The organism is Streptomyces sp. NPDC091287, assembly GCF_044768525.1.
Taxonomy (GTDB): Bacteria; Actinomycetota; Actinomycetes; order Streptomycetales; family Streptomycetaceae; genus Streptomyces.
In genome coordinates, this window is sequence record NZ_JBIVUV010000024.1 from 56382 (window position 1) to 112240 (window position 55859).

Genomic DNA, 55859 nt, shown 5'->3' on the forward strand with positions numbered 1-55859 from the left:
CGCGATGAACGCCGTGAGCGCGCAGAGGGCTATCACGGTCAGTTGCTGGGCCAGCGAGAAGTCGAGTTCCGCGCCGGCGGCGAGAGTGGTGCTCACGAGTCACTCCTTGGTGCCCGGGACGATGAGAAAGAGGCTGGGATCAGCCGCGGGCCGCGATGGCGCGGGCCATCAGCGGGGCGATGACGTCGATCTGGTCCATCGAGAAGCCGAAGGCCTTCTTGCCGTCGGCGAGCAGCGCGGCGATCGCGTCCTCGGAGGGGACGCTCCGGCCGAAGGTGTGGCAGAAGGCGCTGCCCAGGAGGCCCACGAGCACGCCCAGCGACGCTCCGGCGCCGGTGTGGCAGGTGCCCAGGTAGTAGTCGGCCTGGCCGACCCGCAGCTTCATCGCGGCGTCCATGTCGCTGGAGGGGACGACGTCGAGGGAGTCGATGCCGAGGCTGCCGATGGCCTGAGTGACCTCGACCTTGCCGACTCCACCGGTGAGGATCTTCGTCATGGCTGTTCTGCTTTCTGCGTGTTCCCGCGGGGTGAGCCACGGAGAGGGGATGTACGGGAGAAGAGGCTGGGACCGGTCAGGACGTGGGGGCGGGCGGGGAATTCCGGGCCAGTACGGCCAGGTGCATGCCGAGGAAGTTGATCTCGGATCCGGGGAGAGCGGCCCCGAGCTCCCGCTCGGCCCGTGCGGCGACGGCCCGGGCGCGCGCGACCGCTTCCGGGTGGTCCGCCAGCTCGGCGGCGATCTGGTCGTCGGTGAGGAACTGCTCGATCGGCTCACCGTTCAGCAGACGGCCGATGGCCATCATGAGATGGCTGGTCAGCATGGATGCCGTCGCCTCGGTGACAAGGTGTCCCTCGGCTTCCAGGGCGGCGAGCTCGGCGGCGACGAAGTCGGCCACCTCGGGTTTGACCTGACCGCCTTCGCGGAACAGCTGGATCCGCAGTGCGAGCTGGTCGTCCATGATGGTCCTCCTCAATCAACAATAACCAGGATTCTGTATTTTCAGGGTGTGCGGCGCTCCGGGAGATCCGCGTCGCGGCGCGCCGGGCCGTCGGGTCAGTACGAGGGGACGCGTTCCCCGCGCAGCACCTCACTCTGCAGCCGCGTCACCGTCGACAGGTCGAGCGACTCGCGGACGGCGGCGAGCGCCTTGGCTCCCTCGGTCCGGCCGATCACGGCGGCGGTGGAGTTGCGCAGGGCCAGCTCCCGGGTGACCTCGTCGCCGAGCGGCACCACATCGACGCCGAGCCCGAGCCGGTCCTGCGCCTCGTCGAGGTTCCAGACGGTCGCGTCCACCTCGTTCCGTGCGAACAGGTCGTGCAGTTGCATGTAGGACGCCTCCCGCCATTCGATGTCCTCCCGGCCGGCGAACACCCGCTCCACGAGCATGCGGAGATCCTCCGAGGCGTGATCGATCGCCACCCGGAGCCCCGGTGCGGACAGGTCCGCCCCGTGCCGTACGAGCATGCCGTGCGCGCCGACGTACGTGGCGGGGCCGAGGTCGGCCACCAGCTCCACCGGATGCTCGGCGATCAGCTGGTCGGCGGCGAAGCGCGACAGCACCACCAGGTCGACCTTGCCCTCCAGCAGGGCGGCGGTGCGGGCTCCGGCGCCCCGCATGAACGTGATCGCGAACGGTGCGCCCGCCTCCTCGAAGGCGCTGCGGAGTCCGGTCGCCAGCCCCTCGTACCTGCGGGAGTAGGGGAGCGGCATGGCCGCGAGCAGGGTGCCGAGGCCGGACAGCCGCCACAGGACGGTGCGGTCCGAACGGACCAGGAAGGTCCCCAGGTGGCCGCGCGCGGTCGTGGAGATCGCTCCGGCCTCCTCCAGCAGCTGGAGGGCCGCCTGGACGGTTCCGTTGCCGCAGCCCAGCTCCTCGGCGAAGTCGCGCACACGGGGCAGCCGGGTGTCCGGCTCGTGATGCAGGAGCAGGACGGCCAGCTGCCGGGCGGCGAGGCCGTTGCGCGTGAGGAGGCGGTCGTCGAGGTCGTTCACGAATCAAACAGTAAACAGGATTCTGGATACTGACAAGGGTCGTGTCGCCGGTCCTGCGCGCGGAGCCGTGCTGGGCCGGGGTCAGTCGGGCAGGGGGACGCGGATCAAGGGGTCGAACGGGCGCTTGTTGAATCCGCTGCGCACATTGCGGCAGGTCGGCGCCTTGCACATGAAGAACTCGTCGACGCTCCGGCGGCCCGTCCGGCCGCGGAGCCAGGTCTTCTCGTCGGTGGTGAGAGGGCGGTGCTGCTCATCGGAATCGCATGTGCAGCAGTACATGGCGCGGGCCGGCACGGGACCTCCTGAAGCGGGCGAACTGGCAGAAGGCGAAGCATATGAGGGCGCGTGGGGCGTAAGCGGTGTGCGGCGCGCGCGATCCTGTCGGTGTCGGTGTCGGTGTCGGTGTCGGTGTAAGTGCGGGCGCGCGTCCCGGACCCCGCGAGCCCGACGTGATCCGAACGAGAAGCCCTAGGTCGTGTCCGCAAAGTCTCGTCTGGCCCACGACGCCTGGCACGCACTCTCGCGGCGTTGCCGAAATGCCCGAGTAGCTCCGCTACTAGGACACTCCGGCGCCTTGCGAGAGCACGCACCAGACGCCGCGGGCCCCGCCCAGAGGGCGGACGACGATACTTTGCGGACACGCCCTAGGTGTCGGACGGGGTCAGCCACGCGCTGATGCCGCCCAGTGCGCCGGGTCCGTAGTCGGAGGTGACGTCGGCGGCGAGGTCGGCGACGGTGATCGAGCGGAGGGCCTCGCGCCAGGCGGCCTCGGCCCGGCCCATGGCGCGGTTGATGGCGCAGGGGGCGGTGCAGGACTCCGGGGGAGTGGCCATCGGGCCGCGCTGCCGGATCTCGGTGCAGACGAAGGCGGGCCCCGGGCCGTCGACCGCCTCGACGACGTCGAGCACGGTGATGAGCGCCGGTGAACGGGTGAGGACGTAGCCGCCCGCCTTGCCCTGGACCGACTGGACGAGTCCGGCCCGCGACAGGGCCTGCAACTGCTTGGCGAGATAGCTGGGCGAGACGTCGTGCAGCTCCGCCAGCCGCGCGGCCGGCGCGGGTTCCTCCGTCGAGGTCAGCACGACGCAGCAGTGCAGTGCCCATTCGACGCCACCAGACATTTTCACTTCTTCACTCTAATCCACGGCCACCGATACCCGGATAGCAGCTGTCCGAGTAGTGTTTCGGACAGAAGATGTCCGCGTTCGGTGCGGGGGTGGCGGTGACGCCCTCCCCGGGAGCCGGACGGGACACGCCATCGAGGAAGGGCAGGGCCATGCACATCGCTGTCATCGGCGGAACCGGACTGATCGGATCCCAGGTGGTGCGGGATCTCGACGCGGCCGGTCACCGCGCTGTACCCCACTCCCTGTCCACCGGGGTGGACGTGATCACCGGCGAAGGGCTCGACGCCGCACTCGCCGGTGCGGACGTGGTCGTCAACCTGACCAACTCGCCCACGTTCGACGACGCCTCGCCGGCGTTCTTCCGTACCTCGATGGACAACCTCGTCGCCGCCGCCCGGAAGGCGGACGTCGGGCACTTCGTCGTCCTGTCGATCGTCGGGGTCGACCAGGTGCCCGAACTGGACTACTACCGGGCCAAGACGCTCCAGGAAGAGATCCTGCGGGCCGGCCCCGTGCCGTACTCCATCGTTCGCGCCACCCAGTTCATGGAGTTCCTGGACGCGGTCCTCTCCTGGACCGCCGACGACGACACCGTCCGCCTTCCGCGCACGCGACTCCAGCCGGTCGCCGCCGCCGACGTCGCCGCCACCGTCGCCGAGGTCGCGGCCGGCGCACCGCTCCAGGGCACCGTCGACCTCGCCGGGCCCGACGCCTACCCGTTGGACGAACTGGGCCTCATCACACTCCGCGCCAAGGGCGACAGCCGCTCGGTGACCACCGACGACACCGCCGGAATGTTCGCCGCCGTCAACGGCGACGTCCTCACCCCGAGGGGCGACGCCCGCATCGCCCCCACCCGCTACGCCGACTGGCTCGCGCGGCACGCCTGACGGGGGAGTCGCTGAGGACGCGCACCGCGGCGTCCCCCGTCAGGGAGCCGCCGCGGTCCCGGTCGTCCGCGTCAGCGGGTCAGGGTGAACGCCTGGGCCGGGGAGCCGGAGCAGGGCTGCTGGGACAGCCTGGCCCCGTCGGTCGTCGAGGAGTTGTCGATACCGAGGCACTTGCCGCTGTGGCGGGCGACGAAGCGGTACTGCCCGCCGCCGGCCAGGGCCTCCGGCCGCCACTGCTGGTTGACGCCGCCCCCGTACGACCACAGGTGCACCTTGGTGCCGTCGGCGGTCGCCCCGGAACCGCCGTCGACGTCCCAGGCCTTCGCGTTGTGCCGGTTCACCACCTGGTAATGGCCGCCGTCGGTCGGCCGGAACTGCCAGCCCTGGTTGGCTCCGGTCCCGCAGGCCCACTGCTGCAGCGCGGTGCCGTCGGCCGTACCCCAGTCAGCCGCGTCGAGGCAGGCCCCGCTGTTGGCGTTCCGCACCTGGTACCACGCGGCGGGGTCGATGGAGCCCGCGGGCGGCTCCGTCGTACCACCGCTCCCGTCCCAGGTGAAGGTGGCGACGGCCCCGGCGGGCAGGGTGTACGCGAGCGACCTGCCGTTGTCGGTCAGGGAGAACCGCTGTGCTCCGGAAGCGGTGTTGACGACCACGGCCGCGCGGCTGCCGTCGCTGTTCTGGAAGGCGACGTGTCGCACCCCTCCGGCGTCCTGGCTGGTGGAGCCGATCCGGGTCGCGCCCGCCTTGACGAACTTGGAGACATGGCCGAGGACGTAGAACTCGGCGTTGCGGGTGACCTGGCCGCCGTTGATCTCCACGATGCCGTTGCAGCGGTTGGTGCAGTGGCCCTGGTGGGGGCCGCCGTTCTGGTCGAGGGCGAGGTTCCAGTTGATGACCGTCTCACCGCCGTTGCGCATGTTCTGCACCACGAGGTTCTCGGCGTGCCACTTGAGCGTGTCGCCGAACGTCGTCGCCGGGTTGGCGCTGTCGGTCCCCGAGCACTCCGTGAAGAAGACCCGCTTCCCGGCGTCGGCGATCTGTTTCTGCGCGGCGGGCGCTCCGCCGTAGCAGTGGAACGCGGCGCCGATGATCCGCTGGATGCCGCCCGTCCGCGCGAACACGTCGAGCGGGTAGTTCGGATGGTCCCAGTTGTGGTCGTAGGCCAGGATGTTCGTCGGCAGGTTCGCCGCGGTGAGCGCCCCGTCCAGCACCCGCAGGAAGTCCGCCTGTTGAGCCGAGGTCATGCTCATGGACGGGTAACTGGTCGCGAACTCCGGCTCGTTCTGCGCCGTGAGGTCGGTGAGGGCGATGCCCTCCTGGCCGTACGCCCTGATCGCCTTGACCAGGTAGTCGGCGTACGCCTGATAGTGCTCGGGCCGCAGACTTCCGCCGTTGAGCGAGTTGTTGGTCTTCATCCAGGCCGGCGGCGACCAGGGGGAGCCCATGAAGCGGATGGCCGGGTTGATGGCCGTGGCCTGCTTCAGTACCGGAATGATCTGGCTCCGGTCCCGGTCGATGGAGAAGGCGCCCCGGGTGTCCTCGTACGTGTACGCGTTGCTGTTCGCGTCGAAGTCGGTGCTTCCCAGGGGCTGACGAAGGTAGTTGAGCCCGATGCCGTCGCCCTCCGTGGAGAAGAGCGACCGCAGCACCGCGGTGCGCTGAGCCTGGGGGAGGCTCTGGAGGAGATGGGCGGACGCGCCCGTCACCGATGCCCCCGCGCCGGTGAACTTCTGGCCCTTGTCGGCGGCGTCGATGCGGATGTCGACCGCCTGCGGGGCCCCGGTGAAGGGGACGGTCCCTTCCGGGGTGAGCTTCTTGGAGCCGTCGGGAGTGGTGACCCACACCTGTGCGGCCGGGTCGGCTGCCCGGGCGGTGCCGACGGCGCCGTCGACGCCGAGTGCGGCCACGGCGAGGACGAGCGCGGCGGCTGCCGCGCGCGCTCCGGAACGTGCGGGAGTGGAGCTTGGCATGGTTGCGGCTCTCCTTGGGTTCGTACCTGCTGACAGGTTGCACCCCGGCCGACGGAGGGCGCGGCGGACGCCTCGCTCCGGGCGTGCCGGTCACAAGAGGGCGGGACAACGGCATGAAAGCACACCCACTAAGTGGTTAGTAAGTAGTCGGTCCCGGTGTTCTTCCCCGTTGCCCGGAAGATCTTCACCGGGGCTCCGGCAGGCTTAAGGTGAACCGGTGAGCAACCAGTCAGTGGGCAGGCCGACGCGCGGTCCGGCCAAGCCCCGCACGCCGCGCAGCCCGGAAGCCCGGCAGCGACAGCAGGACATCCTGGCCATCGCCATGGACACCTTCGCCGCCCGTGGTTACAACAACGCCTCGCTGGCCGAGATCGCGGACCGGGTCGGCCTCACGCAGGCGGGGGTGCTGCACTACTTCCGCTCCAAGGCCCTTCTCCTCACCAGCGTGCTCGAACTGCGCGACCAGAGAGACATCGAGCACCTCGGCCCCGCCCGTCCCGAGGGGCTGGACTTCCTGCGTCACCTGGTGAACACCGCCCTGCGTAACGCGGAGCGCGAGGGCATCGTCCGGCTGTACGCGGTGCTCTCGGCGGAGTCCGTCACCGACGACCACCCCGCCCAGGACTACTTCCGTGACCGCTACCACGGGCTGCGCGCCTTCGTCGCGGACGCCCTGCGCGAGGCCTGTGCACCGCCCGCCGGGCGGGAGGACCTGACCGAGAACGCGGCCAACGCCATCATCGCGGTCATGGACGGCCTCCAGGTCCAGTGGCTTCTGTCACCGGAATCCGTGGACATGGCCGCGTCGACCGATCTCGTGGTCACCTCACTGCTGGCGACGCTCGACCCCGAGCGTTTCGGCCCGCGCACCGCCGGCTGAGCGCGTCGACCGGGCCGGTCGCCTACTCCAGGTCGTTGCGTGCGGCGAGACGCAACAGGACGCCGATCAGGGCGGGTTCCAGGCCCAGCGACGTGAAGGTGAGGGGTGGTGCATTCAGCCGTTCGACCTCGACACGGTGGGATGCCATGAGGAGGGAGGCGCTGCTCGTCCTGCGCAGACCGGTCACCTCCCGCCACACCACCGCGTCCCGCACCCCGCCGAGCGGGCCGGTGACGGCGATGCCTCCCTTGTGCAGCCGGCACTGGTTGCCGCCGTACCGCGCTGTGACGAAGCGCCACACCAGCCGCAGTCCGAACAGGACGAGCACCACGGTCGCGGCCACGGCCCCCTTGAGCAGCGCGGAGTTCGGCCTGACCCACACCAGCGCGACGATCATGACGACCACCAGCAGGGTGATGGTGCGCACCGCGAACTGGGCGAGCGCGCCCACGATCCCCACGGCGTGGTACGTGCCGATCCGCTGCCCCAACTCCGGTTCGCTCCGGGTCCGCCACACGATGAACCGCCTTCTCGGGATCGAAGCCACCGCGCCCGCGCGTCCTCGGCTGAGCGAGCTGCGGGCCCGGACGGTCGCGCGACCGTCCCTCGGCGCCACCGCGGACCCGACGCTATGGCTGCCCGAGACATGACACCAGCGACCGAATCGCATCGGACCCATGCGCGACCCGAATGCGATCGGGGAGGATGCCGGTGTCCGGGCGACGGGCGCGGCGACAGGGGGAAGACATGTGGGAGAACGAATCGCTCCGGTTGCTGGTCACCGTGGCCGAGACCGGATCGTTCACGCGGGCGGCGGCCCGGCTCAACTACACGCAGTCCGCGGTGTCCCGGCGGATCGCCGCGCTGGAACACCGGGCGGGCGGACCACTGCTCGTACGCCTCCCGCGAGGTGTACGGCTCACTCCCGCCGGGCGGGTGCTGCACCGGCACGCGGTGGACGTGCTCGACCGGCTGGCCCGGGCCGAGCGGGACCTCACCGTGCTGCACGCCGGAGACGGTGGGCCGCTGCACACGGGCGCGTTCGCCACCGCCAACATCGCCCTCCTGCCGGCCGCGCTACGAGCCCTGAAGGACGCCCGGCCCGGGATCGAGGTGGTGGCCGCCGAAAGCCCGACCGGCACGCTGATGCGGCAGCTCGCCGACGGAACGCTGGACCTCGCCGTCGTGAGCGACTACCCCTACGGCCTGCCCCCGGCCGACGGGATCACGACGACCGTGCTGTGCGAGGACGAACTGCTCGTCGCCCTCCCGCGCCGACATTCCCTGGCCGGGGCCGAGGCCGTCGACCTGTACGAACTCCGCGACGAGACCTGGATCCAGAGCGCGTACGGCGACCGCCCCACGATGCTCGCCGACGCCTGCGCCCGAGCGGGCTTCACCCCGAAGAGGGTCATGCGGATCGGCGAATGGGCGGGCAAGTTCGGCTACGCGGTCGCCGGGCTCGGCGTGGCCCTGGTCCCCTCGCTGGCGGCGCCGGCGGTCCCCGGCGAACTCGTCCTGCGCCCCCTCACCGACCCCGCCCTGCGCCGGACCGTGCACGTGGCGCTCCCCGACACACCGCTCGCGGCGGCCCTGGCCCTGCGGGAGTCCCTGAACGGGGTGGTCGCGGAGCGCGAACAGCCCCGCTCACCGGGGTGATACGGCCCGCGCCCCGTCCGGTACGCCCGTTCCGGGCGAGGGCGCGACGGAACCGGGCCCCTCCCGCACGTCCACGCCGTCCATCGCCTCCAACTGTGCGCCCAGAGAGGCCAGGAGCCAGTCGTGCGCGGAGCCCGGAGTCGGCTCAAGGCGGCCGCCGGGAGCACTGATCACCTCGGCCGTCAGGTCCCAGTAGCGGTCGATGCGCGGATCGGCCGCGAGCCGCCCGGCCAGTACGCGGCGGAAGGCGGCCGTGTCGGGGGTGCCGTACGTGCTCGCGTACGCGTCCACGAACCCGTCCAGCGCTTCGCCGGGACAGGGCTCCGCATCGCGGCGCAGCTCCCCGCCCGCCAGGTCGTAGGCCTCGGCGAGACCCGCGTACAGCACGGCCGACGCACGGGCCCCCGCGACGCCGTGCGCCCGGGGCTGGCAGGAGCCGCCGCCACCGCCCCCGCCGCCGCACGGACGGGTCACGTAGGCATGCAGTCGCGCGAAGGCGAGGACCTGGTCCGGCCGCGGGGCGTCGGGCAGGTCCGGCACCGCCGCCTCCAGGAACGCGGTGACCGACCGGGCGGGCATGCGGGGTGGCAGCCACGCACGCCAGAATCGGGCCAGCGAGGCGGTGCTCGGCGGGGCGGCGACCGCACCGACCAGCCGCAGCCGGTCGGGCCGTGCGGCCGGCGGGCTCTCCTGCACCAGCCTGAGCGCGGCCTCCCGCCAGCGCAGCGCGGCGAGCTCGGAGCCCAGGGAGCGCAGCCGGGCGGCCACGGCATCCTCCAACGCACCACCCTCCCCGGCCCCGTCGCCCCGCTCGTCCTGCGCGTCCTGCTCGTCGAGGATGCGACGCACCGCGGGAACCGGCAGGTCGAGGCCGCGCAGTGAGCGGATCATCCGCAGCCGCTCCACGGCCTCCGGGGCGTATCTGCGGTGCCCGCCGGCGCTGCGGGACGCCTCCGGAAGCAGCCCTCGATCCGAATAGAAGCGGACGGTCTTGACGCTCACGCCCGTGTGCTCGGCCAGTTCGCCGATGGTGCACAGACCGTCGTACGACGAGAACACTTGAACCTCCACCAGGGGGAGTTCCTACGGTAACGGCGAGCGCTGCCGGGAGATCGGGCCGGGGCGCGGGAGACACCGTGACGAGGAGGGACCATGACCGTATTCATCCTGGTGGCCGGGGCGTTCACCGGACCGCATGTGTGGCGGGACACCGCCGCTCGGCTGACCGCGGACGGCGCCGAGGTGCGAACGGTGGCGCTCACCGCGCTCGGCGGACGCCCCGCGGATCCCGGCGAGGCCGTCGACCTGGAGACCCATGTCGCGGACGTGCTCGCGGTGATCGACGCGGTGGCGGCGGAGACCGGCTGCGAGATCGTGCTCGTCGGCCACGACTACGGCATCCACCCGGTGCTCGGCGCGGCCGACCGGAGGGCCGGGGCGATCGCCCGGATCGTCTACCTGGACGCCGGGATGCCGCGGGACGGAGTCCCCGCCCTGGCCGCAGTGCCCGACCAACGACTGCGCGAGGAGGTGATGGAGCGCGCCGCCGGAAGCGGGGAGCGGGGGACCGGCGGTGAGCTGCCGCCCCCGGCCCGGGACGCGTGGTCCCGCTGGGGGAGTACCGCGGGTCTCTCCGGGGCGGTGCTCGACGGCCTCACCGCCCTCGCGGCACCGCAGCCGCTGGGCACGCTGCTCCAGCCGCTGAGGCTCACCGGAGCCGTGGCCGACGTGCCCGTGACCGGGGTGCTGTGCACCGGCAACGGGCCGGGCGTCGAGATGCTCCAGATCCTGGTGGACGTCGGCGATCCGGCCCTCCGGTCCCTGGCGGAGGCCCGGGTGCCCTTCCTCGAACTGCCCACGGGGCACTGGCCGATGCTGTCCTGCCCCGCCGCGCTGGCCGAGACCCTGATCGAGGCCGCGTCCGGCGGGGGACACCGGCTGACCGCCGCCGACGCCTCCCGTACGCCCGCCCATCTGCGGCCGTTCCTCCTCGACGTGCCCGAAAGGCCCCGCGAACGGACCGGGAACACCGACCTGTACCTGCCGGACGGTCCGGGCCCGCACCCGGCCGTGCTGTTCGTGCACGGCGGACCGGTGCCCGCCGAGGCACGGCCCACGCCCCGGGACTGGCCGACCCTGACGGGATACGCACGCCACGTCGCCGGGCAGGGAGTCGTGGGCGTGACGCTCGACCACCGCCTGCACGCCGTGACCGACTACGAGGTGGCCGCCGCGGACGTGGCCGACGCGGTGGAGCGGGTGCGCGCCGATCCGCGGGTCGACGCGGACCGGATCGTCCTGTGGTTCTTCTCGGGCGGCGGCCCGATCATGGCGGAATGGCTGACGGACCCACCGCCGTGGCTGCGCTGCGTGGCCGCGAACTACCCGATCCTCGCGCCGCTGCCGAGCTGGGGGCTGGGCGACACCCGTTTCCACCCGGTCCGGGCGGTCTCCCGAGCCGGTCGCCTTCCCCTCGTGCTGGTCCGGGCGGAACGCGAGAGTGCCGAAATCGCCGCGACCGTCGAGGAGTTCCTGACCGAGGCCGCCCGCTGCGGAGCGAACGTCGAGGTCATCGACGTACCGGAGGGGCGTCACGGCTTCGAGACCCTCGACCCGACCGACGGGGCGCGCGAGGCCGTGCACCGCGCGGTGGGCGCGGTGCTGGCCCGCTTGAAGGGGTGACGTCCCGATGCGAATGAGGGGGTGAACCGGGGGCGGGGCGACTATTCGATGACCAGCTCGACGTCGATGTTTCCCCGAGTGGCTTTGGAGTACGGGCAGTAGGCGTGGGTGGCCTCGACCAGCTTGCGCCCGGCCTCGCCCGCGAGGGTGTCCGGGAGTTCCACGCGCATGACCACCGAGAGCCCGAAGCCGTCGCCATCCTTGCCGATGGAGACCTCGGCGGTCACGGACGCGTCCTTGGTGTCGACCTTCATCTCGCGACCGACCGCGGCCATCGCGCTGGCGAAACAGGCGGCGTAGCCGGCGGCGAAGAGCTGCTCGGGGTTGGTGCCCCGGCCGTTGCCGCCGAGAGCCGGAGGCATGGCGAGGGGGAGGTCGATCTGACCGTCCGAGCTCACGGCACGGCCCTCGCGGCCGTTGGCGGTGGCGGCGGCGGTGTACAACGCGTCCATGGGTGGTGACCCTCCACTGGAGCCCCGACCGGGATGGTCGCGGCGACAGGAATAAAGATTGCACACAACTGAATTGTGCACAACTCAATGGCGTGGTCGGCGGTACGCTGGTTCTCATGACCACTGCTCCGGGCGGATCGCCCGATCTCTCCGGCGTCCCCGACGCGGAGCTGCTGCGACTGGACCACCAGGTCTGCTTCTCGCTGCACGCCGCGTCGCGCGCGTTCGGCGGCTTCTACCGGCAGGCTCTCAAGGACCTGGGCCTCACCTACTCGCAGTACCTGGTCATGCTGGTCCTGTGGGAGCACGGCCCCCAGCCGGTCAAGGGCATCGGGGAGCGCCTCCAGCTGGACTCCGGAACCCTCTCGCCGCTGCTGAAGCGGCTGGAGACGGCCGGACTGGTCCGGCGCGAACGCAGCCGCGAGGACGAACGGTCCGTTCTGATCGACCTGACCGACGAGGGCGCGCGCTTGCGCGACCGCGCGCTGTCGGTCCCCCGTGGCGTGCTGGACGCCACCGGCCTGTCCCTGGACGAGGTTCTGGGGCTGCAGGACGTCCTGGGCCGACTCACCGCCGCCCTGGGCGAGGCCGCCGACGCCTACTGAGCCGCCGAGGCCGACATGACCGGCGGTCAGCCGTCGCGGCGAGTCAGGGCGTCGGCGATGCGGCCGGCGACCGCCCGCCGCATGTCCGGGTCCAGTCGCCCCGCGGTCAGGGATTCGTACAGCCACAGGCCGTCGGCCGCGAGGCGGACGATGAACCGGTCGAGCGCGGCCGGATCCTCGGCCGCCGACGCCGGGGACGGTGCCCACCGTTCCGTCACGGCTTCCCACACGGCCGCGTGCGCGGGATTCGTCGAGCCTTCGAGCATCAACAGGAGCTCGGCCCGCGTGGCGCTCTGGATGGCGACCCGGGTGTAGGCGGCGAGCCGTTCCTCCCGGGTGGCCTCGGCCGCGGGCTTGCCGGCCGCCGCGACCAGGTCGGCTTCCCACTGGTCGGCCAGATGCTGGTGGATCGCCCGGACGAGGTCGTCGCGCGAGGCGAAGTGGTACAGGAGACCGCCCTTCGTCAGCCCCGCCTCCGCGGCCACGGAGTCGAAGGTGACGCTCTTGACGCCTTCACGTTGTACGACACGGGTAGCGGCTTCGAGGATCTGGGTCCGTTTGCTGGTGCGCATGTGTTGCTCCCGTGCCGTCGGGTCGGTGATGTCCGGGACTCGGTGATGTACCGAGCTCAGGGTGTACGGAGCTGAGTGGGTGCGGCGCTTCAGTGGTGTGCGGGGCCGGACAGCGCCGAGCCGGGACCGTGGCGGCGCAGCAGCACGCCGGTCGCGAGGGCGCCGACGGCGAGGACGGCGGCGACCACGATCATCACGGCGAGGTACGCGCCGTCGAACGCCTCGGACGCCGCGGTGACCAGCGCGCTGTTGGCCCCCGACCCTTCGCCGGCCAGGGCGAGCGCGCTGTCGAGGCTGTCGCGCGCCCGTGCGGACACCCCGGCGGGGAGGTCGATGGTCGCGGAGTACACGGCGGTCAGCAGGCTGCCGAGGAGGGCGACCGCGACCAGGCTGCCGAACTCGTAGGAGACCTCCTCCACGGACGAGGCCATGCCCGCCCTGCGGGCCGGGACATTGCCCATGATCGCGCTGGACGCGACGGACATGGCCGCGCCGAGGCCGCTGCCGGTGATGATCAGTCCGGCGACGAGGAGGCCCATGCTGGTGGCGAAGTTCGTGAGTACCAGCACGGTGCCGACGGCGCCCAGCGCGAGACCCCCGGTGATGAGGGGCAGCAGGCCCACCCGGTGGAGGATCGCGCCCCCGAGCATCGCCGTGGGGAAGGCGCCCAGGGCGACGGCCGCGACGAGGAATCCGGCCCGCAGCGGGGTGAAGCCCTCCACGAGCTGGAAACGCTGGGTGGTGACGAGCTGGATGCCGGCGATGGCGAAGAGGGCGAATCCGGCGGCCAGTACCCCCGCGAGGAAGGCCCGGTTGCGGAAGATCGCGAAGTCCAGCAGCGGGTAGGGCAGACGGCGCTGCCGTCGGGCGAACGTCCATCCGCCGACAGCGGCCGCGAGGACGGCGGTGGCGATGAAGGCCGGAGCGGGGTCGGTCTTCGCCGTCTCCTTGATCGCGATGACGAGGCCGACCAGGGCGACGAGCGCCAGAAGTGAGGAGAGCAGGTCCCAGCGCTTGGACGGGTCCGGGTCGTTCGGCGGGGCGACGAACAGCGTGGCCACGACCGCCGCGAGGACGACCGGGATGTTGATGATGAAGACCGATCCCCACCAGAAGTGCTGTAGCAGGATCCCGCTGATGATCGGCCCCAGCGCGCTGCCCACGACCGCCATGGTGCCCCAGACCGCGATGGCCATGTTGCGCTCGCGCTCGTCGTCGAAGGTGACGCGGATCAGGGCGAGGGTGGCGGGCATCATCGCGGCCGCGCCGACAGCGAGGAAGGCCCGCGCGGCGATCAGGGCCTCCGGGCTGGTGGAGAACGCCGCGACGAGCGAGGCCGCGCCGAAGACCACGAGGCCGATCAGGAACATCCGCCGGTGTCCCACCCGGTCACCGAGCGTGCCGCTGCCCAGGAGCAGACCGGCCATCACGACCGGATAGGCGTTGATGATCCAGAGCCCCTCGGAGCTGCTCGCGCCGAGATCCTCCACCAGCGTCGGCAGGGCCGCGTACAGGATGGAGTTGTCCAGCGTGATCAGCAGGAGCCCCGCGCTCACCACGGCCAGGAGCAGCCAGCGCCGCTTCGTGCTGATGGTCATCCCTCATGAGCCTCACTGTGAGAACCGCCCCGATCTCCGTAACTTTACCTTACGAAAGGTACAGTTACGGATCTCATCTGACAGGTGTAGCTGTCGACGACTCGGGCGACAAATATGATTGCCGAGCGATTCAGTGACAGCTAAATTTGTCGCATGGATGATGTGAAGGCGATCCCGACCCCTGATCAGAGCGATGAGAACTTCTGGGCCACGGTCCTCACCCCGGTGGACCCCGCCTGGAACGAGCCCCGCGACGACGACACGTTCGCCATGGACGAGCAGGTGCTCGACGCGGTCCGGTCACTGGCGGAACGGATCTCGACGCGCGCGCTGGCCTACCGCGCGGCCGGCAAGCCCTTCGACGCGGCCCTCATGGCCGCGCCCGATGTGCAGCTGGCGGTGCTGCGGTCGCTCTACGAGGCCAAGCGGTCCGTCGACCGGCTGGCCGAGAGCGCGGCCACCGTCGCCGGACGCGGCGGATCCAGCTACGCGCAGCTCGGCGCGGCCTGGGGTGGCATCAAGCGTCAGTCGGCGCGCCTCAAGTGGCCGCACGCGGTGCCCAAGAAGTCCGCCAGCGAGTCCATTCCGCTTCATTACGCGGGCGGCGACGCCGTCATTCACCACGATCCGGGCGCCGACGCCTGGTGGTACACCGCCACGGGCGCGGACTTGCAGGAGGACGAGTCGGAGGCCGTCCACGGCACCTCCGCCGAGGCCATCGCGCGGGCCACCGAGTTCCTGCTATCGCACGACTCGACGCCCTGACCGTACGGCCGGCCGTCGCCTACGAGGACCCGGGTCTGCTCACTTCCACCTCGACGACGTGGGCTCCGCCGCGGGCCGCGCCGCCCGGCTCGCCGATCCTGATCTCCGGGTCAGCACCCGCGGTGAGGTCCTCACCGCGGGCGACTCCTCTCTCCGCTTACGTACTGGAGTGGACGCTGCACCACATTCCCGGTGTCGTTCTCCGACGAGGACGTGTTGCTGGTGTCGTTCAGGTCCCCTCCGCTCCGTGGTGGAAGTCCCAGGCGTCGATGTCGCGGTAGTGGATCGGCCCCGGGCCTCGGCCGATGTTGCTGCCGACCAGGTGGAGACGCCCGGCCTCCCAACTCCGGCCGGCGAACGCGGCGAGCCCCGCCGCGGCCTCCACCGTGGCCGCGTGGTCGCCCCGGCGGGACCGGGCCAGCGTCAGATGGGGCCGCAGCGGCCGCTCGGGGAAGGAAACACCGCACTCCCTGACGAGGGCGCGTACGTCGGTGGCGAGGTGATGCAGCCCTGCGAGGTCCCCCGTGACCCCGGTCCACAGCACCCGCTCGTCGAAGTGCCCGCCGCCGTGCAACGCCAGCCGCAGGGGGCGTCGCCGCGCCGCGAGCCCGGCGAGCGGAGGCATCAGGGGCGGGACGGCGGAGACCGGCAGCTCACCGAGGAACGCCAGCGTGATGTGCCAGTCCTCGATGCGGTTCCACCGCATGCGCGGATGGGCGTCGTAGGCCGGGCGCAGCGCCTGCGCCAGCTCGTCCTTCGCGTCGTCGGGCGGGGCGAGCGCCAGGAACACGCGGGTCGTCGTGGCCCGGACGCGTTCGTCCGCAGGGGGGCCGGTCACGGCTTCGAGCGGTTCGTTCACTGCCGTACCGTACGTGCCGGCCAGGCCCCCGCCGCAACGCGGGGCCCGAAGCCGGACTCGGGCGCGGCCGACGTCGTACCGTACGGCGCGATGCGGCCCGCAGCAGCGCCTGAACCCCGCGGGCGGCACAGAGAGAGCGTCCCGACCCGACGCCGCTCCACGGCCGGGTCGGAGGTCGGGCATCCCCCGGTCAGGACAGGACCCCCGTGCGAGGATGAGCGCATGAGACCGCGGCTGCCCTGGGGGGACGAGTTACGGACCGCACTGGGCGCGCCGGGACGTTCCCGGCGGCTGAGCAGCAGCCCGCGCTCACGGGTGTGGCGGGTGGAGACGGCCGGGACGCCGGTGGTGGTGAAGCAGATCGTCGACGGTCCCGACGCCGATGAGCGGTACACCCGTGAACTGGCCGCGTTGCGTCTCGCCGCCGGAGCCGACCCGGCCGTGGTGCCCGCGCTCCTGGGCACCGCCCCCGACGACCGGGCGCTGGTCCTGGAGCATCTGGACCACCGACAACCCTCCGGCGACTGGATCGTCGACTACGCGGCGGCCCTGGCCCGGCTGCATGCCGTCGCCCGCCCCGAGCACGCCGGAGTGCTGCCCCGCCGGCAGGGCCCGGACGCCGCCGACGCCGCCTCCTTCCTCCGGCTGGCCGCCGCTCTCGACGCTCCCGTCCCTCCCGGCGTGCCCGGCGAGCTCGACGACCTCGTGCACCGGCTCGCCCGGGCGCCCGGGCACGCACTGCTCCACGGCGACCCGTGCCCCGGCAACGACCTGCACACCCCCGGCGGGACCCGGTTCATCGACTTCGAACAGGCCTCACTGGGCAGCGGGCTGGTGGAGCTCGCCTACCTGCGCATCGGCTTCCCGACCTGCTGGTGTGTCACCGCGGCGCCCACCCCGCTGCTGGAACGGGCGGAGGCCGCCTACCGCACGGCCTGGCGCACCGAGACCGGCGACGAACTCCACGGCGACCTCACCGACGCCTGCGCAGGCTGGCTGATCCGGGGCGACGCCCTGGTCCAGCGGGCCCACCGCGAAGGCACCGATCATCTGGCCCGGATCCCGGTGCGCGACTGGAAGTGGGGCACCGTGACCGCCCGGCAACGCCTCGTCCACCGGCTCGGTGTCGTCGGCGGCATGACGGCCGGCGGCGATGGTCTGAGCGGACTGAGCACCCTCTGCACGGACATGCGCCGGCGGATGCTCGCCCGCTGGCCCCGGCTCCGGCCCGTCCCCGCGCAACGCCCCTGAGCCGAGGCGGTTCGCCGCACGGCGTCAGCGGGCCCAGCCCGGTGTCCACGCGTCGGCCGGCGGCATCGGCCGTACCTGCGCGAGGTACCTGCGCAGCGCCGCCAGAACCGGGTGCGGATTGCCCGTCCGGTACAGGAACACGTGCGGATAGACCGGAGTCGGGCCCACGACCGGGATCCGCCGCAGGTCGTGCGAGGCCGGCCACACGTACCGGTCCCGGGAGCCGATGAGTGTGGCCGGCGCGGCGGAGTCGGCGATCGAGTCCATCAGCGCCTCGGTCCCGAAGTCGGGCCCGACGGCGTCGATGCGCAGACCGAAGTCCTCCGCGAGCCGGTCGTAGTAGGCGGCCCACTCGGTGCCCTGCTTGATGCCCGGGATCCAGATCCGGTGCCCGGCCAGGTCCGCCGGGGCCAACGACCGGACGGAGGCCAGCGGGTGGCGCGGTCCGACGAGGAGCTGTAACGGATCGTCCAGCACGCGTTCGGCGCTGATCCCGTCGGGCAGCGCCCCCGCGGGCACGGCGCGGAAGGTCGCGTCGATCTCGCCGGCCCGCACCGCCTCGGCAGCCCCGGTCACGTTCGCGTCCGCGAGCGTCACCACGTCGAGGTCCGTGCCGGGGTGGGACTGGTAGAAGCCGCGTACGGCCAGCGCCGGGGCGATGCGCCGGTGGAGCACGTCCACGCGCAGCACCCGGTCCCCGGGGCGTACCGAGGCGACGGCCCGCTCCACGGCCCGCAGCACCTCGCGGGCGTGGGGCAAAAAGGCCTGCCCGTCCGGAGTGGGGCGCGCTCCGCGGGCGGTGCGCACGAACAACGTCACCCCGAGCACACGTTCCAGGCCCGCCACGCGCTTGGAGACGGCCTGCTGACTGATACGCAGGTCCACGGCGGCTTCCCGGAACTGTCCGGTGTCCGCGACGGTGACGAACGTGCGCACGGCTTCGATGTCCACGCCCTGAAGCCTATGGGCTCACAACCGTTGGTTGTGGCTCACCGACCGCAGGGTGTGCGTCCGCGGCGCTCTCCGCCGTACGGGCCGGCCGCAGCGGCCCCCGGACCAGCACGTAGAGGAACAGGGCGGCCATGACGGCGACCCCCGCCCACATGGCGTTCTGCCAGCCGTCGACGAACGACTGTCGTGCGGCGCGGACCAGCTCCTGGGCGTACGGGCCCGCCCCGTTCGCCGCCTCGACGGCGTTGGCGACGCCTTCGCGCGCCCTGTCGGCCGGGCCCTCGGGGACCCCGGCGAGCCGGGAGTCGATACGTTGAGCCCCGAGACCGAGGCGATCACGGCCATCAGCGCGAGACACACGGTGATCAGGATCGTGCGGCGCTGACGAGCGTCGGGCACGTTCTGGCCGGACTCGCCCGCGATGTCGCTCGGAGCGACGCTCACCGGGCCGGGCTTGTTCGAACTCATGGATTCCTCTCAACAGACGTACGCCCGCGACGCGGGTGCCTCGGGTGAAGGGGGCGAGGCCCCAGGAGTGACCGACGCTAAGCGCACGTTGCTTCAATGGCATACGCTCATGCCTATGACGCAAGAAGATGGTGAGCTGGACAGCCTGGTACGCAAACGCATCCGCGCCCTGCGCGTGGCCCAGGGCTGGTCCCTGGAGGAGCTGGCCGCCCGCGCGAAGGTCAGCCAGTCCACGCTCAGCCGCATCGAGAACGGCCGGCGCCGGCTGGCCCTGGACCAGCTGGTCACGCTCGCCCGCGCCCTGGACACCTCACTCGACCAGCTGGTTGAGACCGCATCCGACGACGTCGTCTCCAACCCGATGATCGACGGGGCCCACGGTCAGCTGCGGTGGCCCATCAAGGCGGAACCCGGCATGACCGTCATCCGTCAGCGCATGACCGAGCCGCCGCCCGACAACCCTTCCCGGCTGCGCGCGCATCCGGGCCGCGAGTGGCTCGTCGTCCTCTCCGGCACCGCGATCCTGCTCCTGGGCAACCGGCGCCTGCGGATCGAGACGAACCAGGCGGCGGAGTTCCCCACGATGCTCCCGCACGCGATCGGCGCCGAGGGCGGGCCGTGCGAGCTGCTGGGCATCTTCGACCGGGACGCCCGCCGTGGCCATCAACGCGGCGAAGGCGCGGAGAGGGCGAACCGCCCTACTCCGCCCGGGCGGAGTCTCCCGTGACGAGTGCGGGGCGGCGCGTCAGGCGTACGGCCGGACCATGGGGCGGGGGCCCGCCGATCGTCATGATCGGCGGGCCCCCGGCACCGGTCCGCGCAGTTGACCGCCCGTGCGTTTCAGCGGCTCACGCGGGGTCGACGCGTGAGACGGCGCCACCGCTGCCGAGGACGTACAGCTCGCCGTCACCGCCCTCGACGAACGAGATGACCTCGCCGCCGCTGACTCCGAGGTCGCCCACGCCGGTCACCTCGCCGTTCTCCAGCTGGAGCGTACGCAGCGTGCCGTCGCAGTAGTCGCTGAACACATAGCTCCCCCGAAGGTCCGGGAGCGCGTCGCCGCGGTAGACGAATCCTCCGGTCACCGAGCAGCCGAGGCCCGTACGGTCGTACTCGTGGACCGGCGGGACGTGGTTCGCCGGCTCCGTGCCGCCCCGGAAGGGGTGGGTGCCCTCCATGGAGGACCAGCCGTAGTTCTCGCCGCCCTCGCTGTCCGCCGGGGCCCAGTCGATCTCCTCCCAGTCGCTCTGGCCGACATCGCCGATCAGCAGGTCGCCCGTGCCCGCGTCGAAGGAGAACCGCCACGGATTGCGCAGCCCGTAGGACCAGATCTCGTCCTTCGCGTTCGCGTCGTCCACGAACGGGTTGTCCGCCGGGATCGCGTACGGTTCGCCTCCGCTCGGGTCGATCCGCAGCAGCTTGCCGAGCAGCGTGTCGAGCTTCTGCCCGTTGCCGTCCGGGTCGCCGCCCGATCCGCCGTCACCGAAGGCGATGTACAGATAGCCGTCGGGGCCGAACTTGATGTCCCCGCCGTTGTGGTTCGCGTACGGCTGTGTCTGGGTGAGGACGGTGCGCCGGGTCTCCGGCTGGAGCTCGCCGCCCTCCACGGCGAACTCGTCCACCGTGCTGGTGCCTTCGAGGTCCGTGAACGAGATGTAGAAGTGCGCGAAGGTCTTGTCGAACGCGACGCCCAGCAGGCCGCGTTCGCCGTCCGTGGTGGTCTCGCCGGAGATGTCGAGCACGGGTGCGCCGAGGCCCTGATCGTCCAGGACCCTTACGGTGCCCGCGCGTTCGGCGATCCACAGCGTGTCATCGGGTCCGGCCGCCCCGGCGGACGGCCCCTGGGCCCTGGCCACTTCGGTCAGGGACGCGTTCACCGGCTGAACCGGGACGGCGGGCTCGTCGGCCGACGCCGTGGCCAACGCCAGTGACGTGACGAGGCAGAGCGTGCCGATGATCGCCGAGCTTCTGGTGCGAAATTTCACCGTGGCCTCCTGGAGGCGGCGAATGGGGGAGGTCACCCGGCTGCTCGAGCGGAGTTGAGTGGGGGGCGCGAGCCGGCAGGCAACCTGGGTGGGGGAGTTGTTGTGTCACCGGCTACAGGTGAGGATAGGGGGACGGGCGTGGTCTGGCCTAGACCAGCGTTGCGGCGTCTTCTCCCGCGGTGACGCTCGCACACTCCGCAAGTCGATAGTCGGCCAATCGTCGACGCGAACACGAGCGGTGATCTACGCGTGCCGCCTGTTCGGCCGTTGATGGGAGCGCTCCAATGTCCTCCAACTACGCTTCCGTGCAACGTAATTGCGCTGCATCGCTTGACAGGCATCGAATGCCACGCCAGTTTGGGAGCGCTCCCACACGCACGCTTCCCCACTCGAATCCCCTACCTCCTGAGCGTCACGGACCCCTGAACCCGTCCGTCGCCACCCCCGACGGACGTACGAGAGGAGCACGGAGCCGCAATGAGAAGCAGAGGCACCACCCCGCACGCACTCCGCAGAAGAGCGGCCGCGGCACTGTCCGCACTGGTCATGGGCGCCGCACTCGCGGTGGCCGTGCCCGGACAGGCGTCGGCCGCCGACCGCGTCGACAACCCCTATGCGGGCGCCACCGCGTACGTGAACCCCGACTGGTCCGCCAAGGCCGCCGCCGAGCCCGGCGGCGACGTCATCGCGGACGAACCGTCCTTCGTCTGGATGGATCGCATCGCCGCGATCGGCGGCACACCCGGCGCGCGGGGCCTGCGCGCGCACCTCGACACGGCCGTGAGTCAGGGAGCCGACCTCTTCCAGGTCGTCATCTACAACCTGCCCGGCCGGGACTGCGCGGCCCTCGCCTCCAACGGTGAACTCGGCCCCACCGAGCTGAGCCGCTACAAGGACGACTACATCGACCCCATCGCCGGCATCCTCGGCGACCCGGCGTACGCGAGCCTGCGCATTGTCACGCTCATCGAACCGGACTCGCTGCCCAACCTCGTCACCAACGCCGGAGGGACCGCCGGGTCCACCCCCGAGTGCGCCACGATGAAGGCCAACGGCAACTACGAGAAGGGCATCGGATACGCCCTGCACACCCTGGGCGCCCTGCCCAACGTCTACAACTACGTCGACGCCGCCCACCACGGCTGGCTCGGCTGGGACTCCAACTTCGTCCCCGCGGCCCAGCAGTTCAAGAAGGCCGCGACGGTGGAGGGCGCCACCGTCTCCGACGTGCACGGCTTCATCGTGAACACGGCCAACTACTCGGCGCTCCAGGAGCCGCACTTCGCGGTGACCGACTCCGTGAACGGGACCACGGTGCGCCAGTCGCGCTGGGTGGACTGGAACTACTACGTGGACGAGCTCTCGTTCGCCAAGGCCCTCCGCACGGAACTGGTCCGCCAGGGCTTCGCCTCGGACATCGGCATGCTCATCGACACCGCCCGCAACGGCTGGGGCGGCTCCTCCCGGCCCGCTGGACCCGGGCCGTTGACCAGCGCCGACGCCTATGTCGACGGTGGCCGGACCGACCGCCGCATCCACGCGGGCAACTGGTGCAACCAGAGCGGCGCGGGCATCGGCGAGCGCCCCACGACCGCACCCGAGCCGGGGATCGACGCCTACGTCTGGGCCAAGCCCCCGGGTGAGTCCGACGGCAGCAGCGAGCCCATCGACAACGACGAGGGCAAGGGCTTCGACCGGATGTGCGATCCGACGTACACCGGCAACGGCCGCAACGGCTTCAACCTCACGGGCGCCCTGCCCGACTCACCGGTGGCCGGGCACTGGTTCTCCGCACAGTTCCAGGAACTGCTCCGCAACGCCCACCCGCCGCTCGACGGCGGCAGCGGTGGCGAGGACGACACACAGGCGCCGACCGTGCCCACGAACCTGCGGGTGACGGCCAAGTCCAGCAGCAGCGTCACCCTCGCCTGGGCGGCGTCCACGGACGACACAGGCGTCACGGGATACGACATCCTCCGCAACGGCACCCGCGTGGGGACGACGGCCACGACGACCTACACGGACACCGGGGTGAGCGCCTCGACCGCCTACAGCTACTCGGTCAGGGCCAAGGACGCCGCAGGCAACCTCTCGGCCGGGGCCCCGGCCGTACAGGTCACCACCGAGGCGGGCGGCGGCACCGGAACGGGCGCGCTCAAGGCCGAATACCGCAACACCGACGGCTCCCCGACCGACAACCAGATCCGGATGTCCCTCCGCCTGGTCAACACCGGTTCGGCCGCGATCGACCTGTCCACGGTCACGGCCCGCTACTGGTTCACCTCCGACGCCGGCGCGAGCACCTTCGCCACCGCCTGCGACTACGCCGTGCTCGGCTGCGGCAACGTGACGCACGGCGTCCGACCGGTGGGCACACCGGCCACCGGCGCCGGTCACTACCTGGAGGTCGGCTTCGGCGGCGGCAGCCTCGCGGCGGGCGCCACGACCGGGGAGATCCAACTGCGGATCAACAAGAGCGACTGGTCGGCCTTCCAGGAGAGCGACGACTACAGCCGCTCCACCAACACCGCCTTCGCCGACGCCCCGAGGATCGGCGTCTTCACCGGCTCCACCCTCGCCTGGGGCACCGCCCCCTGAACCGCTCCACCACCGGCAAGGATCCCGGCACTGCCGCTGCCCCTCTCCCCGGACGACGGGAGAGGGGCAGCGGCGCGGAGGCGCGGAGGCCGGGACGGACAGGACCCGGGTCAGCGCACGTCGACCCGGTCGCCGGCGCCGGTCGTGCCCAGCCGGGACGACGTGGCCTTGAACTGTGCCTTCCAGGTGCCGTCCTTCTTGGCGGTGAACCCCTTCGAGAACACGCCCTTGCCGTTCGTACGTACGGTCGCCAGCTTGCTCCACTTGCTGGAGCCGTCGGCCTTGAACAGGATGATCACGGACTGACCGGAGGTGTTCCTCCAGGTGCCGTCCAGGCTGCGCAGGGTGCCCTTGACGGTGATGGTGCGCCCCTTGCGGACCGGCTCGGGGGAGGCGTTGAAGCCGGAGACGGCGGTCCGCAGCTTGACGTCCACGTTGTCGGAGGTGCTGACGGCCGCGGCGCGGTCGGCGGTCCCCGCGTAACGGGCGCGCCAGGTGCCGTCCTTGACGGCGGTGACCGATACCGAGACGACGCCCTTGCCGGTGGTGCTGACCGTGGTGGCCCGGCTCCAGGTCTTGCCGCCCTTCGCCCGGAACTCGATCACGACGGGCGCCTTGGCCAGCGGCCGCCAGACGTTGTCCGTGGCGCCGGCGGTCTGGAGCGTGGCGACCACCTTCACCTTGCCGCCCTTGCCGACCGGCTCGGGAGAGGCGTTGAAGGAGACGATCCGGGCGGGCACCGCGGACACCGTGAGAGCTGCGGCCGAAGTGGCCGTCTCACCGGACGTGTTGACGAAGACGGCACGGTAGCGGTGGCCGTTGAGCGCGGCCGACGCCTTGACCGACAGGGTGGTGGCGGCGGCTCCGGGGACGGTGCTCCAGGTCGCGCCACGGTCGGTGCTGCGCTCCCAGCGGACCGAATCCGCGCCGGTCGCGGCGGCGGTGAACGTGCCGGTGGCGCCCGAGCGGACAGTACGCGGCGCGGGGTGCTGGGTGACGGTGGCGGCGGGGACCTCGACGCCGAACTTGAGCGGCTGGGCGACGTCCTGGGCCCGGGAGGGCATCCAGGTGGAGTCGCTGCCGTCGTGCGAGTTGAAGCTCGTCACGAAGCAGGCGGTGGTTCGGCAGTCGACGACGGGAGCCCCGGAGGGGGCGAAGGTCTCGGTGAGCTTCAGCGTGACGCTGAAGGTGCCGTCCGCGCCGACCTGACGGACGTACGCCGCGTTGCCGAAGACGCTGGGGTAGGTGGTGCCGGGCAGGGCGATGGACTGGGCCAGATACACGCCGCGCCCGGGCTGGTAACCCTTGCCGCTGACGGTGACCTCGTTCTCCGCGCCCAGGCCGGTGACCTGACTGACCGTCAGGGTGGGAACGCTGACGCCGCCGCTGATGGCGACGGGGTCCAGCGCCGTGCCGACCGCGTACATGGGCCGGCCCTGGTAGGCGAAGATGGCCGCGCCCTCGTCGGTGAGGGTGGCCGTGATGCCCGTCCAGTCGAGGACGGCTCCGTCGAGCGCGTCGGCGGATGCCGTGAGCGCGGCGAGCGGCACGCCGGGCGTGGTCACCGGGGCCTTGCCGGCGGCGATGTCGGTCGTCACGTCCATGTGGAGCGTGCCCTTGCCGTCCTTGAGGACCACACGCGGGTTGGCGAGCGTGATCGCGGTTATCCCGTGACTCGGGACCGCGTAGGTGACCGAGCCGCCGAAGCGCACATCGGCGGAGCGCTCGGCAGGGTTCACCGAGCCGTGCTTGACGGGATAGCCGACCCGTCCGGTCGCATCCGAGGTCGCGCCGCCGGCCACGTTCACCGAGCCGCCCGAGCCGGTGACGTAGCGGACCCAGGAGTCCTTGAAGCCCCAGGAGGATCGGCCGGACAGCAGGATCGGGGAGGCCGCGGACGTGGTACCCGCGGCGTCGGCCCGCTCGGCTGCGTGGATGCCCGGGGTGGCGGCGGAGGCGGGAACGGCGAGCACGCCGGCGCCCACGGATACGACGGTCAGGGCGGCAAGTGCGGCCAGGCGGCCGCGGCGGGGCATGGACATGCGCTGCATGTCTCCTTCGGGGGAGGGGCACGGCGCACGTCTGGACGGAGCCGTTCCCGGGAGGCGAACGAAAGAAGGGGGGATACCGGCTTCTCGGCGTGTGGGGACCCGAAGACGACACATCGCATATTAGGTGAGGCTTACCTAATTGTCACGATGGGGTGTGGGCGGGGACGGTGACGGCGGGCGGGCTCCAGCGTCCGGCGCGGGACGCCCCGGGGGAGACGCCGTACTCCTCCTTGAGCTGTTCGGGGATGGCGTAGTGCATCACGCGTCCACGGGTGAGGGAGGACAGTTCGAGGACGGTGGTGAGGTGACCGAGGCGGTCCAGGGCCCAGGCGCCGAGGGGGGACCGGTCCTCGACGGTCTCCAGGACACCGAGGAGGTGGGGTACGGCCTTGACGACGGTGTCCCACGAGGTGCGGGGCACCTGGAGCCAGTCGGCGCAGGTGTCGCCGACCAGGTGTCGGATGAGCGCGGAGACGATCGGGTCGAAGAAGGTCCCGGGCACGACCTCCTCGTAGAGGTCGATGAGCTGCCGGGTCAACAGCGCGCCTTCCTCGGAGGGTCCCATGTGCCGGACCATGTAGAGGTCGAGGAACTGGCGGGCCTCGTCCAGGGACCGGGGGACGGCCTCCTGGCTGACTCCCAGCATCGCGCCGACCACGCGCCAGGCGTAGTAGTAGGCCGCCGCGCCCTCCTCCGACATGCGGATGCCGAGGCGGTGCAGGCTGTCGAGCACGAGCAGCGAGAAGAACATCTGCCCGCCGATCATGTCCTCCTGGCAGATCGGCGTCCCGAGCGCGTCGGTGTCCCACCGCTTTTCGCGCAGGAGGTGATGGCGGATCGACGCGTGCAGAAGGCGGACCTTCTGGGCGGCGGGGAGGAAGCGTCCCCCGGCCTCGAAGGCGTCGGGTCGCATCAGATAGACGGTGAACTGGCCGGTCTCCGCCATCCGTTTGGAGGGGTACTTCAGCCCGTGGGTGGCGGAGAGGAGCTTCGCCACGTGCGGGACCACGTAGCAGGCAGGCATGGAGGCGAACGACAGCGCGGTGGAAATATGCACGTTGTTGTCGATGAAGAACAGCCGGGCCTTCTCCATCTCCTCCCAGTCGACCCAGGCCGGTGGGGCACTTGTGGCCTGAAGGTAGTCCCGGGCGACATCGGGCAACCCGTCCGGCAGGGGAGCGCCGGCGGTGGAGACGTAGCGCATCAGCGTGTTGAACTTGCCCACCTCCCCGCTTTCGAAGAGCGCGGCGACCGTGGCGTCGGCCAGTTCGTCACCGCCCTGCCGCAGGGCGTTCATCGAAGCCTCGGTATAGGTCAAGACGGACTTCCTCGTTTTCGGTGCGGTGCGGTGCGGTGCGGTGCGGTGCTATGCGCGGCGGGCGGGCGACGGGTCAGGACAGCCGGACGGTCGCCGACCTCGCCAGCGCGGTCAGGGCGTCGGACGCGCGCGGTGCCACGTCCAGCTCATGGAGGGCGTCGAGGGCTTCCTCGACGCGCGCCGTGATCATGCTTTCGACGAGGTTGGGGGTCTTCAGCCTGCGCATGACCGCGCGCACCGCGTTCAGCCCGTCCTCGTCCAGGTCGCGCCGGCCCAGAAGGGCCCGTAGCCGGTCACGGTCGTCGTCACCGGCGACCCGCCAGGTCTCCGCCAGCAGGGTCGTGGGCCGGTGGCCGCACACGTCGTCGGCATTGGCCTTGCCGGTGCGTCCCGGGTCTCCGAACAACCCGAGCAGATCGTCCCTCAGCTGGAAGGCCTCGCCCAGCGGCAGCCCGTAGGCGGAGTAGCCCTCGCACAGCCGGCCGCCGGCCCCGGCCAGCGCGCCGCCGATCAACAGGGGCTGCTCGACCGTGTACTTGGCGGTCTTGTACCGGATCACCTTCAGCGAGGCCGCGGTGTCCGGCTCCGCTCCTGTGCGCAGGATCTCCAGGCACTCGCCCGCGATCAGCTCCCGGCCCAGAACCGCCCACAACGGGCGGGCCCGGCCGAGATAGGCGACGGGCAGACCGCTGGTGGTGAACAGTTGCCCGGCCATTCCCATCAGCAGATCGCCCACCAGCATCGCCAGCGACCTGGCGGCGGCGACGGAACGCGGGCGACGGCGCACGGCACCGCGCAGAGCGATGTGCGCGGTGGGGCGGCCGTGCCGCAGAGCGCTGTCGTCGATGAGATCGTCGTGCACGACAGCGGCGGCGTGGATCAGCTCCAGGGAGGCCGCCGCCCGCACCAGCGCGTCGCTGTCCGGCTGCCCCGCCGCCCGCCAACCCCAGTAACAGAACGCCGCCCGCAGTCGTTTGCCGTCCGCGACGACCGCGTCCACCTGCGCGGCCACCGGGGCCAGGGCCGGGTCGATCGCCGCGAACAGATCGGCCTCCCGGGCGACGAACGGGTGCAGCACCTCGTCGACCCGGACCTTGAACGCGGCCGCGTCCCAGCGGTCAGGCGTCATCGGCGGCCCGCCGGGCGATGGCATGCCGGGCGAGCAGCTCCAGATGTGCCGGTGGCGGGGCGGCGTACCGGCCCAGCACCAGGCGCCCGCGCGCCATCAGCTCGTGCTCGGCGTCCGCCGCCAGCTCCGCGGCGTCCGAGCGGCGCAGCAGCCCACGCACCGCTCCCAGGGCCGAACCCACCGCGCTCACCGCCAGATCGGCCGCCCCCGCCACGAGCAGGACCACCCGCTCGTCCAGGTCCCCGTCACGTCCCGTTTCTCGCGTCATGCCACTCCCCACCCCATAACAGCCGACAGCGCGGGTCGCGCGCCCGTCCCACAGCATTGCGACGCACAGGGCGCCGAAGGGGCGGAAGTCACGATCGAGTGATCAACTCGCTCGACCGTACGGTTTGCCGCCGTCGTCGCGGGGAGCCCACCGACCGTACGTGACACCGGGAGGAGGCCCGCGTTCTTGTGGTTCCCCGCCAGTACGACGGTGCGCTGAGGGCGCGCGAGACTGTCCGCCTGAGCCGCGCGAGGTGAGTGGACGCGGGGCTGCCGAGCCGAGGGTGCACGAAGCGTCGGGACAGGGAAACGGCGGGCACGCAGCAGTACGACGAGATCGGTGAGGCGTTCGAGGTGTTCAAGGCCCTGCCGCTGGCGCACTACGCGGAGGTGCCGAGCTTTCTGACCCTCGTCGGGGACGTACGCGACAGGTCGGTCCTCGACCTGGCCTCCGGCAGGTGTCCGAGGCCGGCCTGCGCGCGTTCGGCGCGGAGTTCTGGGAGGACTTCCTCGCCAACCCGCTGCTGGAGATTTCGCCAACCCGCCGCTGGAGATGTCGCGTTGCCGCGCCTGAGGCGTACGACGGTCGGGCCGCGCATCTCCGGACGTGGTGGGCGCGGTCGATCCGTCAGCGTCGAAGACCGGCGTTCAGCCGGGCGGCCTGGCGCGTGAGGTGGTCGCGTTCGGCGAGCGTGGGGGCCTTGTGGGCGGCCTCCGCGTACAGCCGGGCCGCCTTCGGCAGGTCGCCGTCGCGCTCGTGGAGATACGCCGCCACCGCGGTGTGGCGGGGCAACGTGTGGCTCAGCGCGGCGAGTTCGGCCAGCCCGGCGCGCGGACCGTCGGCCTCCCCGACGGCCACCGCACGGTTGAGCCGGACGACCGGGCTGTCCGTCAGGCCCGCCAGTTCGTCGTACCACTCGACGATCTGCACCCAGTCGGTCTCCCCGGCGGTCGGCGCGTCGGCGTGGAGCGCCGCGATGGCGGCCTGGGCCTGGAACTCACCCAGCCGGTCGCGGGCGAGGGCCCCTTGCAGGATCTCGACGCCCTCGGCGATCGCCCCGGTGTCCCAGCGGCCCCTGTCCTGCTCGGCGAGCGGAACCAGGCTCCCGTCGGGCGCGGTCCGGGTGGCGCGGCGGGCATGGTGGAGCAGCATGAGGGCGAGCAGCCCCGCCACCTCCGGGTGGTCGATCGCTGCTGCGAGCTGCCGGGTGAGCCGGATCGCCTCGGCGGCGAGGTCGACGTCGCCGGAATAGCCCTCGTTGAAGACCAGATAGAGGACGCGCAGCACGGTGGCGACATCGCCGGGCTGATCGAACGACACGCCGGAGACGGTGCGCTTCGCCCGGCTGATGCGCTGTGCCATGGTCGCCTCGGGCACCAGATAGGCCCGGGCGATCTGGCGGGTCGTGAGCCCGCCGACGGCGCGCAGGGTGAGCGCGACGGCGGACGACGGCGTCAGCGACGGGTGGGCGCACAGGAAATAGAGCTGGAGCGTGTCGTCCACCGCCGGCACGGGGCCGGGCGCGGGCTCCTCGTCGACGAGGTCCTCCCGCCGCCGCCGGGCGGCCTCCGCCCGGGTCCCGTCGAGGAACCGCCGCCAGGCCACGGTGACCAGCCAGCCCTTCGGGTCCCGCGGTCGCTCGTCCGGCCATACGCGGACCGCCTCGACCAGGGCGTCCTGCACGGCGTCCTCGGCCGCCGCGAAGTCTGCCCCGCGGCGGACGAGGATGGCGAGGACGCTCGGTGTGAGGCTCCGCAGGAGGGCCTCGTTCATCGTGGGGTCACTCCGTGACGGTGGGCGGCGCGGACAGGAACGGGCGAACCTCCAGCCACTCGTGGATGGGCTTCCCGCCCGCCCCCGGAGCGGCCGACAGCTCCCCGGCCAGTTCGACGGCGCGGTCGTAGCCGTCGACGTCGATGATCATCCAGCCGGCGATGAGGTCCTTGGTCTCGGCGAACGGCCCGTCGGTGACCGGCGGGCGGCCCTCGCCGTCGTACCGGACCCACGCGCCCTCGGGGGCGAGCGCCTGGCCGTCGACGAACTCCCCGGTCTTCTCCAGCCGGTCCGCGAAGTCCTGCATGTACTGCACGTGCGCCGAGATCTCCTCGGGCGTCCACCGGTCCATCGGTACGTCGTTGACCGAGGCCGGGGCTCCGCGGTAGTGCTTGAGCAGAAGGTACTTGGCCATGGTGCTACTCCTCGGTGCTGTGCGGCCCATTGTGGCCGCTTTCACTCCAGGGACGGAGCCGGATACGGGTTCTCGACATCGTCGCCCGAAAACCTCTCGAAATCTTTTCGGCGGGCCGGTACGAGCCCGCGATCCCCGCTCGCGCAGGCCCCACGGACGTAACCGCACGGGCTCCGCATGGCGGCCCACGGGACCGCGACGCAGACTGGACGGAGACGGGGGGCCACGAAGACGACTGCCCTGGGGAGGCCCGGAACGATGGGTGAGTACGAGTACGCGGAACTGCCAGGTGTCAGGACCTGGTACGAGACCGAGGGGGACGGCGACCCGCTGGTGCTGCTGCACGGCGGCTTCTGTACCAACGACACGTGGGGAGCGCAGCGCGCCGACCTCGCCGCCGCCCACCGCGTGTATCTGCCGGAACGGCGTGCCCACGGGCACACGGCCGACGTCGCGGGGCCGCTGACGTACCAGGACATGGCCGACGACACCGTGGTCTTCCTGGAGGAGGTCGTCGGGGGAGGGGCGCATCTGGTGGGCTGGAGCGACGGGGGAGTCGTCGCTCTGCTCGTCGCCATGGACCGTCCCGACCTCGTCCGCAGGGCCGTGGCGATCGGGGCCAACTTCCGCCCGGGCCCCGAGTGCTTCGTCGAGCCGTCGATGCTCGACGCGATGACCCCCGCCGCGCCCGATCTCGCGTTCTTCCGGGAGATGTACGAGCCCGTCTCACCGGACGGCGCGGACCACTGGCCGGTGGTGGCCGCGAAGGTGGTCGACATGTGGCGCACGCAGCCGACGCTGACGGCCGAGGACCTGGCCCGCGTCGAGGCGCCCACCCTCGTCATGGTCGGCGATGACGACCTGATGACGCTGGAGCACACGATGGCCCTGTACCGCGCGATCCCGGACGCCGAGCTGGCTGTCGTTCCCGGGGCGTCCCACCTGGCCCCGCTGGAGAAGCCGGCGCTGGTGAACCGGCTGATCCTCGACCACCTCGCACAGGAGGCGGTGGAGACGATGATGCCCATCCGGCGGGCGGAGACCGGGGCGGCCCCGGAGGGCACCGCGATCTGAGCCGGCGGCGTCGAGGACCGCGGGGCTCATTCCTCCGTGCAGCTGAAGTCCTGCGGGGAGGTCCGCAGCTTGCCCAGCAGTCGGCGCAGCGTGGCCCGGTCGCGCTCGGACAGGTCCGCGAAGAGTTCGTCCTCCACGGTGTCGAGTGCCGTGTCCGAGGTCCGGAGCTGCGACTCGCCCCGTGGAGTGATCTCGACGATGTGGCGCCGCCGGTCGGCGGTGTCGCGACGACGGCGTACGAGATCGTCGCCCTCGAGATCGTTGAGGAGGGCCACGAGGACGCTGGGGTCGACGTCGAGCCTCTCGATGAGCGCCTTCTGTGTGACCGGCCCGTCGGCGAGCTGGAGGAGCGTCATCATGTGCCGCGGGGTGAGTCCGGTGGCCGCGAGCGCCTTGTGGATGAGGGTCTGCGTCGCGTTGCCGTGGTAGGCGAGCAGGAATCCGAGGCGGTAGCCCGGATCGCCGGGAGACGTCGAAGGCCCCGCCGATGGCTGGGCGGCCCTGTCCTGAGCTGGCATTCCACCACGGTATCAGGGCGCACATTGTGGAACCGCTGAAATCGTTTATAGTCATCAATGATCTAGCCATTCGCATCATTGATGATCCCGAGGTAACGATGTTCATCGCCTACGCCGTGGTCGGCGTCCTTCTCGCCTTCGCGCTCGGCGCCTCCGCCGTGCTGACGTTCACGCGCAACGAGGCCATCACGGCCTCGATGGGCAAGGTGGGCGTCCCCGGCGCCTGGTTCCCCTGGCTGGCCTCCCTCAAGGCGGCCGGCGCCCTCGGCCTCCTGATCGGCCTCGGTGCGCCGCTGATCGGATCCGCCGCGGCCGTCGGCGTCGTCCTCTACTTCATCGGGGCCGTCGTCACCCACCTGCGCGCCAAGGACTACGAGATCGTGCCGCCCGTGGCGCTCGCCCTGCTGGCCGCCGCCGCACTGGTCCTGCGCGTGCTGTCGGCCTGAACGCCCGACCGCTGCCGGGTGCCCCCCGCGCGGCCGGCGGCGCGGTCGGCCGAACCGGGCGGATGTCAGCAGTGGCCGAGATGCTCGCATTTATGCTGGCTCGATGCGATCTGCTCCCTGGTGGGCCTTGGTCTCCTCCGGATGCGCCCCCGTCCTTCTGGTCGGCTCCTGGATGATTGCGCAGCTGCGCCAGGGGCCGGAGTACGACCCCGTGAGGCAGACCCTGAGCGTGCTGGCCTCCTACGGTGCTGCCAGCTACTGGCTGATGACGGGGATGCTGCTGGTACTGGGGACGTGCTACGTGGCGACGGCGCACGCGCTCCGGCCGGCGGCGCCCGCCGGCCGGGTGGCCCTGGCCGGCGGCGGACTGTGCGCACTGGCCCTGACGCTGGTGCCCGTCCCGAACAGCGGCGGGGCGTTGGAGCACGGGGCCGTGTCCACCGTGGGCCTCGTGCTGCTGGCGGTGTGGCCTCCCCTGGCCGCAGTCCGGGACAGGAGGCCGGTGCCGTGGGGGCTGAGGCTCGATGTGTCGCTCGCCGCGAGCGCGTTGATGGGCGCGAGCGCTCTGTGGTTCCTGGCGGAGCTGCACGGCACGGGGGCGCCCGGTGTCGCCGAGCGTGTCGTGACGTTCGTCCAGGCCCTGTGGCCGTTCCTGGTGGTCGTCTCCTGCCGCAGAAGCACGGCCTGACGGAACCGATGCCCCGAAGACGCGGGGGATACGCGCCTACGCGCCGTCCCCCACACGCCGCAGCCAGGCGTCGAGAGCCGTGCAGTCACTGTCCGCCAGGCCTCGCCGGGCATCCACCCGGTGGAGCAGGGCCGGGCCGGGGATCGATCCTGGTCAGAAGCGGATTCGCACCGGTACCCGGAGTCCCGGGGGCCGTCCCGTAGGTCGGGTGGGGGCGGGGCGTCGCACCGAAGGGGATGAGCGGACCGTCGACGTCGAGGAACAGCAGCGGACGCTGCGCGGTGCGAGTCACGAAAGCACGATAGCGGTGGCCCCACCGGGCACAGACCCGGCGTCAGGGCCACGACCGCTGCGGCGCGCGGTGGGAGCGCCGGTGCGGACGGCTCCGGGGTGACAGCCGGCCGCTGCCACCCCGAAACCGGTACGTCGAGCCCGGCATCATCCCGAACGACGCGACCTAGGTGAGCGGCTCGACCCACACGTCGCGGTAGCGGATCTTGCTCCCGTGGTCCTGGAGCTTGATCGCCCCGGCCGTCGGACCCTCGGCAGCTCCGCCGCCCGTCGGGCCGTCGACGGCCACGTCGTCGTGGACGGTGACGCCGTTCCACACGACGGTGACCCGGGCGTCCTCCGTCTTCGCGCCCGAGGCGTCGAAGCGGGCGGCGCGGAAGGTGATGTCGTACGTCTGCCAGGTCTCCGGGGCCGTGGCCGCGTTCACGTCCGGGGCCTTCTTGGTGTAGATCGCCCCGGCCTCGTTGTCGGCGAGCGTGGTGTCACCGTACGAGTCGAGGATCTGCACCTCATAGCGCTCCTGCAGATACACGCCGCTGTTGGCGCGGTCCTGGCCGGTCACGTCCGGCGGAAGGTTCGGCAGCCGGAACTCGACGTGCGCACGGAAGTCCTGGAAGCCCTGCTTGGTGCGCAGGTCCCCGCCGGCGACCTCCATCTCCCCGCCGCTCACCGGCCATTCGGGTGCCCGCCCGTCCGGATGCTGCCAGGCCCCCTGGTCCGTGCCGTCGAAGAGCTGGACGCGGGCCCCCTTCGGATGGACGGTGATCATGTCCAGGTTCACATGGCCGGTGTCACCGCTGTCGTAGGAGTAGGTGATCGTGTTGCGGCCCTCGCGCAGCTCCAGCTGCTCTGTCCCCGTCGACCAGGTCTTCCAGTCGGTGGTCGACAGCAGCTCGATCTGCCGGACCTTCTCGCCGTTGACATGGACGCTCACCGTCTTGGTGCCGGGCGCCGGATCCGGCCCGTTGGAGTAGCGCAGACCCACGTCGTGGGTACCCGCCTTCCCGGCCTCCACGTCGAAGGTGACCGCCGCTCCCTCGTTGCCGAAGTTGTCGACGAAGCCGCCGCCCGAATAGCCCGCGTGCTCGGTGTCGAAGCCCGCGCCGCCGCTGAGGGCGGCCTCCTCCGCCTCGTACCGGGTGGCCGGGGGCTGGTCGCCGGGCAGGGAGTTGAGGGTGTACCAGGCCTCCGTGCTCCACAGCTCCGTGCCGTCGGCGGAGCTGAAGGGGCGCGGCGAGCGGACGTGGACCACACGGTTCGCTTTGAGCCCGGGAATGGTCAGCGTGACCTTCTTGCGGTCCTCGGAAAGGGTGGCCGCACCGACGTCCAGAGACTCCTCGTCGATCTTGGGGCCGCCGTAGGCGGGGGTCGGGGCGTACGCCCACTGCTCGACCCGGTAGCTCTCCGCGAGCTTCGCGGCCGTCTCCTCGGAGAGCGGCTCGGTGTACTCCAGCTCGAAGCCACCCGGCTTCGCGCGCATCGCCAGGATGTCGAAGGCCTTGTCACCGCTGGGGGAGAGCTTCTGGAGCCCGTAGGTCAGCTTGCCCTCCTGGCCCCAGTTGCCGCCCGCGCCGAGGCCGCCGGCGTAGATCGCGCCGTCCGGACCCATGCTGATCCGGTTGACCCCTGCCTCCAGGCCCTGGGTGAAGCGGAAGACCGCTCCCTGGTACTCGCCGTCGACCTTCTCCAGGTAGGCGCGCTGGATGCCGCCGTACGTGACGTCACCGAACAGCATCTGCCCGGCGAACCGGCCCTCTTCCAACTGCAGAGGCGTACTGGGGGAGTTGGCTATCTCGTTCTGCGGCAGCCACAGCACCGGCTTGGTCACCGGCTTCGCGTCGAAGGGGCCCGACGGGTTGGTGTAGTGGTTGAAGAAGCGGTCCTGCTTGATGTGGAGCAGCTTCGAGGAGGGCAGCCAGCCGCCCTGGTTGTCGAGGACGAACATGTCGCCCTCCGGGCCCCAGCCGATGCCGTTGGGTGTCCGCAGGCCCCCGGCGATGTAGTCGACCTTGCCGGTCTCCTTGTTCACCTTGATCGTCGAACCGCGGTTCGGCGCCGGCTGCGGGTCGGTCGTCGCCCCGCCCAGGTCGATCGCCACGGACAGGTTCAGGTAGAAGTAGCCGTCCCGGTAGAGCAGGCCGAAGGCGAACTCGTGGAAGTTCCCGCCGTACGGCCAGGTCGCCACCGTCCGGCGCTCATCGGTCACGTCGTCGCCGTCGGTGTCGGTCAGCTCGGTGAGCTCGTGCTTCTGGGACACGTACAGCTTGCCGTCGACGGCCTTGATGCCCATCGGCTCCTTGAGCCCCTCGGCCACCTTCTTGGCCGTCACCTCGCCGGGACCGGTGTCGCCCTGGACGTTGTCGAGGAGGTGGACCTCGCCGGTCGTGTTGTCGGTGCCGCCCCAGGTGGTCACGGCGAGCCGGCCGTCGGGCAGCCAGTCCATCGCGGTGACCTGCGGTTCGAAGCCCGCGGGCCGCAGATCGGTGAGCGCGTAGTCCGGGTGCGTTCCGGTCAGCGGCAGCCCGTCGCCGGGGGAGTCGAGGGCGCCCTCGCACTCCTTGCGGCCCGGCGCCGTCACCCGTACGACGTCGGCGTCGGTGCTCAGTACGGAGTTCGGCACGACGGTGAAGTCCCCCGCGCCGGGCGGCTTCCATTCGAGGGTGACCTGCTGGCCACCGGTGCGGTCGAAGTGATCGATCCGTAGCGCGTGATGACCTGCCGTCAGCTCGGCCGACCCGTCCTTGGGCTCAGCGCCGTGCAGCCCGTCGTGATCGATGACGGTGGAGTCGTCGATCCGCAGCCGCGAACCGTCGTCGCTGGTCAGGCGGAAGGCGTACGCACCGTCGTCGGGAACGGTGAGGTTTGCTGTGACCTGGGAGACGAAGTGATCGCCGAAGCCGAAGTCGTCCGGCGAACTCCAGTCGATGCCCGGCATCAACTTGTCGACGTTCGGAGTCTGTCCGGCCTTGATGTCGCACAGCTCGCTGAGGGGGACCTGTACGTCGAAGACGCGCAGGGTGACGCCCGGCTCCTGCGGCGGGAGTTCTTCCCGCGGCACCGGCGCGGCGGCGGCCGGTACGGCGGAGAAGGCGCCGACGAGAAACGCGGAGACCAGCAGGCCGGTGAGTTGTCTGCGGCAACGGTGGAACGGCCGTGGATGCATTCTTCCTCCTGGCCCCTCGCTGCGAGGGGCACGTCGCGGCGGTGGGTGGGGCCACCCGGCGCCCGGGGGTGAACGTTCGGCTCGTGCGGTGGGGCAGCGCTTCGTCCGGACAGGGACTCCGGTGGCTGCGCCGAGAACAGTAGGAGGCTTCTACCGGTGGCGTCCATACTTCGTCACCACAGTGTTCAAAGTTCGCAGGCCTTGATGCAAAGTCGCCAAACCCCTTGTTTTACAGGGCATCTGGCGCTCAGTCAGTAATTTTCAGGCCTGGGACCGCGCACTCCGGGGAGGTGTTTCTCGCCCGCGCCGATGAAGCGGGCCCGCGCGGCCCGCTTCATCGGAGGTGGGTCATCGGAGGTGGGTCAACGGCAGGGCGAACGGGCGCTACTGGCCCTCGCGGCCCGTGGCGGAGGCGAATCCCAGCCACGTATGGCGGTTGCCCCACCAGCACCAGCCGACCTTGGGGGCGTTGCGCCGCTCCTTGCCGTCCCGCCCGGTGCCGTTGCTGATCCAGAGCGCCGGGGTACGCGCGTCCAGGGCGCCGTTCGCCTTGCGCAGCCGGGACCCGATGGTCATGAAGCAGAGGTTCCGCTCAAGCACCGCCGGCTGCTGCAGGACCCAGTGGATGCCTTCGGTGAGCACCAAGGGGGTGCGGCCCTCCTCGGTGAGGGCGGGCAACGCCTCTTCCGGGCTCCAGTTGGCCATGTGGTCGCCGCGGTTGAGCCCGGCGACGAAATAGAGAGGAGCGTCGGGGAGTTCGACCGCGTCGGGGGCGAACCGGTCGACGTCGGGCATGTCGACGACGACGAAGCCGGGCTTGCTGTCGCGGAGGAGCAGTGGCGCGAGGGCTGAGGCGGGGGCGCGGTCCGGATGGACGGCGAGCAGAACGTCACGGCCCCGGCCGGCCGTTTCGGCGAACGCGCGGATGTCCTTAGCGGGAATCCCCGCGATCACGTGCACCCCGAGCTCGATCAGGCGCTCCGCCTGGGCGGAGGGAGACGGGAGCGGGTGCACGGCGTCGGCAGTGGAAGTATCGGGCAAGGCAGTTCCTCGGATTCACGGTTCGCGGTAGGGGGCCGGAGGTCGAACGAGAGAGTTCGCCGAAGTGTTCCCGACGCGACCACGTCCCCTCCCGGGGACCCGCTCCCGTGCTGCCACTTCGACGTCGGCCGGTACGCAGGCGATCCGCCGTTCACTCGACGGCCCTGACGCCCCGCCGGCCTTCCCCTGCCGGCCTCCCCCCGGCCCGCCGACGGTTCCGTCCCCACCGCGCCCGCCGCACACGAGACCCGACGCCCCCGCCGCCGCGCGCACACTGTTCCGTTACCCCCGCCACCCCGCTACCCCCGCCACCTCGCTACCCCCGCCACCTCGCTACCCCCGCCACCCCGCTACCCCCGCTCGCCCGGTTCCGCCGGGCAGGCCAGATCCCGCGCCGGGCGCTGCCCGGTGGTGAGGAACGTCGTCACCGCGTCGTTCGCGCACGTGTTGCCGCCGAACGGGTAGACACCGTGTCCGCCCTGGTCGGCCGTCACCAGCGTGGCCCGCCGGCCGAACGCCTGCCGCAGCTCCCGGGCGCCGGCCAGCGGCGTCCCCGGGTCGCGCTCGTTCTGCACCATGAGCACGTTCGACGGACCCCGGTCACCGATCCGCACCGGCGGCTCGACCCGCTCCGTCGGCCAGAACGCGCACGGTCCGATTCCCGCCGTGGACGCCCCGATCATCGGATACCTCAGCCGGTCGACGGCGACGTTGCGCTGATACTCCCGAACCGTCCCCGGCCAGGGTGAGTCATTGCAGATCACGTAATGGCGCGCGGCCAGGAGGTTCTCCAGGTTCGCCGGCGGCGGGGGAGACGCCGGCAGCGGCCGGTCCATGTCGACCGCCTGCCAGAACTCCGCCAGGTGGGGCATGAGGACATCAGCGTAGAGACGTTCGAACGTGACCGCGCGGAACGCGGTCCCGTCGATGCCCCGGACCGGCTTCCCGTCCAGCCGCTTCGCGAGATCGAAGAACTTCGCGGTCACCTGCCCGGGCGTGGCCCCCAGACCGTACCGGGGGTGCGCGGCCGCGAACTCCGCGAAGTCCGGGAACCGGTCCTCCAGCCCGCGGCCGAACGACCGCATGGCCGTGACGTCATAGCCCCCTGGACCCAGATTGCTGTCGAGGACGACCCGGTCGCCGCGGTTCGGGAACATCGTCGCGTACACCGCACCGAGATGGGTGCCGTAGGAGTGACCGAGGTACGAGAGCTTCGGCTCGTCCAGCGCCGCCCGGAGCCGGTCCATGTCGCGCGCGGTGTTCGCGGTGGTGATGTGCGGCAGCACCGACGCCGTGGGCGAGGTGGCGCACTGCTTCGCGACGGTCCGCGCGTACCCCGCCTCCCGTGCGACATCGGCGGCGGTGTGCGCGTACGGCGCGAAGTTGCCGCGGTACTGCTGCTCCTGCGTCAGATCGCAGGTCACGGGCGCGCTCCGGCCGACTCCACGAGGGTCGAAACCGATCACGTCGTAGGAGTCCAGCACCTCCCGGGGCAGCCCCGCACCGGCCAGAACCGCCGGGTAGTCCAGCCCCGCACCTCCGGGACCACCCGGATTCGTCACCAGAACACCGCGGCGCTCGGACGGGTTCTCGCTCGCCAGCCGGGAGATCGCGATCTCGATCCGACGGCCGTCCGGGTGCCGGTAGTCGAGCGGCACGTCGAGCGTCGAGCATTCGAGCCGGGGTGCGGTGATGTCCTCGGGGCACGGGCCCCACCGCACGGGGCCCGGACTCGCCCCGCCGGCCCCCGGACCCACCCGCACGGTGTCCGGAGCCGCCGCGGACGCTCCCGGCACGGCGATCGCCACCGCCACGACGCCGACGGCGAGAGCGAGGGACAAGGATGTACGCATCTGACGTCCTCCTGGAGAAGGGGCGCACCGGGCGCCGGGAACACCGGCGCGGAGCACCTGCCGCCGGCTGTGTGACGTGGTCGTACGGGCCGCCTCCACCCTCGGGCCGCCGTCCGGACGAGTCTGTGCGTGCGGGCCCGGGCGGCACATCGGCCCGGCGGCCCGAAGCCGCGCCGACCACGGGCGAGACGCGGGTACGACTCCGGTCGAGGGCGCCTCCGCCCCGGGGACGACTCGCCGGCGGCACGGCTTCGCGACAATGAACGGGTGAACACGTACGGCGCGCCACGGCTCGGACGGTGGCAGCAGACCTGGCGGCTGGCGGCGGCCGCCGCGGTGAGCGTGCCGATCTGGCTCTACATCGGAGTGCTGCTCCACGAGCAGGGCGCCGGACCGGGCTCCTGGTTCCGCGTCGGCGATCCGCTCGTGGCCCTCGGCTGCCTGACGGCCCTGTTGTGGCGGCGGCGATTCCCCCTCGCCGTCGCCATGACGGTCGCGATCGCCTCGACCGCGTCGACGCTCGCCACCGGCGCCGCCCTCCTGGCGCTGGGCTCGGTCTCCACCCGCCGACGCCCGGTGGAGATCGGGGCCGTCGCCCTGGCCTACGTGGCCGCGTCACAGTTCGCGGGCGGGGTCTACCCGGTCCAGAACCCGCCCGGCATGTTCTGGTTGCAGCTCGCGTTGCCGGCCCTGACCGCGGGCATCGCGGCGGCCGTGGGCATGGCCATCGGTGCGCGGCGCGTCGAGGTGCGGTCCTTGCGGGACCGCGCGGAGAGCGCGGAACGGGAACAGACGGCACGAGCGACGCAGGCACGGGTCCTGGAGCGCAACCGGATCGCCCGCGAGATGCACGACGTGCTCGCGCACCGGATCTCCCTGGTCGCCATGCAGGCCGGAGTGCTGGACCACCGCGGCGACCTCGGAGCCGAGGAGAGCCGTCTACTGGTCCGTGGCATCGCCGAAGGCTCCCACCAGGCCCTGGAGGAACTGCGCGGTGTCCTCGGCGTGCTCCGGGCCGACCCGGGCCACCCGGAACCACCGCAGCCCTCCCTCGACCGCATCCCCGACCTGGTGGCCGACGCCCGCGCGTCGGGACTGGACGTCACCCTCACCACCAAGGTGACGGGAACACCGGCCGACGTCGTGGGACGAACCTGCTACCGGGTCGTCCAGGAAGGGCTGACCAACGCCGCCAAACACGCCCCGGGCGCGCCCGTCCGCATCGCACTCGAAGGCGCGGCCGGCGAGGGGCTCCGCGTAGACGTCCGCAACGCCCCGGCCACCACGAGCACCACGCACCGCCCACCCGCGTCGGGGTTCGGACTGCTCGGCCTCACCGAAAGGGTCGGCCTGGCCGGCGGAACACTCCACCATCACCCCACGGCCGACCACGGCTACGTCCTCAGCGCGCGGCTACCCTGGCCGAACCCCACCCACGAGAAGAGAGCATGAGTGGACAGCGAGCGGGAGCCGGTGCGTGTCGTCATCGTCGACGACGACCAGTTGGTGCGGATGGCGTTGCGGCTCGTCATCGACGGCGAACCGGATCTGACCGTCGTCGGGGAGGCGGCCGACGGGAACGCCGCGATCACCGTGGTGGACGAGCAGCGGCCGGACGTCGTGCTGATGGACGTACGGATGCCAGGCCTCGATGGACTCGGCGCGACCCGGGTGCTCCTGGCCCGGCCGGTGCCGCCCCGGGTGCTCATGCTGACGACCTTCGACTCCGACGACCTGGTGCTCGGCGCGCTGCGGGCCGGAGCTCTCGGGTTCGTCCTCAAGGACACCCCGCCGCCGCGGATCCTCGACGCCGTGCGGGCCGTGGCGGACGGCACCCCCGCGCTGTCGCCGGCCGCCACGGCACGGGTGATCGCCGCGGCCACCGGCCCGCAGTCCTCCCACGCCCGTGACTCGACCCGTCGGGCCGCGCGGGAACGGCTCTCGGCACTGACCGAACGGGAACACGAAACCGCTCGGGCCATCGCGGACGGACTGGGAAACCCGGACATCGCCCAGAGGCTGCACATCAGTGTCGCGACGGTCAAGGCGCACACGGGCAGCCTGTTCTCCAAGCTGGCGGTCCAGAACCGGGTACAGATCGCGCTGCTGGTCCGCGACGCGGAGGAATGACCGCGGAGGGATGACCCGGCGCCCGGGGTAAGCGCAAAAACAAAGGCAAGGAGAAAGACGTCTCCTTGCCACTCTCAACTTATAGCTCACCGGGGGGCTTGCGGCAAGACCCCGGTGACGGCGCAGAATCCTCGGGTCGATGCCACCACCAGCGGGAACGGTGGCACGACGCGCGCCGACCGGCCGGGAGGATCCGCCGGTCCACTCGTCAGAGGGAAGACAACCAGGAATGAGTACGTGCCCGACAAGAGGTTCGACAGAGGGCGAGGCGCCGGTGATCCGATCGGCCGCCGCAGTGCAACGGAATACGACCGCCCCGGAGGTGTCGCGATGACCGGCCCGTACGTGTTGGATCTCAGCGAGGTCGACGAGACGCGTGTCGCGGCCGTCGGCGGCAAGGGCGCACACCTGGGCGGCCTGTCGCGGATCGAAGGCATCCGCGTGCCGGACGGCTTCTGCGTGACGACGGACGCCTTCCGGCGGGCCATGGCGGAAGTCCCGTCGATCGACGAACGGCTCGATGAGTTGTCGCGGCTGAACCCGGAGGACCGGGAGGAGATCCGCACGCTCAGCGCACGGATTCGCCGCACCATCGAAGAGACCGCCGTCCCGGGCGACATCGTGGCGGCGATCACTGGCTCGATCGTCCGGTTCGGCGAGCAAGCCGCGTACGCCGTCCGGTCCAGCGCGACGGCGGAGGACCTGCCGACGGCTTCCTTCGCCGGCCAGCAGGACACGTATCTGAACGTCCTGGGGCCGACCGCGGTCCTCCAGCACATCAGCCGGTGCTGGGCCTCGATGTTCACCGAGCGGGCCGTCATCTACCGACAGCGGAACGGCATCGACCACCGTACGGTCCACATGGCCGTGGTCGTGCAGCGGATGGTCTTCCCGCACGCGTCCGGCATCCTGTTCACGGCCGACCCCGTCACCGGCAACCGGAAGGTCGCCACCGTGGACGCCGGCTTCGGCCTCGGCGAGGCCCTGGTCTCCGGCCTGGTGAACCCGGACGTCTTCACGGTCCGGGACGGTCAAGTCGTCACCAGGACCATCGCCGCCAAGGAGCGCGCCATACACGCCCTGCCCGCCGGCGGTACGCGGGAAGTGATGGTCGACGCACAACAGCGGGAGCGGCCGGCGCTGACGGATGAGCAGGCCGTCCGCCTCGTGGGGCTCGGCCGCAGGATCGAAGCGCACTTCGGCCGCCCGCAGGACATCGAATGGTGCCTGGTCGACGACGGCTTCCGGATCGTGCAGAGCAGGCCGATCACCACCCTCTTCCCCCTCCCCGTCATCGAGAACGGCGACGAGGGGAATGACGGGGAGAACGCCGAGGGGGCTGACGGGGGGAATCGCGTCTACGTCTCCGTCGGCCACCAGCAGATGATGACCGACCCCATGAAGCCCCTCGGGTACTCCATGTGGCAGCTGACGGCCATGGTGCCGATGCACGAGGCCGGTGGGCGGCTGTTCGTCGACGTCACCCCGCGCCTGGCATCGCCCACGAGCCGCGACAGCCTCCTGGACGCCATGGGGAAGGGCGATCCGCTGGTCAGGGATGCCCTGGAGACCGTCCTCGAACGCGACGGCTTCGTTCCCTCGCTCCCGGACGCGGCTCCCGTCGGTCCGCCGTCCACCGGTGCGCCCGCCCCGATCGAGACCGATCCGGCCGTCGTCACCGAACTGATCGAGCGAAGCCGGACGTCCATCGCCGCCCTGGAACGTGACATCCGGACGAAGAAGGGTCCGGCGCTGTTCGACTTCCTGCTGGAGGCCTTCGAGGAGCACAAGCGGGTTCTGGCCGACCCGCTGAGCATGCGGGCGCTCATGGCGGGGATGGACGCCACCTGGTGGCTCAACGACAGGCTGCGGAAGTGGCTGGGTGAGAAGAACGTCGCGGACACGCTGACGCTGTCGGCCCCCGACAACATCACGTCGGAGATGGGACTGGCGCTGCTCGACGTCGCGGACGTGATCCGCCCGCTGCCGGAGGTGCTGGCCTTCCTGCGGGACGCCGCGCACCTTGACGACGCCACCTTCCTGGACGAGCTGGCGAAGCCCGAGGGCGGAGCCGAGGCACGGGACGCCATCGAGGCGTACCTCGACCGGTACGGCATGCGCTGCGTCGGCGAGATCGACATCACCAGGCCGCGATGGCGCGAGCGACCCACCACGCTCGTCCCCGTGATCCTCGACCATGTGCGGAACTTCGGGCCGGGCGCTGCCGAGCAGCGCTTCGAACAGGGCCGGCGGAAGGCCCGGCAGAAGGAACAGGACGTGCTGTCACGGCTGCGGGCCCTGCCGGACGGGGACCGGAAGGCCGACGAGACCCAGCGGATGATCGACCGGGTCAGGACCTTCATCGGATACCGGGAGTACCCGAAGTACGGCATCGTCAGCCGCTACTTCGTCTACAAGCGGGCGCTGCTGGCGGAGGCCGAGCGACTCGTGCGGGACAAGGTGCTTCCCGAGAGGGAAGACGCCTTCTATCTGACGTTCCAGGAACTCCACGAGACCGTACGGTCCAACCGGGCGGACGAGCGGCTCATCCAGCGGCGCAAGGAGGCGTTCCGGTCGTACCACGCGCTCACCCCGCCCCGGGTCCTCACGTCGGACGGTGAGGCCGTCACCGGCGCGTACCGGCGCGACGACGTGCCGGCCGGCGCGCTGACCGGCCTGCCGGTGTCCACCGGGACCGTCGAGGGAAGAGCCCGTGTCGTCCTCGACATGGCGGAGGCCGACCTCGAAGCGGGCGACATCCTGGTCACGACCTTCACGGACCCCAGCTGGTCGCCGCTGTTCGTCGGAATCGCGGGCCTGGTGACGGAAGTCGGCGGCCTGATGACCCACGGCGCGGTGATCGCCCGGGAGTACGGCCTGCCGGCCGTGGTGGGCGTGGAGCGGGCCACCCGGCTGATCCGGGACGGGCAGCGGATCCGTGTCCACGGAACCGACGGGTACGTGGAGCTCCTGCCCTGACCGCCCGCACCGAGGCCCCGGTCTCCGACGCGGCCAGCCCGTGACGCGCCGTGCGTTGCGTACCTCGGCCTGCCGCGTCAGACGGCTGACCAGCCGTCGTCCACGGGCAGGACGGCGCCGTTGACGAAGGAAGCCGCATCGGACGCGAGCCAGACGATGGCGGCGGCCTGTTCGTCCGCCGAGCCGATGCGGCCGATGTTCGCGCCGATGAGACTCCTGAGGACGGAGGGGCCGTGGGCGTCGGGGCGGCTGTCGACACCGATGCCGGTCGCAGTGGGTCCGGGCGCGATCATGTTGGCCCGGATGCCCTGCCCGCGGTACATCACCGCCAGGTTCTTCACCAGCCCGGTGATCCCGTGCTTGGCGGCGGTGTACGCGGCCCCGGCGGCGGCGCCGCGCAGGCCGGCCTCGGAGCCGGTGAAGACCAGGCAGCCGGCGCCGGCGGTCAGCATGTGGGGGAGTACGGCGCGGGTGAGGATGAAGGGAGCCGTGAGGTCGATGCGCAACACCCGGTCCCACTCGGCGTCGTCGGTCTCGTGCGCCGCCGACATACGGTCCATGACTCCCGCGTTGTTGACCAGCACGTCGACCCCGCCGAACTCCGCCACCGCGCGGGCCACCACGGAGTCCACCACCCGTTGCTCGGCCAGGTCCCCGACGGCCGCCAGGGTGATGCCCCCCGGCGGCCGTGACCCTCCGTACGGTCTCCTCGACGCCCTCCGCGTCGAGGTCGGCCGCAAGGACGCGGACGCCCTGCGCGGCGAAGGCCAGAGCGGCGGCCCGGCCGATGCCGGACGCGGCCCCGGTGACGATAACGCTCCGCAGGGTGCGAGAGGCGATGTCCGGCTCGGGTACGGGTGCGTTCATGGCTCGGTCCTTCCGACATTGCGAGGGCTGAGGGCTGAGGGCTGGGAGTTCGAGGTCGAGGAGCGGGCGGGCCGAGCCGCGTCAGGTGGGGTGGACGGTCCTGCTCCGGAGGATTTCCGTCATCGACTTGTCGCGCCAGCGTTCCAGAAGCTCGTGGAAGGCGACGGCCCCGTGCGGGTAGGCGAGGGGACCGTTGGGCCGGCCTCGCCCTTCGCGGTTGTAGTAGCCGGGGGTGCACTCGGCGTGGAACCACTCGTGGTCGGGCGCGCCTTCGGCCAGGACGGCGATCCAGGCGTCCTCGGTCTCGGGTGCGGGTTCGATGAGGGCGCCGCCGGCTTCCGCGGCTGCGATGAGGGCGGCGGCGTGGATGGCCTGCTCGTCCAGGATGTGGGTGAAGTTGACGCTGCTGGCGTTCTGGAGGGGCCCCATCTGCAGGAGGTTGGGGAAGCCGTTGCTCGTGAAGCCGTGGAGCGTCCGCGGGCCTTGCCGCGCCCACCTGTGCAGCAGTTGGACGCCGCCCCGGCCGTGGACGGGGAGCTTGCCCGAGTGGATGCCGGAGGTCCCGACGTTGAACCCGGTGGCGAAGATCAGGCAGTCGAGTTCGTACGTGGTGCCGGCGACCGTGACGCCGTGCTCGGTGACGCGTTCGATGCCGTGGGTGTCCGCGGTGTCGACGAGAGTGACGTTGTCGCGGTTGAACGCCGGGTAGTACAGGTCGGAGAAGGTGGGGCGTTTGCAGGCGTAGCGATACCAGGGCTTGAGCTTCGCCGCCGTCCGCGGGTCCGTGACCGTCTGTTCGACGCGGGCGCGGAGTTCGTTCATCTTGGCGGCGTCGGCGGCCTCGTAGGCGGCTTCGAAGGCCTGCCGGTCACCCTGCCGCCGGAAGCTCGGCAGAAGCTTCTCCAGCAGGCCCGCCGACGCGGTCCACTGGTCCGCCACCAGGTCCTGGTCGGCGCTCTCACCGGAGACGATGCGGAGGTAGTTCTCCCGTCGCCCACGGGCCCAGTCCTCGCGGTCGGCGCCCACGTCCCGGGTGGTGGTGCGGCGGTTGCCGCGTATGTCCACGGTGGAGGGGGTGCGCTGGAAGACGTAGAGGTGTGCGGCGTCCTCGGCCAGCATCGGGATGACCTGGACGCCGGTGGCCCCGGTGCCGACAATACCCACCCGCTTGTCCGCGAGTCCGGCCATGCCGCCCTGGGGGTGCCGCCGGTGTAGGCGTAGTCCCACCGTGAGGTGTGGAACGTGTGGCCGGCGAAGTCCTCGATGCCGGGGATCCCGGGAAGCTTCGGGTCGGTGAGGGTGCCGGTGGCGTTGACGACGTACGTGGCCCGGAAGGTGTCGCCGCGATCCGTGGCCACGACCCAGGTCTCGGACGCCTCGTCCCAGGTCAGTGAGGTGACCCCGGTGGAGAACAACGCATCTGCGTACAGGTCGAACTTCCGCGCGATCCGCACCGCGTGGCGGCGGATCTCGTCACCGGGGGCGTACTTCCACTCCGGCACATAGCCGGTCTCGTCGAGCATCGGCAGGTAGACGTGGGACTCGACGTCGCAGTGGACTCCCGGGTACCGGTTCCAGTACCACGTGCCGCCAAAATCACCGCCCTTATCGAGAATCCGGACGCGCTCGACGCCCTGCTGCCGCAGGTGCGCGCCGGTGAGGATGCCGCCGAATCCGCCGCCGATCACGGCGACGTCGACGGCGTCGTGGAGAGGGTCGCGCACGATCGGCCCCTCCGTGTACGGGTCCGCCGCGTAGTAGCCGAACTCGGCTTCTGCGTCGCGGTACTGGGCGGCGCCGTCGGGACGCACACGCCGTTCGCGTTCGAGCCGGTAGCGCCGCCTCAGTGCGGCGAGCTCGTGGGGAGCCGGTGCTTGAGGAGTCGTCATGTGGGGGGTCCTCGATCCGGATGGTGGGGTGGCCCCGGTCGGGCGGCCGTCCGCTACGGTAGCAACTACCGGACAACACTGTCCGGTTGAGGCCGGGGCGGGGGGCGACATTCGGCCAGGCAACCCCCTTCCTCGCAGGCCGCCTACTCCCCGCCCCCCGCCGGAACCCGCCCACTGGACAGGAAGAGTGATCCCCCCATGCAGCGACTTTCAGCCCGGTCCCTTTCCGTGCTCGCCACCGTCGGCGCGCTGATCCTCACCGGATGCGGTACGGAGAGCGCCGAGGGCGAGGCGGCCTCGGTCTCCGCGGGCGGGACCATCCGCGCGCAGAAGGTCATGCAGCTGACCCAGGTGCACAGCGAGACCGGGATGACCTTGCTGGAGGGTCCTGTGTTCGGAGACGACGGCGGCCTGATCGTCGTCGACGTCACGGCGCCCGAGGGCATGCCCAAAGTCATACGCGTGGACGTCGCGAAGAAGACGTCCCGGGCGGTCCACACCGACGGCAGAGGGGCCTATACCTCGGCACAGTTCAGCCCGTACGACGGACGGCTCTACCTCAGCGACTTCGCGCACGGCGAGATCGTGAGCCTGGCCCCCGACGGCGGCGACCCGCGGACCTTCTTCTCCGGCGAGGTCGACGGAGCGCGGATGAACCCCGACGACATCGCCTTCGACCAGGAGGGCAACCTGTACGTCAGCGACTCACGCGGTCTGTCCGAGGGCAAGGCACACGGGCGTGTGGTGCGGATCGACCGGGATGGCGACCGGGCCATCGTTCTGGCCGAGGAGCTGGCCGCGCCGAACGGGGTCTCCTTCGACGCGGACTACCGAGGGCTGTGGTTCAGCGAGCTCACCGAGAACCGGATCTCCTATCTGCGCCTCGACGAGAAGGGCGGGGTGACGACCCGGCACACCGCCATCCGCGTGGACGGCGGACTCGCCCAGACCGACTCGATCGCCGTGGACGCGGACGGCAACCTCTACCAGGGGCTGCACGGCCGGGCAGCCATGGCCGTGTACGACCGGCACGGTGAGCGGCTGGCGACGGTGGAGCTTCCCGCTCGGGCCGAAGGCCTGGAGTCGGCGACCAACGTGGCCATCACACCCGGCGGGACCAGGGCGTACATGACCGTCAGCGGTCCCGCCGGGGGTTACCTGTACGCCTTCGACGCGCTGGCGGAAGGCACTCGGCAGTCCAACGGCGGCTGACGCGGACCTCGGCTCAGCCGCCGAAGGCCCGCACCGGCCCCACCTCGACGCCGAGCAACCGCCAGGCGGCCAGCGCCCGGTGCTCGCGCTCCTCGCGAGTGGGGCCGATGACGGCGGCGGAGACCATGGCGACCGAGAGCACGAGGTCGTCCCCAACACTCAGCCGATGACCGCGGGGGAGGTGCTTGCGCAGAGCACACTCCACCCGCTCGGACAGGGCAAGGGCGTGTGCGCGGATACCCGAGCGCCCGCCCACCCGGTCGGCGTGCAGAAGACCGATGAAAGCCGCCGACTCGGCAAGATGCCACGTCAGCACACCGAGCACGGCGTCGAAGGTGGCGTCCTCGTCCGCGGCCGCCTGCTCGACCTGCCGCACGTTCTCCTCCAGGACCGCTGCCACCGCGGCACTCCGGTCGGGAAAGTGCCGGTAGAGAACGCCCTGCCCCACCCCGGCCCTGCGCGCGATCGCGGAGAGCGGCGCCTCCAGACCATGCTCCGCGAAGACCTCCCGAGCGGCGATGACCAGAGCGGCCCGGTTACGGGCGGCGGCCTTCGGCCCGTCGTTCGCCGGCCGCCGCCCGTCCCGCTCGATCTGCTCCGTCACCCCGGCAGCGTACCGGCCGGGCAGGCGCCCCCTACTTCACCTCCCCGGCCGAGCCGGCAGGAGGCAACGCCCAGTCGGGGCATGGACATCGCCTACGCCCAGGGCCTGCACGCTGATGGACCACGGTCCAGGGCCGGCACGGTCGCTGCACGAATGTGCGGCCCACTTCGGACCGACCTCTTCCTGGAGGTCGGGCCGAGAGGTGCTGGAGGTAGGCAGATGGGCAGGCACAGGTTCCGTGTCACGGAGTCGGTGTGTTCCGTATGAGCTGGGAGGCCTGTTGACCGCTCACGACAGTGCGTGCTGCCGCGACGGCGAGGAGTCGGAACGGACCTGGATCTTCTCGGTGTCGCTCTCCGCGTACACATCGGCCGTCCAGTTGTCGCGCAGCCACGAGGCGGACACCGCCCAGGGCCGCCCCGAGACATACGCCTCGTCCGGCAGGAACACCATCCACGGCCCGGCCCTGTAGCCCGTGGTCACGATGAGCCCCATCCGACGGTCGGCACCCGACGGCAACTCCGCGAACATGAACTCGACAGACCGCCCGACTTCCGGCCACCAGCGGAAGGAGCGAAACGCAAGTGACGGGTGCATACGCACCCCACGACCGGCGGGAGAGCAACTCGGACGGCTACCCATGTCACCAGGCGCACTGGCGGCTTGGCTTGATTCGTGTGGGTACCATCGTCGCTACACCCACGTCGAAAGCCGAGGACCACATGTCTGGAAACCTTCCCGCCCCGAGCGTCACGGCAGACTATGCCCAGCGGGTCGCCGACGACCTGTCGGCGACCCGGAGCGAGCAGGAGCGTGTGCGCACCGAACTCGCACGGCTGCAGGATGATCTTGTGCGCCTGGAGGACAGCGAGCAGGTCCTGACGAAGATGCAGGAAGTGCTCGGCGGCACGCCCAAGCAGACAACCAAGCAGAGGAAGAGCCCCAAGAGCCCCAAGGGAACCGTGGTCCCTGCGGCCCGGCGTTCCAACAGCAAGACAGCGGCGGCGAAGCCGACTGCCACCACCAAGCACAAGAGTTCCAAGAAGACGGCCACGCCCAAGAAGGCAGGAGAGCCTACGTGGCTGGAGCTGACCGCCACCTACCTGGGAGGACAGAGCGAACCCAGGTCAGCAGCAGAAATCGCAGCCGCGCTCACCGAGGCGCATCCCGAACGTTCCGTTCAGGTGCCGGTGGTGCGTAACACGCTGGAGCAGGGTGTGGCGCAGGGGCTGCTGGAGCGTTCCAAGCAGGGGCGTTCGGTCTTCTACAGCCCCGCCTCGGCTACCCCGGCCCCGTCCGAGGCCTAGTCGGCCGCAATCCGGTTCGAGCTTCGACGAAGCCGGAACCGGCCGTCCCGCAAAACCCTTGCGCCGACCCCGTGCCGCCCTGGTCTCTTCCGGCCCCTACCGCGGACCCCGGAACTGACCGGAGGCCCACAGCCACCGGGTGAAGCGGGTCCTCGTCACCGGCTTCGACCCGTTCACACTGGACGGGGACGTCCGAATCGGCAACAACCCCTCGGGTGCGAGCGCGTTCTCCCTGGGCGGCACCCTGGTGCGGACCGCAGAGGGGCCGGCCCGGAGCGAGACGACCGCCTTCCCGGTGCGATGGGCGGACTTCGGTGAGGGAACCGTCGAGCGGTCCCTGGCCCGGCAGTTGCCCCGCCTGGACCTGTTCACCACCGTCAGCCAGGGCCGCCAGGCCGCCAGGGCCGCTTCGACGTGGAGCGCACCAATGGCGCCTGGCGCGGTGGGCTCCTTCGTCACGTGCCCGGCCGCCTTCCAGGATCCGGTGTTTCGTGCGCCGACGCCGGACGAGGTCCGGCTCATCGCAGGGCAGGTCGGTGAGACACCTACCGTGTTGATTGCTTTCGAGGCCGATGCGGGCGGGCCGCGTCCCGCCTCCGGCATCGTCGCAGCAGGGCGGCTCGACATCGTCCAGGGAACCGCTACGGCTGATCGCAGCCGTACTCACATAGCTCACCGACCAGTACGTCCCCCCTCCCCCGCAAGAGCCGCCCCTCCGTCATCAGGCACCCCCGTCCTCGACCGCCCAACCACGATGCCAACCCGCAGTGGCGACACAGGGGGCGAGGAGTCTCCCGACGGGTGCTCACCCGTGCGCCGTCATCGATGAGCCGCCCCGGCCGCGGGCCAGGCCGGGGCTCGGGCATCACGCGGCGGGTTTTCGTTGCGGCGTGGGGCAGACGACAAGTGGTCCCGGCGTTCCGCTCAGTGCCCACTGCTCTCGTAATGGCGGGATTGCCGTTCCCAGAAGCGGTACGCGGCGTACATAAGCGCGACGCCGATGCCCGGAGCCCCCCAGGCGAGCCACTCCGGCACGGCGAGTTCTTCCTGCCGGCCCATCAGTACGGTCGCCGGCAGATAGGCGACGAAGGCGAGCGGGAAGACGAAGGTCAGCCCGAAGCCGGCTACCGGGCCGAAGATCTTCAGTGGGTAGTTGCCGAAGTCGCTGAAGATCATGTCGATGGCGAACTTGATGGGGGAGACCCTCTTCATCCTGAAGACGAGCGCGGAGGCGGCCAGTTGCAGGGCACCTTCGACCAGCGCACCGCCCACCACCGCGAGCAGGAGGAAGCAGACGGCTCCCGGCGACCAGTCGACCGGCGCGGAGGCCGAGGCGATGGACAGGAGAACCGATCCGCCCGCCAGGTCGCCGAGCGAGCTCAGCCGCACCCTGCGGGTGAGGAGCTGGACCAGCGGCGGCACCGGGCGGACGAGGTAGCGGTCGTATTCGCCCTCGATGACGACCTCGTCGACGTGGATCAGCTGGTGACCGGGGAGCAGCCACAGGCCGTGGGCGGTGAGCCTTATTCCGTAGAGAAAGGCGATCTCTCCCAGGCCCCAGCCGCCGACCTGCCCGAAGCGGTCCAGCACCGCCCAGATGAAGGCCAGCCCGACGCCCTGGTAGAACAGGCCGCCGATGATGTTGATGAACAGGTTCCCCCGGTACTGGAACTCGGCGCGGAACGCCGCACCGGCCAGCAGCAGGTAGACACGTAGACCTCGCATCGTCCTTCATCCCCCCTGTGACAGGACGCGGCGCCGGGCGCGCGACCAGACGAACGCGGCCAGTGTGCCGAGGCCGGCGATCCACGCGAGCTGGACCCCGAGCGCGGCCGCGATGCCGGCGCCCTCGACCTGGCCCAGATAGACGGCCGCCGGGGTGTACGCGGTCGCCTGGAAGGGCAGCCATTCCGCGGCCGACCTGACGGGGCCGGGCATGAACCACAACGGGACCAGGGCCCCGGAGAAGAACTGTGCGACGAAGCGGTATGCCATGAGGGCGCCGCTCACCTCCAGGGTCCAGAAGGACACCATGCCGAGCAGCAGCCCGAGCAGCTGGTTCACGATCAGCGCGCCGATCAGCGCCACGGGGTAGGCGAACCCCGCGGCCACCGAGGCGGGTGCCCGGCCCGCGCCGATCAGCAGCGCGAACGGCAGTGCCACCAGCAGGACCGGGACCGCGGCTGATGCCCACCCGAGCTGGCCGGCGAGCATCTGTCCGGGGAAGCCGATGGGCCGCAGCAGGTCCACGGCGACTTTCCCCTCCCGTACCCGCTGGTCGATGGGGGAGGACCGCCACGGGCTGACGAGCTGGTACTGGAGCGTCGTCAGTGTGGCGTACGCCGTCATGGTGGTGAGGCTGAGTCCGTCCACCTCCTCACGGCCGTCGTAGAGGGCCTTCCATACCACCGTCAGCAACCAGATCTGGAGGAGCATCATCGCGAAGGACGACAGATAGGCCGTGCGGTAGGTGAGGGCGGCGCGGAACTCCATCCGGGCACAGGCGAGTTGGGCCTGCAGCAGCGCCCCGAGTGGCTGCTTCGTGGCGGCGCGGGCCGTCGGGGCGGTCATCCGCGGTCCGCGTAGATGCGGTGGATGACGCTCTCCAGCTCGGGTTCCACGATCGACAGATCGGTCACCCGGTGCTGAGCCAGCACCGCGGCCACCAGTTCGGCGGGTGGCGTACGGACGGGGTCGAAGCGCAGCCACACCTTGCCGCCTTCTCGGCGGACGACCTCCGCGCCCTCGACGCTCTCCAGCCGGTCGGTCTGTACCACGAGTTCGCGGTGCGGGGCGTAGCGGGCCTTCAGCTCGTCCACCGCGCCGTCGTAGGCGACCTTGCCGTGGTCGATGAGGATGATCCGGTCGCAGAGTTCCTCGACGTCGTCGAGGTCGTGGGTGGTGAGGACGACCGTGGTACCCGAGGCGCGGTTCAGCTCCCCGACGAAGGTACGTATCCGCTCCTTGGCGATGACGTCGAGCCCGACGGTCGGCTCGTCCAGGTAGAGAATGTCCGGGTCGTAGAGCATCGCGGCGGCGAGGTCGCCGCGCATCCTCTGGCCAAGGGAGAGCTGGCGGACGGGGGTGTCGAGGAACGGACCGAGGTCGAGCACCTCGCTGAACTGCCGCTGCTTCTCGCGGAACCGGGCCTGCGGTACGTCGTAGAGACGGCTGATCAGCCAGAGCGAGTCGCGCAGCGGCAGGTCCCACCAGAGCTGGCTGCGCTGGCCGAAGACCACGCCTATCCGGCGGGCGTTGCGGGACCGGTCTCGCCAGGGGGTGGTGCCGGCGACCGTGACGGTGCCGGATGTGGGTACGAGGATGCCGGTGAGCATCTTGATCGTGGTGGACTTGCCCGCACCGTTGGGGCCGAGATAGCCGACCATCTCACCTTGCTGGACCTTGAAGTTCACGCCGTCGACCGCACGTTTGACGGTCTGCTCGCGTGTCAGCAGCGTGCGGATGCCCGCGAAGGCACCCTCCTGCCGTTTGGGTCGGCTGAACTCCTTGACGAGGTCTGCTACCTCGATGACGAGCATGTGTGCCTCTCCTGGAGCGGGCCGGGCCCTGTCGGGCGAGGTCTGAGAGTGTGCACACCGGAGCTTGGTCTAGTCCAATCATTTTTGGCACGGCTGGTGTTCATACGCATTGGTGAAGGCCTCCGGCGGGCCGTCGGTCTGCCGGAGTCAGTTCTGTACCTCGTCGGACCGGCGTTCGGAGAGGGAGATGCACCGGGGGCCGGGTCCACGTTGAGGGCCTTGACCCGTGTCCGGTCACCGACCTCGATTCCGGCCCAGGGATTGGCCGGCGGGACACCGAGTTCAGCGGCCGTGCGTGCCGACTCCAGCGGCGTTCCGGCTGCCGCTGGGCTGGAGCCGTCCGGCGGAGCGAGACGGCGAACCGCGTCTGGCCAACGGGGGAGAGGGCCGTGCCCCGGCGGGTGAGACCGCCTCGGGCGTGCGCTCACCTTCCACTTGAGACGGTCGCTCCGCCTGTGCCCGGATCCTGTCCCCGTACCGTGGCCGAAGGTTTACTTTGAGCGGCCTGTGCCAAAGCGTCCAGGAGAGAGGGAGAGGACCTTCACCGGCGTGGGTGGTGAGCCGAACTCGCAGTCATCTGCATACCCGTCGCCTGCTTCCCGGTCGTCGCGACTCTGGTCTGCTTCGTGCGCGCAACCACAGTATTCGACGGTGTCTGCGAGGACTGCCTGGGCGGGAAGGTCATCGACGTCGGGCAGTGGGAGCGGACGCCCGAACTGATGGGGCGGCTGGGGGCGGCCGGGTTCCGGGCGTTCGCCCCGTTCGACCGTACCGCCTTGATGCCCGGCGACACCCCGGGGGCTGCGGCCCGTGTCGCTGCTTCGGGCGGAACGGTCCGCTCCAGCCCTCGCCCGCCTCGGGCCTCGCCTCGGGCCCCGCCGGGGGACGCGTCCCGGGCCTCGTCCCGGGCCTCGCCGGGGGATGCGGGCCGGGCCTCGCCTCGGGCCCCGCCGGGGGATGCGGGCCGGGCCCCGCCGGGGGCCTCGCCCCGGGGGGTGCGGGCCGTTAGGTTCTTGCTTCGCTCCGGTACGTCACCGGCCCGCCGTATCGAAGTATTGACGGCAGCGGGCTACAGCCCCGCCAGTCGCGGGTACGGTCTGCGGTGTCATCCGCAGACCCCCCGGGGAGCTCTAACGTGTCCAGGTCCCTGCTCCGCCCCCTGCCGCGTCCGCAGGCCACCAGGACCTTGTTGTGTCTCAGCTTCTGCGGCGGCGGTACCGCGCCCTTCCGGCCCTGGGCCGGCGCCCTGCCCGCCGATGTCGAACTCGCGCTGTACTGCTACCCGGGGCGCGAGACCCGCTTCGGGGTGCCCTTCGCCGCTAACTGGGAAGCGCTCCTGGCCGATGCCGTGGAGGCGGTGCGCTCCGTCGCCGGCCGTCCGTATGCCCTCATGGGCCACAGCATGGGCGCCTGGGTCGCCTTCGATCTCGCGCGCCGTGCGCGGCGCGCGGCTTTCGCACCGCCCCAGGCGCTGATCGCCTCGGGCGCCGACGCGCCCTGCCAGTGGCAGCACGTGAAGCACACCGTGCCCGGACCCCGTGATCCCGACGAGGTCCTGCTCGGCTGGATGGTCGGCAACGGCCAGATCCCCCAAGCCCTGCGGGCCGATCCCGGCATGCTGCGGATCGCCCTCGATATGCTCCGCGCCGACATGCGTGTCATGGACAGCCACAGGTACGAGGCGGGGGCGCAGGTCCAGGTCCCCCTGCAGGTGCTGTACGGGGCGGACGACGGGATGGAGGAAGGCGCCGAGCGGTGGCGGCGGCTCACCTCGAAGGACTGCGAGGTGACCCGGCTTCCCGGCGGGCACTTCTACACCCCCGAACTGTGGCCCAGGCTCCCCGAATACATCAGCTGGCTGCACCCCGGTATGCAAATTATTTAACTGGTCTCCCGGTGCCGGCACCGACTTATTAGGCTGCATTTCAGTGAGTTGTACGATGCGAGCCGAACTCGTCGGATGGGGAACAACGTGACCGCGCACGACGTCGAGTACATA

50 protein-coding genes and 5 pseudogenes (2 of these 55 cut by a window edge) are annotated in these 55859 nt (G+C 71.1%); 22 read left to right on the forward strand and 33 right to left on the reverse strand.

Annotated elements, in window-relative coordinates; genetic code table 11:
- From ACIQRW_RS33120 to ACIQRW_RS33145, 6 genes are all read right to left on the reverse strand, one after another.
- Positions 1-96, reverse strand: the beginning of a protein-coding gene (locus tag ACIQRW_RS33120) for a YhfT family protein (protein ID WP_403767564.1). Its footprint begins 1239 nt before the window's first position; only the first 96 of its 1335 coding nucleotides appear in the window; its start codon is at positions 94-96; its stop codon lies beyond the left edge, outside the window.
- Positions 97-139: 43 nt separating this feature from the next.
- Positions 140-496 carry a DUF2620 domain-containing protein gene (locus tag ACIQRW_RS33125; protein ID WP_403767567.1) on the reverse strand — a complete coding sequence of 119 codons (357 nt, stop codon included), beginning with the start codon at positions 494-496 and terminating at the stop codon, positions 140-142.
- Between the two features lie 76 nt (positions 497-572).
- Positions 573-959, reverse strand: a complete 387-nt coding sequence (locus ACIQRW_RS33130) for a PRD domain-containing protein (protein WP_403767570.1) — start codon at positions 957-959, stop codon at positions 573-575.
- Between the two features lie 95 nt (positions 960-1054).
- On the reverse strand, positions 1055-1993 hold the full coding sequence (yhfZ, locus tag ACIQRW_RS33135) for a GntR family transcriptional regulator YhfZ (protein WP_403767573.1): 939 nt from the start codon (positions 1991-1993) through the stop codon (positions 1055-1057).
- 81 nt (positions 1994-2074) lie between these two features.
- Entirely contained in the window at positions 2075-2287 is a 213-nt protein-coding gene (locus ACIQRW_RS33140; RefSeq protein ID WP_403767576.1) for a hypothetical protein, read from the reverse strand.
- Positions 2288-2637: 350 nt separating this feature from the next.
- Positions 2638-3114: an RrF2 family transcriptional regulator gene (locus tag ACIQRW_RS33145; RefSeq protein ID WP_403767579.1), complete on the reverse strand. Its 477-nt coding sequence runs from the start codon at positions 3112-3114 to the stop codon at positions 2638-2640.
- A gap of 155 nt (positions 3115-3269) precedes the next feature.
- Here ACIQRW_RS33145 and ACIQRW_RS33150 point away from each other — a divergent pair, with 155 nt between their 5' ends.
- Positions 3270-4010, forward strand: a complete 741-nt coding sequence (locus ACIQRW_RS33150; RefSeq protein ID WP_403767582.1) for an SDR family oxidoreductase — start codon at positions 3270-3272, stop codon at positions 4008-4010.
- A 71-nt stretch (positions 4011-4081) separates the two neighbouring features.
- On the opposite strand, the gene ACIQRW_RS33155 is transcribed toward ACIQRW_RS33150, so the two are convergent.
- The gene (locus tag ACIQRW_RS33155; RefSeq protein ID WP_403767585.1) at positions 4082-5980 is read right to left on the reverse strand and encodes an RICIN domain-containing protein; all 1899 of its coding nucleotides are present in this window, start codon (positions 5978-5980) and stop codon (positions 4082-4084) included.
- Positions 5981-6197: 217 nt separating this feature from the next.
- Here ACIQRW_RS33155 and ACIQRW_RS33160 point away from each other — a divergent pair, with 217 nt between their 5' ends.
- Positions 6198-6860: a TetR/AcrR family transcriptional regulator gene (locus ACIQRW_RS33160; RefSeq protein ID WP_403767588.1), complete on the forward strand. Its 663-nt coding sequence runs from the start codon at positions 6198-6200 to the stop codon at positions 6858-6860.
- 22 nt (positions 6861-6882) lie between these two features.
- On the opposite strand, the gene ACIQRW_RS33165 is transcribed toward ACIQRW_RS33160, so the two are convergent.
- The gene (locus ACIQRW_RS33165) at positions 6883-7377 is read right to left on the reverse strand and encodes a hypothetical protein (RefSeq protein WP_403767591.1); all 495 of its coding nucleotides are present in this window, start codon (positions 7375-7377) and stop codon (positions 6883-6885) included.
- A 230-nt stretch (positions 7378-7607) separates the two neighbouring features.
- Here ACIQRW_RS33165 and ACIQRW_RS33170 point away from each other — a divergent pair, with 230 nt between their 5' ends.
- Positions 7608-8519 (forward strand): LysR family transcriptional regulator, encoded by a 912-nt coding sequence (locus tag ACIQRW_RS33170; protein ID WP_403767594.1) that lies wholly within the window; start codon positions 7608-7610, stop codon positions 8517-8519.
- Here the strand turns inward: ACIQRW_RS33170 and ACIQRW_RS33175 are convergent.
- Positions 8508-9578, reverse strand: a complete 1071-nt coding sequence (locus ACIQRW_RS33175; RefSeq protein ID WP_403767728.1) for a MerR family transcriptional regulator — start codon at positions 9576-9578, stop codon at positions 8508-8510. The genes ACIQRW_RS33170 and ACIQRW_RS33175 overlap by 12 nt on opposite strands.
- Before the next feature lie 93 nt (positions 9579-9671).
- On the opposite strand from ACIQRW_RS33175, the gene ACIQRW_RS33180 reads away from it, so the two are divergent.
- Positions 9672-11201 carry an alpha/beta fold hydrolase gene (locus tag ACIQRW_RS33180; protein ID WP_403767597.1) on the forward strand — a complete coding sequence of 510 codons (1530 nt, stop codon included), beginning with the start codon at positions 9672-9674 and terminating at the stop codon, positions 11199-11201.
- A gap of 41 nt (positions 11202-11242) precedes the next feature.
- On the opposite strand, the gene ACIQRW_RS33185 is transcribed toward ACIQRW_RS33180, so the two are convergent.
- A complete protein-coding gene (locus tag ACIQRW_RS33185; protein ID WP_215103269.1) occupies positions 11243-11653 on the reverse strand; it encodes an Ohr family peroxiredoxin in 411 nt (136 codons plus the stop codon).
- A gap of 116 nt (positions 11654-11769) precedes the next feature.
- On the opposite strand from ACIQRW_RS33185, the gene ACIQRW_RS33190 reads away from it, so the two are divergent.
- Positions 11770-12258 (forward strand): MarR family winged helix-turn-helix transcriptional regulator, encoded by a 489-nt coding sequence (locus ACIQRW_RS33190; RefSeq protein WP_403767600.1) that lies wholly within the window; start codon positions 11770-11772, stop codon positions 12256-12258.
- A 26-nt stretch (positions 12259-12284) separates the two neighbouring features.
- On the opposite strand, the gene ACIQRW_RS33195 is transcribed toward ACIQRW_RS33190, so the two are convergent.
- Together ACIQRW_RS33195 and ACIQRW_RS33200 are read right to left on the reverse strand one after the other, a co-directional pair.
- Positions 12285-12830, reverse strand: coding sequence for a TetR/AcrR family transcriptional regulator (locus tag ACIQRW_RS33195; protein WP_403767603.1), 546 nt, complete (start codon positions 12828-12830; stop codon positions 12285-12287).
- A gap of 89 nt (positions 12831-12919) precedes the next feature.
- The gene (locus ACIQRW_RS33200) at positions 12920-14428 is read right to left on the reverse strand and encodes an MFS transporter (protein WP_403767606.1); all 1509 of its coding nucleotides are present in this window, start codon (positions 14426-14428) and stop codon (positions 12920-12922) included.
- A 153-nt stretch (positions 14429-14581) separates the two neighbouring features.
- Between ACIQRW_RS33200 and ACIQRW_RS33205 the strand changes: the two genes are divergently transcribed.
- Both ACIQRW_RS33205 and ACIQRW_RS33210 read left to right on the forward strand, forming a co-directional pair.
- Entirely contained in the window at positions 14582-15193 is a 612-nt protein-coding gene (locus tag ACIQRW_RS33205) for a hypothetical protein (RefSeq protein WP_403767609.1), read from the forward strand.
- Positions 15181-15381 (forward strand): annotated as a pseudogene (locus ACIQRW_RS33210) (maleylpyruvate isomerase); the annotation flags it as partial. The gene ACIQRW_RS33205 and the pseudogene ACIQRW_RS33210, both read left to right, overlap by 13 nt.
- A 41-nt stretch (positions 15382-15422) precedes the next feature.
- Here the strand turns inward: ACIQRW_RS33210 and thpR are convergent.
- Complete coding sequence (thpR, locus tag ACIQRW_RS33215; protein ID WP_403767612.1) at positions 15423-16052, reverse strand: RNA 2',3'-cyclic phosphodiesterase; 630 nt, start codon at positions 16050-16052, stop codon at positions 15423-15425.
- A gap of 222 nt (positions 16053-16274) precedes the next feature.
- On the opposite strand from thpR, the gene ACIQRW_RS33220 reads away from it, so the two are divergent.
- Positions 16275-17303, forward strand: a complete 1029-nt coding sequence (locus tag ACIQRW_RS33220) for an aminoglycoside phosphotransferase family protein (protein WP_403767615.1) — start codon at positions 16275-16277, stop codon at positions 17301-17303.
- Positions 17304-17327: 24 nt separating this feature from the next.
- Here ACIQRW_RS33220 and ACIQRW_RS33225 read toward each other — a convergent pair whose 3' ends face one another.
- Positions 17328-18254 (reverse strand): LysR family transcriptional regulator, encoded by a 927-nt coding sequence (locus ACIQRW_RS33225; protein WP_403767617.1) that lies wholly within the window; start codon positions 18252-18254, stop codon positions 17328-17330.
- Between the two features lie 10 nt (positions 18255-18264).
- Positions 18265-18612, reverse strand: a complete 348-nt coding sequence (locus ACIQRW_RS33230; RefSeq protein WP_403767620.1) for a hypothetical protein — start codon at positions 18610-18612, stop codon at positions 18265-18267.
- A gap of 225 nt (positions 18613-18837) precedes the next feature.
- On the opposite strand from ACIQRW_RS33230, the gene ACIQRW_RS33235 reads away from it, so the two are divergent.
- Positions 18838-19449, forward strand: a complete 612-nt coding sequence (locus tag ACIQRW_RS33235) for a helix-turn-helix domain-containing protein (protein ID WP_403767623.1) — start codon at positions 18838-18840, stop codon at positions 19447-19449.
- A 121-nt stretch (positions 19450-19570) separates the two neighbouring features.
- On the opposite strand, the gene ACIQRW_RS33240 is transcribed toward ACIQRW_RS33235, so the two are convergent.
- Positions 19571-20707 carry a PQQ-dependent sugar dehydrogenase gene (locus ACIQRW_RS33240; protein WP_403767626.1) on the reverse strand — a complete coding sequence of 379 codons (1137 nt, stop codon included), beginning with the start codon at positions 20705-20707 and terminating at the stop codon, positions 19571-19573.
- 477 nt (positions 20708-21184) lie between these two features.
- Between ACIQRW_RS33240 and ACIQRW_RS33245 the strand changes: the two genes are divergently transcribed.
- Positions 21185-23305 (forward strand): glycoside hydrolase family 6 protein, encoded by a 2121-nt coding sequence (locus ACIQRW_RS33245; RefSeq protein ID WP_403767629.1) that lies wholly within the window; start codon positions 21185-21187, stop codon positions 23303-23305.
- Positions 23306-23415: 110 nt separating this feature from the next.
- Here the strand turns inward: ACIQRW_RS33245 and ACIQRW_RS33250 are convergent, their stop codons facing one another.
- From ACIQRW_RS33250 to ACIQRW_RS33265, 4 genes are all read right to left on the reverse strand, one after another.
- Positions 23416-25347 carry an HtaA domain-containing protein gene (locus ACIQRW_RS33250; protein ID WP_403767632.1) on the reverse strand — a complete coding sequence of 644 codons (1932 nt, stop codon included), beginning with the start codon at positions 25345-25347 and terminating at the stop codon, positions 23416-23418.
- Between the two features lie 151 nt (positions 25348-25498).
- Positions 25499-26674, reverse strand: a complete 1176-nt coding sequence (locus ACIQRW_RS33255) for an oxygenase MpaB family protein (protein WP_403767635.1) — start codon at positions 26672-26674, stop codon at positions 25499-25501.
- Positions 26675-26747: 73 nt separating this feature from the next.
- Positions 26748-27803 (reverse strand): polyprenyl synthetase family protein, encoded by a 1056-nt coding sequence (locus ACIQRW_RS33260; RefSeq protein WP_403767638.1) that lies wholly within the window; start codon positions 27801-27803, stop codon positions 26748-26750.
- Positions 27793-28071 carry a polyprenyl synthetase gene (locus ACIQRW_RS33265; protein ID WP_403767641.1) on the reverse strand — a complete coding sequence of 93 codons (279 nt, stop codon included), beginning with the start codon at positions 28069-28071 and terminating at the stop codon, positions 27793-27795. Before ACIQRW_RS33265 ends, ACIQRW_RS33260 begins: the two co-directional genes overlap by 11 nt.
- Before the next feature lie 269 nt (positions 28072-28340).
- Between ACIQRW_RS33265 and ACIQRW_RS33270 the strand changes: the two are divergent.
- Positions 28341-28526 (forward strand): annotated as a pseudogene (locus ACIQRW_RS33270) (class I SAM-dependent methyltransferase); the annotation flags it as partial.
- A 172-nt stretch (positions 28527-28698) separates the two neighbouring features.
- Here ACIQRW_RS33270 and ACIQRW_RS33275 read toward each other — a convergent pair.
- Positions 28699-29844: an RNA polymerase sigma factor gene (locus ACIQRW_RS33275; protein ID WP_403767644.1), complete on the reverse strand. Its 1146-nt coding sequence runs from the start codon at positions 29842-29844 to the stop codon at positions 28699-28701.
- A gap of 7 nt (positions 29845-29851) precedes the next feature.
- The gene (locus ACIQRW_RS33280; protein WP_403767647.1) at positions 29852-30259 is read right to left on the reverse strand and encodes a YciI family protein; all 408 of its coding nucleotides are present in this window, start codon (positions 30257-30259) and stop codon (positions 29852-29854) included.
- Between the two features lie 258 nt (positions 30260-30517).
- Between ACIQRW_RS33280 and ACIQRW_RS33285 the strand changes: the two genes are divergently transcribed.
- Positions 30518-31333, forward strand: a complete 816-nt coding sequence (locus tag ACIQRW_RS33285; protein ID WP_403767649.1) for an alpha/beta fold hydrolase — start codon at positions 30518-30520, stop codon at positions 31331-31333.
- Positions 31334-31359: 26 nt separating this feature from the next.
- Here ACIQRW_RS33285 and ACIQRW_RS33290 read toward each other — a convergent pair whose 3' ends face one another.
- Complete coding sequence (locus ACIQRW_RS33290) at positions 31360-31851, reverse strand: MarR family winged helix-turn-helix transcriptional regulator (RefSeq protein ID WP_403767651.1); 492 nt, start codon at positions 31849-31851, stop codon at positions 31360-31362.
- A 98-nt stretch (positions 31852-31949) separates the two neighbouring features.
- Here ACIQRW_RS33290 and ACIQRW_RS33295 point away from each other — a divergent pair, with 98 nt between their 5' ends.
- Entirely contained in the window at positions 31950-32297 is a 348-nt protein-coding gene (locus ACIQRW_RS33295; RefSeq protein WP_403767654.1) for a DoxX family protein, read from the forward strand.
- 103 nt (positions 32298-32400) lie between these two features.
- Positions 32401-32985, forward strand: a complete 585-nt coding sequence (locus tag ACIQRW_RS33300) for a DUF998 domain-containing protein (protein ID WP_403767657.1) — start codon at positions 32401-32403, stop codon at positions 32983-32985.
- A gap of 457 nt (positions 32986-33442) precedes the next feature.
- On the opposite strand, the gene ACIQRW_RS33305 is transcribed toward ACIQRW_RS33300, so the two are convergent.
- The 3 genes from ACIQRW_RS33305 to ACIQRW_RS33315 all read right to left on the reverse strand — a co-directional run bounded on the left by ACIQRW_RS33305 (position 33443) and on the right by ACIQRW_RS33315 (position 39333).
- On the reverse strand, positions 33443-36439 hold the full coding sequence (locus tag ACIQRW_RS33305) for a family 16 glycoside hydrolase (protein WP_403767660.1): 2997 nt from the start codon (positions 36437-36439) through the stop codon (positions 33443-33445).
- 384 nt (positions 36440-36823) lie between these two features.
- Positions 36824-37480 carry a DUF5701 family protein gene (locus ACIQRW_RS33310; RefSeq protein ID WP_403767662.1) on the reverse strand — a complete coding sequence of 219 codons (657 nt, stop codon included), beginning with the start codon at positions 37478-37480 and terminating at the stop codon, positions 36824-36826.
- 350 nt (positions 37481-37830) lie between these two features.
- The gene (locus ACIQRW_RS33315) at positions 37831-39333 is read right to left on the reverse strand and encodes an alpha/beta hydrolase (protein WP_403767665.1); all 1503 of its coding nucleotides are present in this window, start codon (positions 39331-39333) and stop codon (positions 37831-37833) included.
- 267 nt (positions 39334-39600) lie between these two features.
- On the opposite strand from ACIQRW_RS33315, the gene ACIQRW_RS33320 reads away from it, so the two are divergent.
- The 3 genes from ACIQRW_RS33320 to rph all read left to right on the forward strand — a co-directional run bounded on the left by ACIQRW_RS33320 (position 39601) and on the right by rph (position 44442).
- Positions 39601-40785, forward strand: a complete 1185-nt coding sequence (locus ACIQRW_RS33320; RefSeq protein ID WP_403767668.1) for a sensor histidine kinase — start codon at positions 39601-39603, stop codon at positions 40783-40785.
- A complete protein-coding gene (locus tag ACIQRW_RS33325; protein ID WP_403767670.1) occupies positions 40786-41463 on the forward strand; it encodes a response regulator in 678 nt (225 codons plus the stop codon).
- 330 nt (positions 41464-41793) lie between these two features.
- Positions 41794-44442, forward strand: coding sequence for a rifamycin-inactivating phosphotransferase (gene rph, locus ACIQRW_RS33330; RefSeq protein ID WP_403767673.1), 2649 nt, complete (start codon positions 41794-41796; stop codon positions 44440-44442).
- A gap of 77 nt (positions 44443-44519) precedes the next feature.
- On the opposite strand, the pseudogene ACIQRW_RS33335 reads toward rph, so the two are convergent.
- Both ACIQRW_RS33335 and ACIQRW_RS33340 read right to left on the reverse strand, forming a co-directional pair.
- Positions 44520-45309, reverse strand: a pseudogene (locus ACIQRW_RS33335) (SDR family NAD(P)-dependent oxidoreductase).
- An 81-nt stretch (positions 45310-45390) separates the two neighbouring features.
- Positions 45391-47198 (reverse strand): annotated as a pseudogene (locus tag ACIQRW_RS33340) (flavin-containing monooxygenase).
- 198 nt (positions 47199-47396) lie between these two features.
- On the opposite strand from ACIQRW_RS33340, the gene ACIQRW_RS33345 reads away from it, so the two are divergent.
- Positions 47397-48410 carry an SMP-30/gluconolactonase/LRE family protein gene (locus tag ACIQRW_RS33345; protein ID WP_403767676.1) on the forward strand — a complete coding sequence of 338 codons (1014 nt, stop codon included), beginning with the start codon at positions 47397-47399 and terminating at the stop codon, positions 48408-48410.
- A gap of 13 nt (positions 48411-48423) precedes the next feature.
- Here the strand turns inward: ACIQRW_RS33345 and ACIQRW_RS33350 are convergent, their stop codons facing one another.
- Together ACIQRW_RS33350 and imm45 are read right to left on the reverse strand one after the other, a co-directional pair.
- Positions 48424-49014: a TetR/AcrR family transcriptional regulator gene (locus tag ACIQRW_RS33350; RefSeq protein WP_403767679.1), complete on the reverse strand. Its 591-nt coding sequence runs from the start codon at positions 49012-49014 to the stop codon at positions 48424-48426.
- Positions 49015-49302: 288 nt separating this feature from the next.
- Positions 49303-49656, reverse strand: a complete 354-nt coding sequence (imm45, locus tag ACIQRW_RS33355) for an Imm45 family immunity protein (RefSeq protein WP_403767682.1) — start codon at positions 49654-49656, stop codon at positions 49303-49305.
- An 80-nt stretch (positions 49657-49736) separates the two neighbouring features.
- On the opposite strand from imm45, the gene ACIQRW_RS33360 reads away from it, so the two are divergent.
- Together ACIQRW_RS33360 and ACIQRW_RS33365 are read left to right on the forward strand one after the other, a co-directional pair.
- Positions 49737-50321: a hypothetical protein gene (locus tag ACIQRW_RS33360; RefSeq protein WP_403767730.1), complete on the forward strand. Its 585-nt coding sequence runs from the start codon at positions 49737-49739 to the stop codon at positions 50319-50321.
- Positions 50322-50457: 136 nt separating this feature from the next.
- A pseudogene (locus tag ACIQRW_RS33365) lies at positions 50458-50768 on the forward strand (pyroglutamyl peptidase); the annotation flags it as partial.
- A gap of 477 nt (positions 50769-51245) precedes the next feature.
- On the opposite strand, the gene ACIQRW_RS33370 reads toward ACIQRW_RS33365, so the two are convergent.
- Genes ACIQRW_RS33370 through ACIQRW_RS33380 form a run of 3 tightly spaced genes read right to left on the reverse strand, consistent with a single transcriptional unit; the run spans position 51246 to position 53860 of the window.
- Positions 51246-52046, reverse strand: coding sequence for an ABC transporter permease (locus ACIQRW_RS33370; RefSeq protein WP_403767685.1), 801 nt, complete (start codon positions 52044-52046; stop codon positions 51246-51248).
- A gap of 6 nt (positions 52047-52052) precedes the next feature.
- Positions 52053-52892, reverse strand: coding sequence for an ABC transporter permease (locus tag ACIQRW_RS33375; RefSeq protein ID WP_403767688.1), 840 nt, complete (start codon positions 52890-52892; stop codon positions 52053-52055).
- Entirely contained in the window at positions 52889-53860 is a 972-nt protein-coding gene (locus ACIQRW_RS33380) for an ATP-binding cassette domain-containing protein (RefSeq protein ID WP_403767690.1), read from the reverse strand. Before ACIQRW_RS33380 ends, ACIQRW_RS33375 begins: the two co-directional genes overlap by 4 nt.
- Before the next feature lie 1135 nt (positions 53861-54995).
- Between ACIQRW_RS33380 and ACIQRW_RS33385 the strand changes: the two genes are divergently transcribed.
- A complete protein-coding gene (locus ACIQRW_RS33385) occupies positions 54996-55745 on the forward strand; it encodes a thioesterase II family protein (protein WP_403767691.1) in 750 nt (249 codons plus the stop codon).
- 87 nt (positions 55746-55832) lie between these two features.
- Positions 55833-55859, forward strand: the start of a protein-coding gene (hppD, locus tag ACIQRW_RS33390) for a 4-hydroxyphenylpyruvate dioxygenase (protein WP_403767693.1). 1005 nt of this gene lie beyond the right edge of the window; the window shows 27 of its 1032 coding nt (coding positions 1-27); its start codon is at positions 55833-55835; its stop codon lies off the right edge, out of view.

What these genes read in the sequence shown, in the direction of transcription:
- ACIQRW_RS33125 (WP_403767567.1), bottom strand. Translation starts at nt 496, where the DNA reads ATGACGAAGATCCTCACCGGTGGAGTCGGCAAGGTCGAGGTCACTCAG.
- ACIQRW_RS33130 (WP_403767570.1), bottom strand. Translation starts at nt 959, where the DNA reads ATGGACGACCAGCTCGCACTGCGGATCCAGCTGTTCCGCGAAGGCGGT.
- ACIQRW_RS33145 (WP_403767579.1), bottom strand. Translation starts at nt 3,114, where the DNA reads ATGTCTGGTGGCGTCGAATGGGCACTGCACTGCTGCGTCGTGCTGACC.
- ACIQRW_RS33150 (WP_403767582.1), top strand. Translation starts at nt 3,270, where the DNA reads ATGCACATCGCTGTCATCGGCGGAACCGGACTGATCGGATCCCAGGTG.
- ACIQRW_RS33155 (WP_403767585.1), bottom strand. Translation starts at nt 5,980, where the DNA reads ATGCCAAGCTCCACTCCCGCACGTTCCGGAGCGCGCGCGGCAGCCGCC.
- ACIQRW_RS33170 (WP_403767594.1), top strand. Translation starts at nt 7,608, where the DNA reads ATGTGGGAGAACGAATCGCTCCGGTTGCTGGTCACCGTGGCCGAGACC.
- ACIQRW_RS33180 (WP_403767597.1), top strand. Translation starts at nt 9,672, where the DNA reads ATGACCGTATTCATCCTGGTGGCCGGGGCGTTCACCGGACCGCATGTG.
- ACIQRW_RS33185 (WP_215103269.1), bottom strand. Translation starts at nt 11,653, where the DNA reads ATGGACGCGTTGTACACCGCCGCCGCCACCGCCAACGGCCGCGAGGGC.
- ACIQRW_RS33190 (WP_403767600.1), top strand. Translation starts at nt 11,770, where the DNA reads ATGACCACTGCTCCGGGCGGATCGCCCGATCTCTCCGGCGTCCCCGAC.
- ACIQRW_RS33195 (WP_403767603.1), bottom strand. Translation starts at nt 12,830, where the DNA reads ATGCGCACCAGCAAACGGACCCAGATCCTCGAAGCCGCTACCCGTGTC.
- ACIQRW_RS33200 (WP_403767606.1), bottom strand. Translation starts at nt 14,428, where the DNA reads ATGACCATCAGCACGAAGCGGCGCTGGCTGCTCCTGGCCGTGGTGAGC.
- ACIQRW_RS33205 (WP_403767609.1), top strand. Translation starts at nt 14,582, where the DNA reads ATGGATGATGTGAAGGCGATCCCGACCCCTGATCAGAGCGATGAGAAC.
- ACIQRW_RS33220 (WP_403767615.1), top strand. Translation starts at nt 16,275, where the DNA reads ATGAGACCGCGGCTGCCCTGGGGGGACGAGTTACGGACCGCACTGGGC.
- ACIQRW_RS33235 (WP_403767623.1), top strand. Translation starts at nt 18,838, where the DNA reads ATGACGCAAGAAGATGGTGAGCTGGACAGCCTGGTACGCAAACGCATC.
- ACIQRW_RS33245 (WP_403767629.1), top strand. Translation starts at nt 21,185, where the DNA reads ATGAGAAGCAGAGGCACCACCCCGCACGCACTCCGCAGAAGAGCGGCC.
- ACIQRW_RS33250 (WP_403767632.1), bottom strand. Translation starts at nt 25,347, where the DNA reads ATGTCCATGCCCCGCCGCGGCCGCCTGGCCGCACTTGCCGCCCTGACC.
- ACIQRW_RS33260 (WP_403767638.1), bottom strand. Translation starts at nt 27,803, where the DNA reads ATGACGCCTGACCGCTGGGACGCGGCCGCGTTCAAGGTCCGGGTCGAC.
- ACIQRW_RS33265 (WP_403767641.1), bottom strand. Translation starts at nt 28,071, where the DNA reads ATGACGCGAGAAACGGGACGTGACGGGGACCTGGACGAGCGGGTGGTC.
- ACIQRW_RS33275 (WP_403767644.1), bottom strand. Translation starts at nt 29,844, where the DNA reads ATGAACGAGGCCCTCCTGCGGAGCCTCACACCGAGCGTCCTCGCCATC.
- ACIQRW_RS33280 (WP_403767647.1), bottom strand. Translation starts at nt 30,259, where the DNA reads ATGGCCAAGTACCTTCTGCTCAAGCACTACCGCGGAGCCCCGGCCTCG.
- ACIQRW_RS33285 (WP_403767649.1), top strand. Translation starts at nt 30,518, where the DNA reads ATGGGTGAGTACGAGTACGCGGAACTGCCAGGTGTCAGGACCTGGTAC.
- ACIQRW_RS33290 (WP_403767651.1), bottom strand. Translation starts at nt 31,851, where the DNA reads ATGCCAGCTCAGGACAGGGCCGCCCAGCCATCGGCGGGGCCTTCGACG.
- ACIQRW_RS33295 (WP_403767654.1), top strand. Translation starts at nt 31,950, where the DNA reads ATGTTCATCGCCTACGCCGTGGTCGGCGTCCTTCTCGCCTTCGCGCTC.
- ACIQRW_RS33300 (WP_403767657.1), top strand. Translation starts at nt 32,401, where the DNA reads ATGCGATCTGCTCCCTGGTGGGCCTTGGTCTCCTCCGGATGCGCCCCC.
- ACIQRW_RS33305 (WP_403767660.1), bottom strand. Translation starts at nt 36,439, where the DNA reads ATGCATCCACGGCCGTTCCACCGTTGCCGCAGACAACTCACCGGCCTG.
- ACIQRW_RS33315 (WP_403767665.1), bottom strand. Translation starts at nt 39,333, where the DNA reads ATGCGTACATCCTTGTCCCTCGCTCTCGCCGTCGGCGTCGTGGCGGTG.
- rph (WP_403767673.1), top strand. Translation starts at nt 41,794, where the DNA reads ATGACCGGCCCGTACGTGTTGGATCTCAGCGAGGTCGACGAGACGCGT.
- ACIQRW_RS33345 (WP_403767676.1), top strand. Translation starts at nt 47,397, where the DNA reads ATGCAGCGACTTTCAGCCCGGTCCCTTTCCGTGCTCGCCACCGTCGGC.
- imm45 (WP_403767682.1), bottom strand. Translation starts at nt 49,656, where the DNA reads ATGGGTAGCCGTCCGAGTTGCTCTCCCGCCGGTCGTGGGGTGCGTATG.
- ACIQRW_RS33360 (WP_403767730.1), top strand. Translation starts at nt 49,737, where the DNA reads ATGTCTGGAAACCTTCCCGCCCCGAGCGTCACGGCAGACTATGCCCAG.
- ACIQRW_RS33370 (WP_403767685.1), bottom strand. Translation starts at nt 52,046, where the DNA reads ATGCGAGGTCTACGTGTCTACCTGCTGCTGGCCGGTGCGGCGTTCCGC.
- ACIQRW_RS33375 (WP_403767688.1), bottom strand. Translation starts at nt 52,892, where the DNA reads ATGACCGCCCCGACGGCCCGCGCCGCCACGAAGCAGCCACTCGGGGCG.
- ACIQRW_RS33380 (WP_403767690.1), bottom strand. Translation starts at nt 53,860, where the DNA reads ATGCTCGTCATCGAGGTAGCAGACCTCGTCAAGGAGTTCAGCCGACCC.